The organism is Pseudomonas sp. GW823-FHT01D03, assembly GCF_058798255.1.
Map to the genome: position 1 here is coordinate 4,685,446 of NZ_JBXAKK010000001.1, position 56,486 is coordinate 4,741,931.

Genomic DNA, 56,486 nt, shown 5'->3' on the forward strand with positions numbered 1-56,486 from the left:
TCACCCGCGACACCACCTGCTGGATCTATGGCGGCGTGACGCTGAACCCGATGTACTGGCCGGCGCGACGTCAGGAAACCCTGCTGACCACTGCCATCTACAAATTCCACCCGCAGTTCACCAACGCCGATTTCGAAATCTGGTACGGCGACCCGGACAAGGATCACGGCAGCTCGACTCTTGAGGGCGGCGACGTGATGCCGATCGGCAACGGCGTGGTGTTGATCGGCATGGGCGAACGCTCATCGCGTCAGGCCATCGGCCAACTGGCACTGAACCTGTTCAAGAACAAAGCCGTGGAAAAAGTCATCGTCGCCGGCCTGCCGAAATCCCGCGCGGCGATGCACCTGGACACCGTGTTCAGCTTCTGCGACCGCGACCTGGTGACGATCTTCCCGGAAGTGGTCAACCAGATTGTCGCGTTCACCCTGCGTCCTGACGAAAGCAAACAGGGCGGCATCGACATCCGCCGCGAAGAAGGCAGCTTCCTCGACACCGTCGCCGCTGCGCTCAACCTGCCGAAGCTGCGTGTGGTGGAAACCGGCGGCAACAGCTTCGCCGCCGAACGCGAGCAATGGGACGACGGCAATAACGTGGTGGCCGTGGAACCGGGCGTGGTCATCGGCTACGACCGCAACACCTACACCAACACCCTGCTGCGCAAGGCGGGCGTGGAGGTGATCACCATCAGCGCCGGCGAACTCGGTCGTGGTCGCGGCGGCGGCCACTGCATGACCTGCCCGATCATCCGCGATCCAATCGATTACTAAACCTCTGAGCCTTGGCCGCGACTTACAAAGCGCGGCCAGGGGGATAACCGACACCGAAGGAGATCCATCATGGCTTTTAACATCCACAACCGTAACCTGCTCAGCCTGGAACACCACACCCCACGTGAGCTGCGTTACCTGCTCGACCTGTCCCGCGATCTGAAACGCGCCAAGTACACCGGCACCGAGCAGCAACACCTCAAGGGCAACAACATCGCCCTGATCTTCGAAAAAACCTCGACCCGCACCCGTTGCGCGTTCGAAGTGGCGGCCTACGACCAAGGCGCCAACGTCACCTACATCGACCCGAACTCGTCGCAGATCGGCCACAAGGAAAGCATGAAAGACACGGCCCGCGTGCTGGGTCGCATGTACGACGCCATCGAGTACCGTGGCTTCAAACAGGAAATCGTCGAAGAGCTGGCGAAGTTCGCCGGGGTGCCGGTGTTCAACGGTCTGACTGATGAATATCACCCGACGCAAATGATCGCCGACGTGCTGACCATGCGTGAACACGCCGACAAGCCGATCCACGAAATCAGCTACGCCTACCTCGGCGACGCACGCAACAACATGGGCAACTCGCTGCTGCTGGTCGGCGCCAAGCTCGGCATGGACGTGCGTATCTGCGCGCCGAAAGCCCTGTGGCCGCATGACGATCTGGTCGATCGCTGCAAGAAATACGCGGAAGAATCCGGCGCCCGCATCACCCTGACCGAAGACCCGAAAGCCGCAGTCAAAGGCGTCGACTTCATCCACACCGACGTCTGGGTGTCGATGGGCGAGCCGGTCGAAGCCTGGGCCGAACGTATCCAGCAACTGCTGCCGTACCAGGTCAACGCCGAGCTGATGAAAGCCACCGGCAACCCACGCACCAAGTTCATGCACTGCCTGCCGGCGTTCCACAACAGCGATACCAAGGTCGGCAAACAGATCGCCGAACAGTATCCGCATCTGGCCAACGGCATCGAAGTGACCGACGACGTGTTCGAGTCGCCCGCCTGCATCGCCTTCGAGCAAGCGGAAAACCGCATGCACACCATCAAGGCGATCCTGGTTTCGACCCTGGCTGATCTGTAACTGAAATAGCTCCCACTGAAGGAACCGAATCCCAATGTGGGAGGGGGCTTGCTCGCGAAAGCGGTGTGTCATTCAACAGAGATGTCGACTGATCCACCGCCTTCGGGAGCAAGCCCCCTCCCACCAAGGCCCCCGGTTCCGGCAGTGCGACCGAGTCGTTTGCCATTCATCTGTTTTAGAAGGACATGCACCATGCGTATCGTCGTAGCTCTGGGCGGTAACGCCCTGCTCCGTCGTGGCGAGCCGATGACCGCTGACAACCAGCGCGCCAACATCCGCATCGCCACCGAGCAAATCGCCAAGATCCACCCCGGCAACCAACTGGTCATCGCCCACGGCAATGGCCCGCAAGTCGGCCTGCTGTCGCTGCAGGCGGCAGCCTACACCTCCGTTACCCCTTACCCGCTGGACGTGCTCGGTGCCGAAACCGAAGGCATGATCGGCTACATCATCGAACAGGAACTGGGCAACCTGCTGGACTTCGAGGTGCCGTTCGCCACCCTGCTGACCCAGGTCGAAGTCGACGCCAAGGACCCGGCCTTCCAGAACCCGAGCAAACCGATCGGCCCGGTCTACGAGAAAGCCGAAGCGGAAAAACTCGCCGCCGAGAAAGGTTGGTCCATCGCTCCGGACGGCGACAAGTTCCGCCGCGTGGTTGCCAGTCCACGGCCGAAACGCATCTTCGAAATCCGCCCGATCAAGTGGCTGCTGGACAAGGGCAGCATCGTCATTTGCGCGGGCGGCGGCGGGATTCCGACCATGTACGACGAGCACCGTAACCTCAAGGGCATCGAGGCGGTGATCGACAAGGATCTGTGCTCGTCGCTGCTCGCTGAACAACTGGAAGCCGACTTGCTGGTGATCGCCACCGACGTCAATGCGGCGTTCATCGACTACGGCAAACCGACGCAGAAAGCCATTGCCGAGGCGCACCCGGATGAGCTGGAACGTCTGGGTTTTGCCGCCGGCTCCATGGGACCGAAGGTGCAGGCAGCCTGCGAATTCGCGCGCCATACTGGCAAGGTCGCGGTGATCGGCTCGCTGGCGGACATCGAAGCGATCGTGCAGGGCACTGCCGGTACACGCGTCAGCACGGCGAAGCCGGGCATCAGCTATCGATAACTAGAAACTCCGGGGGCAGACCGAGGGTCTGCCCTTCTCCCATGCCTTGAAAGGAGAAACCCATGGCCCAGTTTGAACCCGGTCATTTGCACATCGAGCGGCACGCGCTGACTCCGGAGGACGTCAGTTACAACGTGCACCTCGACTATGAAGTGTTCACCGATCCGCAGAAAGGCAAAGGCATACAGTTCACGATGCACGGCAACCTTCAGGGCAAGGACATGAAAGAGACCTTCTTCCTGCCCAAAGAGGAGGCCTACAACTTTGCCAACAATGTGACGAAAATCGCCGAGAAGTACGGCATTCCCAAGACCCACAGCCAGATCGGCTCGGTTCACAAGCATTACGACATGATGTTTGAAGACATCCGCAAGCAACTTGATATGAAGTCCGGCGACCCGGTAAATCTCGAGCACTTCGAATAACCTGGATTTTGCACATCCCCTGTAGGAGTGAGCCTGCTCGCGATAGCGGTGTATCAGTCAACATCGTTGTTTCTGAAACACCGCTATCGCGAGCAGGCTCACTCCTACAAGGGACCCGTGTTGGCCTGAAATCCTGTGTCCGGTTTCACCATTAGCCCGCCCCAAGGCATACTTGCCACCCTCCGCTCTGCAGATCATTGAACCGCCCCCATGCGTATCCACGTCAGCTTCATCGACCGCGTCGGCATCACCCAGGAAGTCCTGGCTATCCTCGGTGGGCGCAATCTCAATCTGGATGCGGTGGAGATGATCCCGCCCAACGTCTACATCGATGCCCCGACCTTGAGCCCGCAAGTGCTCGAAGAGCTCAAAGATGCGTTGTTCCGGGTGCGCGGCGTGGAGGCCGTGGTGGTGGTCGACATCCTCCCCGGCCAGCGGCGGCATCTGCAGCTTGATGCATTGCTCGCGGCGATGACCGATCCGGTACTGGCCCTCGATAGCGCCGGCAAGGTGCTGCTGGCCAACCCGGCACTGATCGCCCTGTACGGCCGCGAACCGGCAGGTGAAAGTGTCTCTGAGCTGTTCAACGACCCCGGTCTGCTGGAAACTCTGCTCGAACAAGGCTTCCGCCTGCCGTTGCGCGAGATTACCGTCAACGGCCAGACCCTGCTGCTCGACGCCACACCGATCACCGACGCCGGCGCGCTGCTGACCCTGTATCAGCCAAACCGCATCGGCGAACAGCTCTCGGCGTTGCACCACGACCATGCCGAAGGCTTCGATGCATTGCTTGGCGAATCCCCGGCGATCCGCACCCTCAAGGCTCGCGCGCAACGGGTGGCTGCCCTCGATGCGCCGCTGCTGATTCAGGGCGAAACCGGCACCGGTAAAGAACTGGTGGCCCGCGCCTGCCATGCGATCAGCGCCCGGCACAGTGCGCCATTCCTCGCGCTGAACTGCGCGGCGCTGCCGGAAAACCTCGCCGAGAGCGAACTGTTCGGCTACGCCCCCGGCGCCTTCACCGGCGCGGCGCGTGGCGGCAAACCGGGGCTGATGGAGCTGGCCAACCAGGGCACGGTGTTTCTCGATGAAATCGGCGAGATGTCGCCGTACTTGCAGGCCAAGTTATTGCGTTTTCTGAATGACGGCAGCTTCCGCCGGGTTGGCGGTGATCGCGAAGTGAAGGTCAACGTGCGGATCCTCAGCGCGACCCACCGCGACCTGGAAAAAATGGTCAGCGAAGGCCTGTTCCGCGAAGACCTGTTCTACCGCCTCAACGTGCTCAACGTCGAAGTGCCGCCGCTGCGTGAGCGTGGCCAGGACATTCTGCTGCTGGCGCGCTACTTCATGCAGCAGGCCTGTGCGCAGATCCAGCGCCCGGTGTGTCGCCTGGCACCGGGGACTTATCCAGCGCTGCTCGGTAACCGCTGGCCGGGCAACGTGCGCCAGTTGCAGAACGTGATCTTCCGCGCCGCGGCGATCTGCGAAAGCAGTCTGGTCGATATCGGTGATCTCGACATCGCCGGCACCTCGGTGGCGCGGCAGACCGACAGCGACGTCGACAGCCTCGAACAGGCCGTCGAGTCCTTCGAAAAATCGCTGCTGGAAAAACTCTACGTCAGCTACCCCTCGACCCGCCAACTGGCCAGCCGTCTGCAAACCTCGCACACGGCAATCGCCCATCGCCTGCGCAAATACGGCATCCCCAACAAACCGTAAGCCGCACGCGGTCAAAAATGTGGGAGCGGGCTTGCTCGCGAATGCGGTCTGACATTCAACATTTGCGGCGTCTGACACACTGCTATCGCGAGCAGGCTCACTCCTACAATGATCTGTGGTGGATTTGAAATCCGTTCAAAAGCGACGTCCATCTGTACTGAAAGCGCTACAGCGGAACGATATCGCTACACTCTCCTCCAATCACCGCTGTGCAAGGCTTTGATCCGCTTCAGCTTTTCTCCCCGCCCCAAGCTGTAGCGATTTCGCTACAGACACCTCATCCCCACCACAACCAGAAACATATAACTATTTGATTTATATAGATAAATACAATCTGGCCGCGTTCTTGCTAAGTAACCGCTCATAAAATCAGGGCTTTCATGCCCAAGCCTTCCACCGCGTCCACCAGACGAGTCTGGCCCCCTTAGGAGTTTCCATGAGCGAGTTGCGTTTTACTGAAGATCACGAATGGCTGCGCACCGAAGCTGACGGCAGCGTTACTGTCGGCATCACCGCTTTCGCGCAGAACGCTTTGGGCGACGTGGTTTTCGTGCAACTGCCTGAGCTGCAGGCTTACGAAAAAGGCGCCGAAGCCGCCACCGTGGAATCGGTGAAAGCCGCCAGCGGTGTATACATGCCCCTCGATGGCGATGTACTGGAAGTCAACCCGGCGCTGCAAGACGCACCGGAACTGGTCAACGAAGATCCGCTGGGCGAAGGCTGGTTCTTCCGCTTCCAGCCAAGCGACGACGCCGCTGTCGGCAAACTGCTCGATCAAGACGCCTACGACCGCCTGATCAAAGCCCAAGCCGAAGCCTGAGGAGTAACGACATGACCCAAGTAAACCTCGGCACTGCCAACGAATTCATCGCCCGTCACATCGGCCCGCGCGCCGCTGACGAGCAAGCCATGCTCAACAGCCTCGGCTTCGACTCGCTCGAAGCCCTGAGCGCCAGCGTCATCCCGGAAAGCATCAAGGGCACCAGCGTGCTCGGCATGGACGACGGTCTGAGCGAAGCCGATGCACTGGCGATGATCAAGTCCATCGCCGGCAAAAACCAACTGTTCAAGACCTACATCGGCCAGGGCTACTACAACTGCCACACGCCGTCGCCAATCCTGCGCAACCTGCTGGAAAACCCGGCCTGGTACACCGCTTACACCCCGTACCAACCGGAAATTTCCCAGGGCCGTCTCGAAGCGCTGCTGAACTTCCAGACCCTGATCAGCGACCTCACCGGCCTGCCGATCGCCAACGCCTCCTTGCTCGATGAAGCCACCGCCGCTGCCGAAGCCATGACCTTCTGCAAACGCCTGAGCAAGAACAAGGGCAGCCACCAGTTCTTCGCCTCGATCCACAGCCATCCGCAAACCCTCGACGTGCTGCGCACCCGTGCCGAGCCGCTGGGCATCGAAGTGGTGGTTGGCGATGAGCGTGAACTGAGCGACGTCACGCCGTTCTTCGGCGCACTGCTGCAATACCCGGCGAGCAATGGTGATGTGTTCGACTACCGCGAACTGACCGAGCGCTTCCACGCCGCCAACGCGCTGGTGGCCGTGGCTGCCGATCTGCTGGCCCTGACTTTGCTGACCGCTCCGGGCGAGTTCGGCGCCGACGTCGCCATCGGTTCCGCACAACGCTTCGGCGTGCCGCTGGGCTTCGGTGGCCCGCACGCGGCTTACTTCTCCACCAAGGATGCGTTCAAGCGTGACATGCCGGGCCGTCTGGTCGGTGTTTCGGTTGACCGTTTCGGCAAGCCGGCGCTGCGCCTGGCGATGCAGACCCGCGAGCAACACATCCGCCGCGAGAAGGCCACGTCGAACATCTGCACCGCGCAGGTGCTGCTGGCCAACATCGCCAGCATGTACGCCGTGTACCACGGCCCGAAAGGCCTGACCCGGATCGCCAACCGCGTGCATCACCTGACCGCGATTCTGGCCAAGGGCCTGAGCGCACTGGGCGCTAAAGTCGAGCAGACAAGCTTCTTCGACACCCTGACCGTAGCCACCGGCGCACACACCGCCGCGCTGCACGACAAGGCGCATGCACAGCAGATCAACCTGCGCGTAATCGATGCCGAGCGTCTGGGCCTGTCGGTGGACGAAACCACCACTCAGGCTGACATCGAAACCCTGTGGGGTCTGTTCGCCGACGGCAAGGCCCTGCCGGACTTCGCTGCGCTGGCCGCGTCGGAGCAAAGCACCATCCCGGCGGCGCTGGTTCGTCAGTCGCCGATTCTCAGCCACCCGGTGTTCAACCGTTATCACTCGGAAACCGAGCTGATGCGCTACCTGCGCAAACTGGCGGACAAGGATCTGGCACTGGATCGCACCATGATCCCGCTGGGCTCGTGCACCATGAAACTCAACGCCGCCAGCGAAATGATCCCGGTGACCTGGGCCGAATTCGGCGCCCTGCACCCATTCGCCCCGGCCGCACAAAGCGCCGGTTATCAGCAACTGACCGACGAACTGGAAGCGATGCTCTGCGCCGCCACCGGTTACGACGCGATCTCGCTGCAACCCAACGCCGGTTCGCAGGGTGAATACGCAGGCCTCTTGGCGATTCGCGCCTACCACCAGAGCCGTGGCGACGAGCGCCGCGACATCTGCCTGATCCCGTCGTCGGCCCACGGCACCAACCCGGCCACCGCCAACATGGCCGGCATGCGCGTGGTGGTGACCGCGTGCGATGCCCGTGGCAACGTCGACATCGAAGACCTGCGCGCCAAAGCCATCGAGCACCGCGAACACCTCGCGGCGCTGATGATCACCTACCCGTCGACCCACGGCGTGTTCGAAGAAGGCATCCGCGAAATCTGCGGGATCATTCATGACAACGGCGGCCAGGTGTACATCGACGGCGCCAACATGAACGCGATGGTCGGCCTCTGCGCACCAGGCAAGTTCGGCGGCGACGTTTCGCACTTGAACCTGCACAAGACCTTCTGCATCCCACACGGCGGTGGCGGCCCGGGCGTCGGCCCGATCGGCGTCAAGTCGCACCTGACCCCGTTCCTGCCGGGTCACGGTCAGATGCAACGCAAGGAAGGTGCGGTCTGCGCAGCGCCGTTCGGCAGCGCGAGCATTCTGCCGATCACCTGGATGTACATTCGCATGATGGGTGGCGCCGGTCTGAAACGCGCTTCGCAACTGGCGATCCTCAATGCCAACTACATTTCCCGGCGTCTGGAAGAGCACTATCCAGTGCTGTACACCGGCAGCAACGGGCTGGTGGCGCACGAGTGCATCCTTGATCTGCGTCCGTTGAAAGACAGCAGCGGCATCAGCGTCGATGACGTCGCCAAGCGTCTGATCGACTTCGGCTTCCATGCCCCGACCATGTCGTTCCCGGTCGCCGGCACGCTGATGATCGAGCCGACCGAAAGCGAATCCAAGGAAGAACTGGACCGCTTCTGCGACGCCATGATCCGCATCCGCGAAGAAATCCGCGCAGTGGAAAACGGCACCCTGGACAAGGACGACAACCCGCTGAAGAACGCTCCGCACACCGCAGCAGAGCTGGTCGGCGAGTGGACCCACCCGTACAGCCGCGAGCAGGCTGTTTATCCGGTAGCGTCGTTGATCGAAGGCAAATACTGGCCGCCGGTCGGTCGCGTCGACAACGTCTTCGGCGACCGCAACCTGGTCTGCGCCTGCCCGTCGATCGAAAGCTACGCTTAATGAATGAGGGGCGGGTTGACCTGCCCCGATTTTCAGCAACACCACAGATCCAAATGTGGGAGCGGGCTTGCTCGCGAATGCGGTGTGTCAGGCAGCATTGATGGCGACTGATAAACCGCATTCGCGAGCAAGCCCGCTCCCACAGGGGATTTGTGTCCAGCCTCGAGCTTGCGCCAATTCCTATAACAAGAAACCGGAGAACCACTCATGTCGTTAAGCGTGTTCGACCTGTTCAAGATTGGCATCGGCCCTTCCAGCTCCCACACCGTCGGCCCGATGCGTGCCGCTGCGCGCTTCGCCGAAGGCCTGCGCCGCGACGACCTGCTGTCGGCAACCAGCACCATCAAAGTCGAGCTGTACGGCTCGCTCGGCGCCACCGGCAAGGGTCACGGCAGCGACAAAGCCGTGCTGCTTGGCCTTGAAGGTGAACACCCGGACACCGTGGACACCGAAACCGTCGCCGCGCGCCTGCAGGATATTCGCAGCAATGGCCGGCTGAAGCTGCTCGGTGAACACAGCATTGCGTTCAACGAGAAAGAACACCTGGCGATGATCCGCAAACCGTTGGCCTACCACCCCAACGGCATGATCTTTCGTGCCTTTGATGCTGCCGGTATTCAGATCCGTAGCCGCGAGTACTACTCGGTCGGTGGTGGTTTTGTTGTTGATGAAGATGCGGCCGGTGCCGACCGCATCGTCGAAGACGCGACACCGCTGACCTTCCCGTTCAAAAGTGCCAAGGACTTGCTCGGCCATTGCGCTACCTACGGGCTGTCGATCAGCCAGGTGATGCTGACCAATGAAAGCGCCTGGCGCCCGGAGGCGGAAACCCGCGCCGGTCTGCTGAAAATCTGGCAAGTGATGCAGGACTGCGTCGCCGCCGGATGCCGCAACGAAGGCATTCTGCCGGGCGGGCTGAAGGTCAAACGCCGGGCGGCAGCGCTGCATCGACAACTGTGCAAGAACCCGGAATCGGCGCTGCGCGATCCGCTGTCGGTGCTGGACTGGGTCAACCTGTACGCCCTCGCCGTCAACGAAGAAAACGCCAACGGCGGCCGCGTGGTCACCGCCCCCACCAACGGTGCGGCGGGCATCATCCCGGCGGTGCTGCATTACTACATGCGGTTTATCCCGGGTGCGAATGATGACGGCGTGGTGCGCTTTCTGCTGACCGCCGCCGCGATCGGCATTCTGTACAAGGAAAACGCCTCGATCTCCGGCGCCGAAGTCGGCTGTCAGGGCGAGGTCGGCGTGGCTTGCTCGATGGCCGCCGGCGCGCTGTGCGAAGTGCTTGGCGGCAGCGTGCAGCAAGTGGAAAACGCCGCGGAAATCGGCATGGAACACAACCTCGGCCTGACCTGCGACCCGATTGGCGGGCTGGTGCAGGTGCCGTGCATCGAGCGCAACGCCATGGGCTCGGTGAAAGCGATCAACGCGGTGCGCATGGCCATGCGTGGCGACGGACAACACTTCGTCTCGCTCGACAAGGTCATCCGCACCATGCGCCAGACCGGCGCCGACATGAAAAGCAAATACAAAGAGACCGCCCGTGGTGGTCTGGCAGTCAACATTATCGAATGCTAATTAGCCCCCTTTCCCTGCGGGAGAGGGTTGGTGTGAATCAAGGAGTTCCGCATGTCCACCGAACAACTGTCGAAAACCCCGCTGCACGCTCTGCATATCGAACTCGGCGCCCGCATGGTGCCGTTCGCCGGCTACGACATGCCGGTGCAATACCCGCTGGGCGTGATGAAGGAACACCAGCACACCCGTGAGCAGGCCGGGCTGTTCGATGTCTCGCACATGGGCCAGATCCGCCTGACCGGCGCCAATGCCGCCAAGGCTCTGGAAACCCTGGTGCCGGTGGACATCATCGACCTGCCGGTGGGCATGCAGCGCTACGCGATGTTCACCAACGACAACGGCGGCATCCTCGACGACCTGATGGTCGCCAACCTCGGAAACGACGAGCTGTTCCTGGTGGTCAACGCCGCGTGCAAGGATCAGGATCTGGCGCATCTGCAACAGCACATCGGCGATCAATGCACCATTACGGAGCTGTTCGAAGTGCGCGCGCTGCTGGCGTTGCAGGGTCCGGCTGCGGTCACCGTGCTGGCGCGTCTTGCCCCAGAGGTGGCGAAGATGACGTTTATGCAGTTCAACCGCGTACAACTGCTGGGCGTGGATTGTTTCGTCAGCCGTTCGGGTTACACCGGTGAAGACGGTTTCGAAATCTCGGTGCCCGCCGCTGATGCGGAAAAGCTCGCCCGCGCCCTGCTGGCCGAACCGGAAGTTCAGGCCATCGGCCTCGGCGCCCGCGACTCGCTGCGCCTGGAAGCCGGCCTGTGCCTGTATGGCCACGACATGAACACCGAGACCACGCCAATTGAAGCCAGCCTGTTGTGGGCGATCTCCAAGCCACGCCGTGCCGACGGCGCGCGGGCCGGTGGTTTCCCTGGGGCAGAGACAGTTTTCGCTCAGCAGCAGAACGGCGTCGCGCGCAAACGCGTCGGCCTGCTGCCGCAGGAACGTACGCCGGTGCGTGAAGGCGCAGAAATCGTCAACGAAGCCGGCGAAATCATCGGCAGTGTGTGCAGCGGCGGCTTCGGTCCGACCCTGGGCGGCCCGTTGGCGATGGGTTACCTCGACAGCGCTTATGTCACCCTGGATACGCCAGTCTGGGCCATCGTTCGTGGGAAAAAGGTGCAAATGCTTGTAAGCAAAATGCCATTTGTTCCACAACGCTACTATCGCGGTTGATTGACTGTTTCTATAAGTAACGCGATTGCGTTATGCGTGCACTAATGTGTAACGCAATCGCCACAAAAAAGTGCATTTTCTAACATCTGATTCGATTATGAACTTTGCTTATAACGTTCGAAAACTTTTGAGCAAGCTATTCATCCAAGCCGCACTAGCAGACTGACTAACTGCCAGCAGGGGCAGGAAAACCGGGGCCTTCGCGGGGCTTGTTTTTTCTCCCGTAGTTGGCGTAGAGTTTGTCCACTGTGTTTGCATGGGTCAGCTTGGAATCGTGACCTGGGCAGTAGCCTACAAGTTAGCTACATCCCGCTCGACGTCTTCTTACTCTCCTGCAACCAGCCCCAGTACTCTTTCATGAGAAAGAGGCTGTCATCAATTTATGCGTCAAAGGAAATAAGAAATGTCCCAACGTCAGAGCGGTACCGTCAAGTGGTTTAACGACGAGAAAGGTTTTGGTTTTATCACTCCAGAAAGCGGTCCGGATCTGTTCGTGCATTTCCGCGCTATTCAGGGCAACGGCTTCAAGAGCCTGAAAGAAGGCCAGAAAGTGACCTTCGTTGCTGTGCAAGGCCAGAAAGGCATGCAGGCTGATGAAGTACAAGCAGAAGCCTAATCTTCTGTAACGAAAAAGCCCCTGATATTGATATCAGGGGCTTTTTTGTGCGCGCCAATCCGTAAAATGGGATTTCATTTTGCGTCCAGAGGCTGCCATGTCGAAAAACCTGCTCACTCCCCAGGGCGACTTTCCTGCTGTTGGCCTCGGCCGGCGTCTGGCGGCGATGTTCTATGACTTCCTGTTGTGCACCGCCCTGCTGATCGTCACCGGGTTCGTCTACAAGTTGATCCAGGCAGCGATCATCGGTGAAGAACGTCTGCGCGTGCTGACCGATGCCGGGAAAATGGATGGCGATCCGCTGTACTCCACGGTATTGCTGGTGGTGCTGTTCGCGTTCTTCGCCAAGTTCTGGACCCACGGCGGACAGACACTGGGCATGCAGGTATGGGGCATCCGCGTGCAGAACGCCGACGGCAGCGCGATCAGCCTGTGGCAGGCGCTGCTGCGCTTCATGGTATCGATCGCTTCATGGCTGTGCGCAGGGCTAGGATTCCTCTGGTCGCTGTACGACAAGCAGAAGCGCACCTGGCACGACATCTATTCCGATACCCGCGTGGTGCGGATTCCGAAGAAGACCAAATAATTTCCAGACACCAGAAACCAATGTGGGAGCGGGCTTGCTCGCGAACGCGGTGTATCAGTCACCTTTTGCATCGACTGACACACCGCGTTCGCGAGCAAGCCCGCTCCCACAGGTTTTTTGTCTGGCAGAAACAGCTTAGGCGTTACCCGCCAGCTTCATCCGCGCCGCCTGGGTAAAGTCCAGCATGCGCTTCAACGGGCGGATCGCTTGCGGAATCAGCGCCGGATCGACAAAGATCTCGTTCGTTCCTTCTTTAAGGCTCTTGAGCGTGCGCTCAAGGGTGTTCATGGCCATCCACGGGCAATGTGCGCAACTGCGACACGCGGCGCCGTTACCGGCGGTTGGCGCCTCGATGAAGACCTTGTCCGGGCACAGCTGCTGCATCTTGTAGAAGATGCCGCGGTCGGTGGCGACGATCAGGGTCGTGTTCGGCAGGCTTTGCGCAGCAGCGATCAACTGACTGGTGGAACCGACGGCGTCTGCCAGTTCGATCACCGAGGTCGGCGACTCCGGGTGCACCAGAATCGCGGCGTCCGGGTACAGCGCTTTCATGTCTTCGAGCTGCTTGGATTTGAACTCTTCGTGAACGATGCAGGCACCGTCCCACAGCAGCATATCGGCACCGGTCTTGCGCTGGATGTAGGTGCCCAGGTGCTTGTCCGGGCCCCAGATGATGGTCTCGCCGTTGTCCATCAGGCTTTCGACGATCTCCAGCGCGCAGCTCGACGTCACCACCCAGTCAGCGCGGGCTTTGACCGCTGCCGAGGTGTTGGCGTACACCACCACCGTGCGCTCCGGGTGCTGATCGCAGAACGCCGAGAACTCGTCCACCGGGCAACCGAGGTCCAGCGAGCAGGTCGCGTCCAGGGTCGGCATCAGCACGCGTTTTTCCGGGTTGAGGATCTTCGCGGTCTCGCCCATGAACTTCACGCCGGCGACCACCACGGTCTTGGCCGGGTGAGCGTTGCCGAAGCGCGCCATTTCGAGGGAGTCAGACACACAGCCGCCGGTTTCTTCGGCCAGGGCCTGAATCACCGGATCGCAATAGAAGTGGGCAACCAGCACCGCGTCTTGAGCCTTGAGCTCGGCGGCGATGGCGGAACGGTAGTAGGCCTCTTCCTCGGTAGTCAGCGGTTTGGGCTGTTTGGCATCGAGGTGGGCTTGAACCAGAAGGCGTTCGGAAATCTGCGTCATGTTCGCAAGACCTGCAGGCGCTTTCGCGCGAAAGTCGAGTATACACCCGGCTCCGGACCACTTGAGGGTACCGCCGGGAAAGTGAGTATTATCAGGCACGGACAGCATTGAAGCTGCGCAAGGCTACAGAATATCCCGTTGATACAAAAGATGATTCTGACCTGCGTCATGCATGGGGAAGCAGCGCCGTCCAAACAGCGCTGCCGTCACGAAAAGCATTGATGAGGGTTGATCGCCAATTTTCGCGCCTCATGGGCTATCGATGATTACTTTACGCCGCGGGCTGCTTCCTCCGCGTCTTTTGCTTTGCGCGCATCTTCGGCCTTTTTTCTCGCTGTAGTCCATGTCTCGCTCAACGATTTGGCTTGAGCCAAAGAGGCATTGACCAGCTCGGATCCGGTGCTGATGTCCGCCTTCTCCGCCAACACATTGGCACCGCAGACCGAATGGAAATTCACCGTGCCTTTGTTGGGCAGACCAATGACCTGAACATAATTGGGATCTGCAACCGTGGTGACGAACTCCAGACCATATAGTTCACTAGCTGTATCGGTGAACCTGATTTTTGCGCTCCTGCAGGCAGGGATAAAAATGGCGTGCTGGGATTTGCCTTGGGTCGCGCTCAGGTAATCCTTCAGAGAGATCGTGGCGGGCGGCAAGGGACCGAATGACAGCGTGAACCCGACCTTGCCCGCAGCATCGGAGCTGCCGTTATCAGCCGTGTCTGGCAAATCCCCCTTGGTATAAGCGGTCAAAAAGGGCTCAGTGTCGATAGCCAATGGCAATGCAACCTTTGCCTTGGCCGGTGGCACCGGGCTGCCCTCATCATCCAGATCTATCGTTTGTGTCAAAAGCACAGAGGCGATGCTCGCCAGGGCGCCACCCACGGCCTGAATGGTTTTGATGCGATTGTCCTCGACCTCCGTACCGACTGATTGCAACAGGTTGGTGTTTTCTCGCTTGACCCATTTGAACGATGTCTTGATCAACCAGGGATCGTCTTGGTGTATCTGGAAAAGGTTGCCTTCAGAGTCACCAGGAATCGCCTCCAGCACCCATTTTTTATCTTTATCGCGATCGAGCTTGAGTATGGTTTTGGGCAGGTTGAACTTCACCAGACCTTCAAGATCCGGCGGCGTTTTTGCCGTTACTTTTTCATATTGAACTGAAGGAAAATGTGTACCGCATCCACCGAGCGTCAACGCGCCCAGCAGCAGAACCAGCATTGGTTTATTCATCACGGCCTCCGAGTGGGGGCAATGGCGCCATCACAGCGATAGCATCATTGCGCCATCTGACCCTAGCCGCGCCCTCTTCCACCGTCGAAGGAGTACAACGGGTATCCCGCCCAACGGTCACGCTGCATATCGCACAAAAATTTTTTTGGCACCTGTAAGACCTGACAGGTTTTCATAACGTTTTTCAATAACGTCAATAACCGCAAATCACGGGCGATGAATTCATTGGCCAAGGCTGGAAGTAGAGGCTGATCAGGAGGGGGGTGCAATTTGACTGTGACACCAGCGACAGAAGGCCGGCATTCGAGAAGCATGTCTTGCGTTCTATCCAGAACAAAAGCGCAGCTATATTCACGGACAAAAAAAAACCCGGAAATCCTCACTTTCGTGGGCCTTCCGGATTTTCTAAACCGCCAAATATGGTGGGTCGTGTGGGATTCGAACCTACGACCAATTGGTTAAAAGCCAACTGCTCTACCAACTGAGCTAACGACCCGCTGTGTGGTGGCGCGTATAATACTGATTTTTAAGGACTATTCAACACCTTTTTGAAAAAAATCAAAAATAAGGTGTTGGGTCGTCCACACCAGCGGCCGCAAAGCCTTCTGCACGCAGGCGGCAGCTGTCGCATTTGCCGCACGCGCGGCCTTCATCGTCGGCCTGATAGCAGGAAACGGTCAGGCCGTAATCCACGCCCAGCTTCACGCCCGCCTGGACGATCTGCGCCTTGCTCAGGTTCTGCAGCGGTGCCTGGATGCGGAAACCGTTGCCTTCCACACCCGCCTTGGTCGCCAGGTTGGCCATGCGCTCGAACGACTCGATGAACTCCGGACGGCAATCCGGGTAACCGGAATAGTCCACCGCGTTGACGCCGATAAAGATGTCACGGGCGCCGAGCACTTCCGCCCAGCCCAGTGCCAGCGACAGAAACACGGTGTTGCGTGCCGGCACGTAGGTCACCGGGATGCCCTCGCCCAGCTCTTCCGGGATATCGATGCTGGTATCGGTCAACGCCGAACCGCCCATGCCATTCAGGTTCAGGCCGATCACTTTGTGCTCGACCACACCCAGATCGCGGGCGACGCGCGCGGCGGCATGCAGCTCTGCATGGGAGCGCTGACCGTAATCGAAACTCATGGTGTAGCAGGCGTAACCTTCAGCCCGGGCCATCGCCACGACCGTGGCCGAATCCAGACCGCCCGACAGCAAAATCACTGCACGCTTTTCGTTGGTCTTCAGTTGTTCAGTCATATCAGCGCCCCGGCTCGTCATTCCATAGATATTTATGCAGCTGCAATTGCAACCGCACCGGCAGGTTGTCTGCCACCACCCAGTCCGCCAGATCCCTGGCATTGAGGTCATGATGACTTGGGGAAAACAGCACTTCACCCGCACGTCGATCAAGACCGTACTGGATCAGCTTCGAGACCGCCCAGTCATAGTCGTCCCGCGAGCAGATGACAAACTTCACCTGATCGTTGGGCGTCAACAGTTCGATGTTTTCGTAGCGGTTGCGGTGCGCCTCCTTGGAGTCCGGCGTCTTCAAGTCGACTACGCGACTGACGCGCGAATCTACCGCCGAGATATCGAGTGCACCACTGGTTTCCAGTGACACTTCGTAGCCGGCATCACACAACTGCTTGAGTAAAGGGATCGCATTGGGCTGTGCCAGCGGCTCACCGCCGGTGACACACACATAGCGCGGACGATATCCGGCCACTTGCTCAAGGATGTCGTCGAGGGTGCGGATCGTACCGCCGCTGAACGCGTAGGCGCTGTCGCAGTATTGGCAACGCAATGGGCAACCGGTCAGGCGCACAAAAACCGTGGGCAGCCCGGCAGTCCGCGTTTCCCCCTGCAACGAGTAGAAAACTTCGGTAATTCTCAATGTGTCTTGCATAGTCGCCACGGGCGTAACAGCTAAACAGGCTGTCCGCCTCCGTCAGGCACTTCCGGCAACCCCGCCAACGCGTAGATCATCAGAAGCGTGTTTCAGAAAAAGGGCGTGAATTCTAACGAAAAAACCCGCGACAAGCGCGGGTTTCTTCCAAACGGGTCAAACACACTTACATGCGTTGCAGATCGCGTTGGGCCAACTGAGCAGCGGAGGTTCCCGGGTATTGGGAAACCACCTGTTGCAGAATGCCTTTGACCTTGTCGGTGTGACCGAGGCGGCGCTCAACATCAGCCAGCTTGTACAGCGAATCCGGCACTTTGGCGTGCTTGGGATAGAGCTGCGACACCTTGGCAAAAGCCTGACCTGCACCTTGCAGATCGCCCTTGGCCAGGTTCACTTCGCCCAACCAGTACTGGGCATTGCCCGCGTACTGGCTGTTCGGGTATTTGCGCAGGAATGCCGCAAAAGCCTGGCTGGCCTTGTCGAAATCCTTGGCTTTGATCAGGTCGAAAGCCGCATCGTAATACAGCTTTTCCTTGGCCGGATCACCCGGTTCGCTACTTGCAGCAGGTGCCTGGGCAGCAGCCCCGGCGCCAGCGGCAGCACCGGCAGCCGCACTTGCGTCGCCACCGGCAGAAGAATTCTCAGGAGTCGCGGCAGGTGCAACGCCGGATCCTATGCGCCGATCAAGATCCTGGTATCGCTCCAGGGATTCCTGTTTCATGCGCGCAACCTGATTCTGCAGTTCTTCGATCACACCCTGTTGGCGCGATATCTGATCCTGCATCTGTTGCAGTTGGTTGAACAGCATGCCCTGTGCCGAGGCAGGGGCCGAAGCCGCTCCCCCGGCATAGGCGCCGTTCGTACCGTAACCCGCAGGCGGATAACTGCTCCCGCTATTGTTATAACCGGAGTTGTCATCGACCACAGGAACCGCAGCCCACGCCGCAAGCGGCGCGAGGCTGAGAGCCAGAACAGTTACAGCACGACGGCACGTTCGCATATCGAATTACTTACGCAGTTCGACGCGACGGTTTTGAGCCCAGGACTGCTCGTCGTTGCCGGTAGCAACTGGACGCTCTTCGCCGTAGGAAACCAGTTCCAGCTGAGCTGGGGAAACACCTTGCAGTACCAGGTAGCGCTGAACGGCTTTCGCACGACGCTCGCCCAGTGCCATGTTGTACTCACGAGTACCACGCTCGTCGGTGTTGCCTTCCAGAACAACGCGAGCGCCGTTTGCTTTCAGGTCTTTGGCGTGAACGTCCAGAGCGCGCATGGCTTCTGGCTTCAGGTCCGAGCTGTCGTATTCGAAGTAGAAGGTGGTGATTGCGCGCAGAGCAGCTTCTTCGCTCAGGGAACCGTCAACGGCACCAGTGTTTGCGCCGTAACCAGCGTTTGGATCAACAGCGCCTTCACCGGCGTTGTCGCCGCCTTTGGACGAGCAACCTACAGCTACAGCCATGGCCAGAGCCAGCGCAGCAAATTTACCAAACTTCAGCATTTCCATCGTGAAACTCCTAATGAACCCCAGTGTGTTAAGTAAAACGTAAAGCGCCGCGTCAGTTCAGGTAAGGGGACCAGGACGGTTCTCTGACTTCGCCTTGTGCGGTAGGAAGCGGGAGCCTCACGCGTCCATTAATGGACACGAGCATCAAGACTCCCCGGCCCTGCTGGCGGGTGGCGTAGATTACCATGGTGCCGTTGGGCGCAACAGTAGGTGACTCGTCCAGAGTGCTATCAGTGAGGATCTTTACACTACCTCGCTGCAAATCCTGGGCCGCCACCTTGAAATTGGTGAATCCGTCCTGACGATGGATCATCACCAGCGTCTTTTCATCAGCCGAAAGCTTCGGGTTGGCGTTGTAGTTGCCAATGAAGGTCACACGCTCGGCACCACCGCCGCTGGCGCTGGTTTTGTAGATCTGCGGCTTGCCGCCACGGTCCGAGGTGAAGTAGATGGTCGAACCATCCTTGCCCCAGTACGGTTCGGTGTTGATGCCAGGACCTGCAGTCACACGAGTGATCTGACGCGAACCCAGGTTCATCACATAGATGTCCGGGTTGCCGTCTTTCGACAGTACGAAAGCCAGGCGATTGCCATCCGGCGACCAGGCTGGCGCGCCATTCAGGCCTTCGAAGTTGGTGATCTGCTCACGGCGACCGGTGTCGATGTTCTGCATGAAGATCCGTGGACGCTTCTGCTCGAACGACACGTAGGCGATGCGCTTGCCATCCGGTGCGAAACGCGGCGACAGGATCGGCTCGCGCGATTGCAGCAGAGTCACGGCACGGGCACCGTCGTAGTCCGAACGCTGCAGGGTGTAGCGAGTGTTCTTCTCGGAGAAACGCTCGGCTGTCACGTACAGCAGACGGGTCGAAAACGCACCCTTGATACCGGTGAGTTTTTCGAACGACTGGTCAGAGATGAAGTGCGCCATGTCACGCAGTTGCTCGGTGGTACCGGAAACACTGCCGTCAGCCACTTTCTGCTCGGTGGCCACGTTGAACAGTGCCCACTGCACCTGCAGACGACCGCCCGCTGGAGCAATGCTGCCGACCATCATGTATTGAGCACCCACCGCCTTCCAGTCACGGAAGATGATTTCGCTCGGCTGGCTTGGCTGGCTGATCATGTTTTGCTTTGGAATCGGCGAGTAGTAGCCCGAGTTCCGCAAATCGTTACCAATGATTTCAGCCATGTCGTCCGGCAGCACGGCACCGCCCTGCATGCCGAACGGTACGACGGCGATCGGGGTGGCCCGATCGCTGCCGCTGGTGACCAGAATGTTCTTTTCATCAGCCATCGCGATCCCTGCCATGCAGCAGATCACGACCAGCATTCCTCGAAGAAGGTTTCTCACAAGGCTAGATCCTCAGGTGTGAATGTCATCTTGAATGAACGATACGGAGCGAAATCGCTCGGCTTCATTCCCTGCATTTCTGTCAAACGTCCAATATTCTTCACTGCCGCGACTGCCGACGCATCGAACGGACCATCGCCACTGGACTTGGCCACGCTGACCGAAGTCACCGTACCGTCCGGCAACATGCCGATTTGCAGCACGACCGTCATGCCTTTACGTGCTGAAGGTGGACGTGCCCAACCTTCCGCTGCTCGCGCACGAATCAGGTCATCGAAACTGCCCGCGACTTCGTCACCCTGCTCATCGGCCAAGGCCTGCTCACGCTGTGGCGTGTCGGAAAGCAAATCTGCCAGGGCCTGAGCCTTTTTCTCTTCAGCGGATTTACGTGCCGCTTCCTGCGATTTCTTCTTCGCAGCATCGGCAGCAGCTTTCTTCTTCGCTTCGTCGGCGACTTTCTTCTTCGCCTCTTCAGCTTCAGCTTTTTTCTTGGCGTCTTCGGCGGCTTTCTTCTTCGCGTCTTCGACGATCTTCTTCTTGGCTTCTTCAGCAGCCGCTTTCTTGGCCTCTTCTTCAGCCGCCTTCTTGGCTTCTTCTTCGGCTTTCTTCTTGGCTATATCAGCCAATTGTTTCTCTTCAGCCTTCTTGGCCTCGGCTTTCTTCGCATCGTCGGCTTTCTTGGCTTCATCAGCCTTTTTCGCCTCGTCCGCTTTCTTCGCCTCGTCGGCCTTCTTGGCTTCCTCGGCCTTTTGAGCCGCTTCTTCTTTCTTTTGTTCCGCAGCCTTCACCGCTTCCTGCTCGACCTTTTTCTGTTCCATCTGCTCGACTTCGGTCTGGCGCGCGGCGGATTTCTTCGCCTCACCCGCAATCTTCTGATTGGTCTGGGTGGTTGCCTGACTTTTCGATTTCAGCTGGTACAGGGTCGCCTGGACAATCGGCTTGGCCGGCGGCAACTCGGGTGTGAAGGCGAAACTGACGAACAGCATGCCGAACACCAGCACGTGCAGGACAATCGCCAGAACACTGGGCCAGAAGTAGCTTTCCGAGGCGGACGGCTCTCGCTGTTGCTGCATCAGGGGGCCTCGGTAATCAAACCAACATTACCGACCCCGGCTTTCTGCAACCCGCCCATGGCACCCATCACGGCGCCGTAGTCGACCGACTTGTCGCCACGAATAAAGACCTGGGTACGCTTGCCGCCTTCGGTGCCGGCGCGAATGATCTTGGTCACCGCGTCAGTCATCTGCGGCAGCGTCATTGCCCTGTCCTGCTGCTTTTCAGTATCGACTTCGCTGCCAAGGTTCCAGTAGTAGGTCTTGTCAGCCTTGATCGAAATGGTCAGCACCTGAGTGTTGTTGTCCTGCGGCAAGGCTTCGCTGGAAACCTTGGGCAGATCCACTTTCACGCCCTGATTGAGCATCGGCGCGGTCACCATGAAGATAACCAGCAGCACCAGCATCACGTCGATGTATGGCACCACGTTCATCTCGGCGACCGGCTTGCGCTTGTTTCGGGCTCGAGCGATTAAAGCCATCGGGAAATACCTGCTTATTCTTCGCTGGTGTGCACTTTGCGGTGCAGGATCGCCTGGAACTCATCGGCGAAGGTGTAGTAGCGGCTCAGCAAGGTTTCGCTGCGGGCAGAGAAACGGTTGTAAGCGATAACGGCCGGGATCGCGGCGAACAGGCCGATCGCGGTGGCGATCAGGGCTTCGGCGATACCCGGGGCCACGGTGGCCAGGGTCGCCTGCTGGGCGCTGGCCAGACCGCGGAAGGAGTTCATGATGCCCCACACGGTACCGAACAGACCGATGTACGGGCTGACCGAACCAACGGTAGCGAGAAACGGCAGGCTCTGCTCCAGCTTCTCTTCCTCACGGGAGATGGCAACGCGCATGGCGCGGGCCACACCTTCCATCACTGCTTCAGGGTCGACGCCTGGCTGCTGACGCAGACGGGAGAACTCCTTGAAACCGGCACGGAAGATCTGCTCCACGCCCGAATCCGGATCCGGGTTGCTGCCCGCCTGACGGTACAGCTTGGACAGATCGATACCCGACCAGAAGCGCTCTTCGAAGCTCTCCAGGGCGCGTCGACCGGCACGCAGCAGATTGCTGCGCTGAAAGATCATGATCCATGAGGTCACCGATGCGGCCACCAGAGTCAACATTACCAACTGCACCACGATGCTGGCATTGCTGACCAGGCTCCACATGGAGGAATGGTCGACGACGTTAGCTTCCACGCTTTATCTCCTGCTTTGAGTGTGTACCCGTGCCGCCCGCGTCGGCAAAGGCCGCACGCAAGGATTCGGGCATGGCCCGGGGTTTCAAACTGTCGGTGCGCACGCAGGCCACCAGAAACTGCCCTTCACAGAGCAGCACATTATCCGTGGCCCGCCTGACCTGCTGTTTGAAGCGCAGGCTGGCACGGTTCAATTCGATTACATCAGCGCTTACCAGCAGTTCGTCGTCCAGTCGCGCCGGCGCGTGGTAACGCGCTTCGCTGGAATGCACGACAAACAACAGGTCCTCCCCGGCCAGTTCCGACTGGGCAAAGCCCAGCGTCCGGAGCCGCTCGGTTCGAGCCCGTTCCATAAACTTGAGGTAATTAACGTAATACACGATGCCGCCCGCATCGGTGTCCTCGTAATAAACGCGACAACGATGTGCGAACGGCTCAAGCCCGTTTTGCGCGCGCATACTCTAGTGCTTACTCCTCGGGTTGCCAATCCGGCCAGGCAACTGTTTTTTCAGTGTTTAAGGCTTTACCGCAAAAGTACCGTCCTGTGACAGTACAAACGCTGAATAAATCGCCAAAAAATGTGTATCAATCGTCCACGGCATCGAGAAACTCGTCTGCCACGGGCATTTCACCCATTCGTGACGGAATGTTTAAACCGAAATGCAGGTACGCATGCCGCGTCACCACCCTGCCCCGTGGCGTGCGCATGATGTAACCCTGTTGAATCAGGTACGGCTCCAGCACGTCTTCGATGGTGTGGCGCTCCTCACTGATCGCCGCTGCCAGACTGTCGATACCCACCGGGCCGCCATCGAACTTCTCGATCATGGTCAGCAGCAAGCGCCGGTCCTGATGATCGAAGCCGTGTTCATCGACATCCAGCAGATTCAACGCCAGATCGGCCACCGACTTGGTGATATGGCCTTTAGCGCGGACTTCGGCAAAATCGCGCACCCGCCGCAGCAGGCGGTTGGCGATCCGCGGTGTACCGCGAGCGCGACGAGCGATTTCGAAAGAGCCCTCCGGATCCAGCGGCAGACCGAGAATCGCCGCCGACCGACTGACGATCGTCGCCAGGTCCGCCGTGCTGTAGAACTCAAGACGCTGGACGATACCGAAGCGGTCACGCAACGGGTTGGTCAGCATGCCGGCACGCGTGGTGGCGCCAACGAGGGTGAACGGTGGCAGATCAAGCTTGATCGAGCGCGCCGCCGGCCCTTCGCCGATCATGATGTCGAGCTGGAAATCTTCCATCGCCGGATACAGCACTTCTTCAACGATAGGCGACAGACGATGGATTTCGTCGATGAACAACACGTCGTGCGGTTCCAGATTGGTCAGCAGTGCCGCCAGATCTCCCGGACGCTCAAGCACCGGGCCCGACGTGCTCTTGATCGACACACCCATTTCCTGGGCAATGATGTTGGCCAGCGTCGTTTTACCCAGACCCGGCGGGCCGAAGATCAGCGTGTGGTCGAGGGATTCACTGCGGCCACGCGCCGCCTGGATGAACAGTTCCATCTGCTCGCGCACGGTCGGCTGACCAATATAGTCGGCCAGACTGACCGGGCGAATGGCCCGATCCTGGACTTCTTCGCGCTCGCGCGGGCTGTGCGCGGCGGCGATCAGACGATCAGCTTCAATCACTTAAATCATTCCCTTCAGGGCGCGGCGAATCAGGTCTTCACTGCTCAAATTCTTGTCCTTGATGGCGGTAATCGCCTTGCTCGCTTCCTGCGGCTTGTAGCCCAGGGAAATCAGCGCACTGACCGCATCGTTTTCAGCGGTGTTGACCGGCGCCGGGCCGTCCGGCTGGTTCGGCACCAGAGCGAACATGGCCGGCGAGGTTTCCCAGGCCTTGAAGCGATCCTTGAGTTCAACCAGCAGGCGCTCAGCGGTTTTCTTGCCGACCCCCGGGACCTTGGTCAGCGCCGAGGTGTCCTGGGATTGCACGCAGCGAATCAGTTCATCGACTTCCAGGCTCGACATCAAGGCCAAGGCCAGTTTTGGCCCGACACCATTGAGACGGATCAACTCGCGAAAAAAGTCTCGCTCACGCTTGCCGGCGAAACCATAGAGTAACTGCGCGTCTTCGCGTACGACCAAATGGGTGTGCAGCGTCAGCGGTTCACCGACCGACGGCAGACGATAAAGGGTGGTCATGGGCACTTCCAGCTCATACCCGAGGCCGTTTACATCCAGAATCAGGTGCGGCGGCTGTTTCTCAGCCAGGGTGCCGCGCAAGCGTCCAATCACGTTTCAGATCCTTGAGCGTTGGCCAGCCGTGGGCTGGCGACAGATGGAAGGCGGGAATCGGGCCGACGACCCAGGCGCGAAATCCGCAATCCGCAAAAATGATTGCTGATGCTATCAGAGACGCAGGCGCCCGCCACGACTGCGTGCGGTACCCAGGCCATGCGGCAGCAGACTGGAACGGGTGTGCGCGTGACAAATGGCAATGGCCAGGGCATCCGAGGCATCGATCTGCGGTTTGCTGGTCAGCTTGAGCATGTGCATGACCATCATCTGCACCTGTTCTTTATTGGCGGCGCCGGTGCCGACCACGGCTTGCTTGACCTGGGTAGCGGTGTATTCGGCAATCTCCAGGCTTTCCTCGGCACCAGCCACAATCGCCGCGCCGCGAGCCTGCCCAAGCTTGAGGGCCGAGTCGGCGTTTTTCGCCATGAACACTTTTTCGATGCCCATGGTCACCGGGCCATAGGTCTGAATGATTTCACGCACACCGCGATAAACGATCTGCAGCCGCTCATGCAGCTCACCGGCGCCGGTACGGATGCAGCCCGAGGCCACATAAATGCAGCCGCCGCGTCCGGTATCGCGAACAATCCCGTAACCGGTGATGCGCGAGCCGGGGTCGATACCCAGAATTAAAGTCATAACGCCTGCGGAGTCGGTAAAAACAAGAAATTCAAAACAGCGAATAACCAATGTGGGAGCGGGCTTGCTCGCGAAGGCGGTGTGTCATTCAGCATTGATGCTTGCTGATACGCCGCCTTCGCGAGCAAGCCCGCTCCCACATTGAAGCCTAGTCGCTCTTAACCGAGCTGAGCGGCCACGTCTTCCGGAATGTCCGCGTTGGAGTAGACGTTCTGCACGTCATCCAGATCCTCGAGCATATCAATCAGCTTGAGCACCTTCTCCGCGCCTTCCAGATCCAGCTCGGCGCTGGTGGTCGGCTGCATGACGATTTCCGCATCGTCGCCCTTGAAACCCGCTGCTTCCAGCGCGTTACGCACCGCATAGAAGCTGGTGAACGAGGTGAACACGTCGATCGAGCCGTCTTCATGGCTGACCACGTCGTCGGCATCGGCTTCCAGCGCCGCTTCGGTCAGGGCGTCTTCGTCAACGCCCGGGGCGAAGCTGATCTGCCCTTTGCGCTCGAACAAATAGGCGACCGAGCCGTCGGTGCCAAGGTTGCCGCCGCACTTGCTGAATGCATGGCGCACGGCCGCTGCGGTACGGTTGCGATTGTCGGTCATGCACTCGACCATCACCGCCACGCCGCCCGGGCCGTAACCCTCATACGTCAGCTCTTCAACGTTGTCCGCTTCGGTCGCACCGGCACCACGGGCCACGGCGCGGTCGATGATGTCGCGGCTCATGTTCGCGCCAAGGGCCTTGTCCAGGGCCAGACGCAGACGCGGGTTGGAACCCGGATCACCGCCGCCCTGACGGGCCGCAACGGTCAGCTCACGGATCCACTTGGTGAAGATCTTGCCTCTCTTGGCATCCTGACGTTCTTTGCGGTGCTTGATGTTCGCCCACTTGGAATGACCTGCCATAACTCGCTCCGAATTCTCTTTGAAACGTTGCCCGCCCTGCTCGCGCAGTTACCAGCAAACAAAAAAATCTCGACCTGCTCTCTATAGAAAGAAAAAAGGCGCATCCGAAGATGCGCCTTCAGGCCCGTCTTACTCAGCCTTTGGCGTTTCGCGCAAACGAATGTGCAGCTCGCGCAGTGCCTTGGCATCCACCACACCCGGCGCTTGCGTCATGACGTCCGCAGCACTCTGGGTTTTCGGGAAAGCGATCACTTCACGGATCGACTGGGCGCCGGTCATCAGCATCACCAGACGATCCAGACCGAAGGCCAGACCACCGTGCGGCGGTGCACCGTACTTCAGCGCGTCGAGCAGGAAGCCGAACTTCTCTTCCTGTTCCGCTTCATTGATACCCAGCAGGCGGAACACCGCTTGCTGCATTTCCTTGCGGTGGATACGGATCGAACCGCCACCCAGCTCGGTGCCGTTCAGCACCATGTCGTAGGCGCGGGACAGAGCGCCGGCCGGATTGGCTTCCAGCTCTTCAGGGGAGCACTTCGGTGCGGTGAACGGGTGGTGCAGCGCCGAGAAGCTGCCGTCGTCGTTCTCTTCGAACATCGGGAAGTCGACGACCCACATTGGCGCCCACTTGCAGGTCAGCAGGTCGAGGTCGTGGCCGAGTTTGATACGCAGCGCACCCAGGGCTTCGCTGACGATCTTGGCCTTGTCGGCACCGAAGAACACGATGTCGCCGTCAACCGCGCCGACGCGATCAAGGATCACGTTCAGGTTGGCTTCAGGGATGTTTTTCACGATCGGCGATTGCAGACCTTCAACACCGGCAGCGCGCTCGTTGACCTTGATGTACGCCAGGCCCTTGGCACCGTAGATGCCGACGAACTTGGTGTAGTCGTCGATCTGCTTGCGCGGCATGCTAGCCCCGCCAGGAACGCGCAGTGCAGCGATACGGCACTTCGGATCGTTGGCCGGGCCGCTGAACACCTTGAATTCAACTTCTTTGAGTTGATCGGCAACGTCGACCAGTTCCAGCGGGTTACGCAGGTCCGGCTTGTCGGAACCGTAACGACGCATGGCTTCTTCAAAGGTCATGTGCGGGAATTCACCGAATTCCAGATCCAGCACTTCCTTGAACAGGTTGCGGATCATGCCTTCGGTCAGGCCCATGATGTCTTTTTCGTCGAGGAAGCTGGTCTCGATGTCGATCTGAGTGAACTCAGGCTGACGGTCGGCACGCAGGTCTTCGTCGCGGAAGCATTTGGCGATCTGGTAGTAACGGTCGAAACCGGCAACCATCAGCAGTTGCTTGAACAGCTGAGGCGATTGCGGCAGCGCGAAGAACGAACCGGCGTGAGTACGGCTCGGCACCAGGTAGTCGCGGGCGCCTTCCGGGGTAGCGCGGGTCAGAATCGGTGTTTCCACGTCGAGGAAGCCGTTCTCGTCGAGGAAACGACGGATGCTGGTGGTCATGCGCGAACGCAGACGCAGCTTCTCGGCCATTTCCGGACGACGCAGGTCCAGGAAGCGATAGCGCAGGCGGGTTTCTTCGCCGACGTCGGAGTATTCGTTGAGCGGGAACGGCGGGGTTTCCGACTCGTTCAGCACTTCCAGCTCGTAGCCCAGCACTTCGATCATGCCCGACGCCATGTTGGCGTTGGTCGCACCGGCCGGACGCAGACGCACCTTGCCGGTGATCTTCACCACGTATTCGCTGCGCACGCGATCGGCGGCGGCGAAGCTCTCGGCGCGATCCGGATCGAACACCACCTGCGCCAGACCATCACGATCACGGATATCGAGGAAAATCACCCCGCCGTGGTCGCGACGACGGTGAACCCATCCGCAAAGGGTAATTTCCTGGCCTTCCAGGCTTTCGTTCAATTGGCCGCAATAATGGCTGCGCATCATGGTAGTGGTTTCGCTTCTCGTAATTCGAAATTCGGTGGAGATCCCGTCGCACTCAAGCACTGCGGAATCTCACGCGTGTCGTTCGACCTGGGTTTGAACCCTAGTCAGATTTGTCGCCACCGGCCAGATTCTTCTTGGCTCCGGTCTTGAAATCGGTTTCGTACCAACCGCTGCCGCTGAGGCGAAAACCCGGCATTGACAGCTGTTTCTTGAGCTCTGGCGCCTGACAGGCAGGGCAGTCGACCAGCGGTGCCTCGCTGATCTTTTGAATGGCTTCCAACTGATGACCACAGGAAGCACATTGATAATCGTACATCGGCATGGGGGTGTCTCGGCGATCAGATTGCCACCGCGCGCAGGGCTTTGCGGCGAAAGAGCGGGATTATATCCATTAAATGCGGGCTGTGCAGCCGTAAGACTGCACAGCCCGCCACGTCATTTCAAGTATTGCCCGTTCAGGGCATGACGGCCGCCGGGGTATCGCGCAGGCCATTCATCACGCACACCACCCGTACCAGACCACTGAAGTTTTTCACCCCGCCGTGGCGCAGGTGCACTTCGCGGTCCACATGTGACAGCAGCGTGCTGACCGAACAGCCGTTGTGCCCGGCCATGTCACCAAGAATGTTCCAGTAAACCTGCTCGAGCCTCAAGCAAGTGGCAAAGCCGTTCAAACGCACTGACTTGGCCAGCGGCCGGATCAGCTCAAAATCGAAATCGCTGACGAACGGATCGACCTTCATTTCCCGTTGCGAACCGAGACGCTCGCATCGCCTGTCTCCCTCTACCATATCGCTGACACTCCTTTGTCATCGCTGCTTTTATAAAGACAACATCCTGTGCCTTCATAAAAACGCAGACGCAAAGTCAGCGCCAGATGACTAGTTGCCCAGCAACGTAGGATAAGCCGACATGTTCAGTAAGATTTGCAACAGCACGCGGACATCCACACCTGCGGACGTCCGCGCACCGCATTATCAGGCCTCGAGCAACGCGCGCAGCATCCACGCAGTCTTCTCATGCACTTGCATACGCTGGGTCAACAAGTCGGCCGTCGGCTCGTCACTGACCTTGTCCAACAGCGGGAAGATGCCGCGCGCGGTGCGAGTGACCGCTTCCTGGCCGTCGACCAACTGCTTGATCATGTCCTCGGCACTTGGCACCCCGACTTCTTCTTTAATAGAGGAGAGACGCGCGTAAGTCGCGTAGGCACCCGGCGCAGGAAAACCCAGAGCGCGGATACGCTCGGCGATCAGATCCACCGCCAGCGCCAGCTCGTTGTATTGCTCTTCGAACATCAGATGCAGGGTCCTGAACATCGGGCCTGTGACGTTCCAGTGGAAGTTATGGGTTTTCAGATACAGCACGTAGGTGTCCGACAGCAGCCGCGACAGCCCCTCGACGATGGACTTGCGGTCTTCTTCACTGATACCGATATCGATTGCCATGTTTACCCCCTAAGGCGATTGAATTCATCCAACAGGTGCAGATCCACTCTAGCAAGGCAGCCGCCACCTCGCAGCCGACAATCTTCACTTGCCATGCGACAAATCGACCGGGCACGTGCCGCTGGCCGGGGTAATTTGAGTAGCTGCAGGCTTTGCTGTTAAATAGGCAGTGTGTCGCTACGCCCCATTTTTCGGGGTTTCGCGCATAGGCTGATGCCGGGCACGTGTCCAACGCCTCTTTATTGTTTCCGAAGCGAACCGTGCGCCTTCAGCTCTTCCTTGTGAGCCGTCATAACGTGAGCCAATCAAAATGTTGAAAATCGTCCACCTGCTAATGGGCGCAGCGGCTTTGCTGCTGTCGTTCATACCTAGCTTGAAATCCGAAGCCGTTCCTTACCTGCAACAACCCGATGCACTTTACCTGGCCTTTTTCGGCCTGCTGAACCTGGTCATCGCTCCAGTGATTCCTTACTGGAACAAAGGCCCGCGCCAGCATCTGCAAAATCTGGTCAGCGCTCTTCTCGTGCTGACTGTCGTCCTGCAAACCCTGACCCTGATCGCACCGATGCCTGTCATCGCCGGTCAACCGGCTGTGCTGTTCAGCCTGGTGATTGCCCTGGTTGCCGTGGTCCTGCATCTGGCCATCAGCTTCTACAAGTCTTCACCGGCCGCCGCACCGACTACCTATGACATGAGCAACCGCGATACCGGTACCGTCAAGTGGTTCAACACGTCCAAAGGCTTCGGCTTCATCTCCCGGGATTCCGGCGATGATATTTTCGTGCACTTTCGTGCAATCCGTGGCGAAGGCCACCGCGTACTGGTCGAAGGCCAGCGCGTGGAGTTCTCGGTGATGAACCGGGACAAAGGCCTGCAAGCCGAGGACGTGATCGCCGCCCTGCCGCGTCGCTGATCCAAGGCAATAAAAAACCGCGAGCAGCCAGGCTGCTCGCGGTTTTTTTACGCCTGCATAAACGTGTGGCATCAGTAATGCGGTGGTGGCGCCTCTTCCTCGAACGAATCGAACTGCCCGACCATCTCTTCCTGACGCTTGAGCAGCGCTGCCATTTGCAACTGCAGGCGCTCGATCACCCGCTGCTGCGCCACCAACTCGTCGTTCAGCGCCTGAATGGTGTCATCCTGAAAAGCCAGGCGGCTTTCCAGATCGGTAACGCGTTCTTCAAGGTTCATGGTTCAACCCTCCAGAAACGTGAAGTGTTCGGTCAGCACCACACGCAGCCGCTCACGAATGGCCGTTACCTGCTCGGCGCTGTAGGGTCTGGCCGGGTGTTTGCCCCAGACCGGCGCCGGCCATGCCGCGTCGTCACGCTTGCGCACGATCACATGCATATGCAACTGGCTGACAACGTTGCCCAGTGTCGCGACGTTCATTTTGTCAGCGTCGAACAGATCCTTGAGCAACTCGGCCAGCGCCGTGGTTTCCTGCCACAACTGCTGCTGGTCGGCGACATCCAATTGAAACAACTCGCTGATATCGTCGCGGCGCGGTACCAGGATGAACCACGGGTAATTGGCATCGTTGGACAGCAGCAGCCGGCAGAGCGGAAAGTCACCGATGGGCAGGGTGTCCTGTTGAAGTCTTGAATCTAAAGCAAACACTGCGTGCACTCCCGGCTGATCTACACAATTCAGCTTAGCGGCCATCCCGACGGATAACGCACCAAGCGACAGGCAGGCAGCATACCTGCGAATGCGTCGGGCTTCACGATGCGGTACCGGGTCAGGCCACCACAGCCCCGACAAGAGACATTTAAAACGATTGCGCACCATTGCGGTGCCAGGGCCGGCTTCGAACCCGAGCAAATACCCGAACAGCCTGAATCACCTGACAGCAGACGCACCGCAGCTGTATGAATGCGGTACAGCCTGTAAATTTTTTGCACCAAAACCGCACAGTGCGTCTACGCTCAGTGCGTCGGGCATCCGCCAAATACTCACTGACGGGGTGAACCGGTAACGTTTTTGCTTGTCACGCCCCTGCGCGAACGTGACAACACGATGCAAAGGTGTGCGTCAAGCCCCTGATACAAAAGGGCATGAACCCCTGCTTTTATGCGGTTTTTACGGCTACAGACAGGTGTTCAGAAAAATAAACGTAGCAACCCTGCACTTTGTGCACGCTTGTTGCATTGAGACACACATGGTCTATAAGCGCACCACCGGAAGTGGCAGCTTGAGACCAACCAAACACGGTGGCAGGGTTGCCCCAATGGAGATTCAAGTGTTTTGCCAGGGACTCTTTTTTACCGATGCAAAAAGGCCCAGAAACAGCGATAAAGTTGTCAGCCCGGCTGCATGGGTACTGTGAATTTGCGACATCAACCCAGCTGTTTGCGACGTCGTCGTAAAGAACACGAAAGGTTGTATGTGCAAGTATCGCCAACATTGTCGGCGTGATATAAGTTTGCGCCGACACAAAAAGAAAGAGCCGCCCAGATAATAAAACAGGTGGGACGGCAGTACTCTTCTAAAACCAAAGGAGCAAATCACGATGCGCGTGATGAAGTGGAGCATGATCGCACTGGCAGTTGCTGCAGCCGCCAGTACTCAAGTGGCTACGGCCGCACCTTTCGTTAGTGACCAAGCCGAAGCGAAAGGTTTTGTTGAAGACGCGAAGTTTGATGTGTTGCTGCGCAACTATTACTTCAACCGCGACAAGAAGAACACCACCTCCAATGACCAGAAAGACTGGACCCAGGGTTTCCTGAGCAACTTCAGCTCCGGCTACACCCAAGGCACCGTGGGTGTGGGTGTTGATGCATTCGGTTACCTGGGCATCAAACTGGATGGCGGCGACGGCACCACTGGTTCGGGCAACACCAGCCTGGACTCCCAAGGCCATGCACACGACTCCCTTGGTAAAGCAGGCGCAGCGATCAAGGCCCGCATCTCCAAGACCGAGCTGAAATTCGGTGAGTTCCAGCCAAGCACCGCTCCAGTCTTCGCCGTCGGCGGCTCCCGTCTGATTCCTCAGACTGCTACCGGTTTCCAACTGCAGAGCAGCGAAATCCAGAATCTGGATCTGGAAGCAGGCCACTTCTACTCGGCCTCCAGCCAGGACGAGATGAACAGCAGCGGTGAACTGCATTCGCAGTACTCCAGTACCTCCGATGACCCTGTCACTGGCAAAACCATGGACTTCGCCGGTGGTAAATACGGCATCACCGACAACCTGAGCGTCTCGCTGTACGGTTCGAAGTTCAAGGACATCTGGAATCAGTACTACAGCAACGTGAACCTCACCACCCCGATCAGTGGTGACACTTCGCTCAACACCGATTTCAACATCTATCGCACCACTGACACTGGCGATTCCAAAGCCGGTGACATCAGCAACACCACGTTCTCCCTTGCAACTGCGCTCTCGTTCCTGAAAGCACACACCGTGACTCTGGCCTTCCAGAAGGTCAATGGTGATACGCCGTTCGACTACGTCGGCGTGGGTGACAACAACCGTGGTGGCGACTCGATCTTCCTGGCCAACTCCATCCAGTACTCCGACTTCAACGGTCCGAACGAAAAATCTGCACAGATTCGTTATGACCTGAAAATGGCCGAGTACGGAGTTCCAGGCCTGAGCTTCATGGCCCGTTACGTGAAAGGCTGGGACATCGACGGCGATAAAATGGCTGCTGACAGCCCTTACCGTTCGTACGGTTACGGCGAAGATGGCAAGCATCACGAAACCAACCTGGAAGCCAAGTACGTAGTTCAGTCCGGCCCAGCCAAAGACCTGTCCTTCCGTGTTCGTCAAGCATTCCACCGTGGCAACACCGACCAGGCTGAAGGCGATGTCAACGAGTTCCGCCTGATCGTCGACTACCCGCTGTCGATCTTGTAATCGACTACGTTTAGTTTGCTCCATGTCTAGTCCTGAAATAGGTTTACACCTGTTTCAGTCTCAAAACGCCCGATGCACCGCATCGGGCGTTTTGTATTTCAGGGATAAGTGCGGCCGCTCCCGGTTGTAGATTTGCACCGATTCATCCACCATTTTCACTGCATCCGCCAGGTCTTTGGGGCGATGTAGCAAAAACTCAGTCTTCAAAATCCCATTTACCCTCTCCGCCATAGCGTTCTGATAGCAATCATAACCGTCAGTCATTGAGCACCTGATTCCATGCCGGGTATGCATCCGTTGGTATAAATCAGAGCAATACTGGGCTCCGCGATCTGAATGATGAATGAGCGGTTGATTGGATTTTCGCTGACTAACAGCCTTCTGCAGCGCCCTGACCACCGACTCCGTATGCAGGCTGCTGTGCACATGATGACCCACGATTTTGCGTGAGTACGCGTCTGTTATCAGGCTAACGTAAGCGACACTTTCCCGCGTTGGGAGATAGGTAATGTCTGCGACCCAAACCTGCTCAGGTCTGCTGGCTACAACTTGTTCCGGGCCAGCTTTGAGTAGGTTGGGGTGACGGCGGAAGCGATGATGGCTATGCGTGGTTTTATGATAAGCACGTTTGCGAGGAACCAGCTCTCGCGCCTCTCGCAAGATGGAAAACAGGCGGTCTCGACCGACACGTAGCGCTGTTGCGGCTTCAATTAGCATCAGGTGGTGCAGTTTGCGCGTCCCAAGCCTCGGCTGGCGCCGACGCTTTTCCAGAACGAATTCCACTACCTGCTGGTCTTGGCAAACTCTCGCGTCAAAGGCTCGGTTGCGCTTGTAATACGCTTGGCGCGAAATGCCCATAAACAGGCAAGCCCTGGTAATGCTCAGGTCTTGGATTTGCCCTTGCGAGAGGACTTGCCGGGTCGCTTTTTTACGATGGACACACCGTAATCATTTTTCAAGACGTTCACGACAGCTTCAAAGAACTGGGCCTTCTGATTGCTCAGCGCCAACTGTTCTTCAAGCTCTTTGATCCGCTGTTCGGGTGTCAGCGGTAGGTTGGGGTCGGTCATCGGCCTGCTCCGCAGCGCTCGGATTGAGGCGCCTTGGCTCCAGTCCTGTCGGCCATGCTTGCGTAACCAAACCAGTACCGTGGACCGGCCTTGAATGCCAAAGCGCCGTTGAGCCTCTTTATAACTCAACTCGCCTTTTTCGACTTGATCTACGACTGACAATTTAAAAGCTAGCGTGTAATCGCGCTGGCTCCGCCTTTTTCCGGTATCCATTGAATCCTCCTGAAGATTGGTCAGAAGGTGTAAACCTTATTCAGGACGCGACACCAACAACAAAAAGGCCCATCTTCGGATGGGCCTTTTTTATTGCCTGTCACTTGTAATAAATGCCTGACCAACACGTCAGGCATTTAATTAGCAACCTATCATTGTGTAGCTGTTTCCTGAACCACTCGAATCACCCGCTGCGGAAACGGAATATCAATACCGGCAGTCTTTAAACGATCACGCGACTGTTCGTTAAACATGAACATCACATCCCAATAGTCTGCAGTTTTAACCCAGACACGCAGAGAAACAGTGATCGAACTGTCACCCAACGTCGAAATGACCGCTTGTGGCGCAGGGTCCTGCAACACGCGCTCATCCTTGGCCAGATCCAGCAGCACTTGACGGGCCTTTTGCAGATCCGCTTCGTAATCCACACCCACGTCAAACACCACTTTGCGGGTTGGCTGACGGTTGGTGTTGGTGATGATGCCGTTCGACAGATTGCCGTTCGGGACGATGATGGTCTTGTTGTCACCGGTACGCAGCACGGTGTGGAAAATCTGGATGCTGTCGACAGTACCCGCCACACCTTGCGCTTCGATCCAGTCACCGATTCGGAATGGACGGAACAGCAGAATCAGCACGCCGCCGGCGAAGTTCGCCAGGCTACCCTGCAATGCCAGACCGATCGCCAGACCAGCCGCACCAATCGCAGCCACGAACGAGGTGGTTTCCACACCGATCATCGAGGCGACGCTGACGATCAGCAGCACCTTGAGGATGATGTTCGCCAAGCTGCTGATAAAGCCTTGCAGCGCCAGGTCGGCATTGCGCAGGGCCAGCAGACCGCCGAGTTTTTGCGTGACCTTGTTGATCAACCACCAGCCGATCGCCAGGGTAATCACCGCCAGCAGCACGCGGCTGCCGTATTCCATGATCATCGGAATCCACGCCTGGGACGCCTTGACCAGGTTGTCTACCTCAGCATTCAAATCCATCTTCCATCTCCTGATTTCCGGCTACCCGGGCTGTACACATATAAAAAGTGGGAGCGGGCTTGCTCGCGAAAGCGTTGTGTCATTCAACAATGAGTTGCCTGACACAGCGCTTTCGCGAGCAAGCCCGCTCCCACAGCCATCTGACCGGACTTAGTCGCGGAAGTTGTTGAACTGCAGTGGCATGCCGAATTCCTTGGCGCGCAGGGCCGCGATGGCTTCCTGCAGGTCATCGCGCTTTTTGCCGGTCACACGTACCTGCTCGCCCTGAATGGCGGCCTGCACCTTGAGCTTGGCGTCCTTGATGTGCGCGACGATTTTCTTCGCCAGCTCCTTGTCGATGCCTTCCTTGAGGATCGCGTCCTGCTTCATCAGCTTGCCCGAGGCGTAAGCGTCTTTGACTTCAAGGCACTGCACATCGATCTTGCGCTTGGTCAGGGCCAGCTTCAGGATCTCGATCATCGCTTCCAGCTGGAACCCGGCTTCAGCGGTCAGATTGACGGTCAGATCCTTTTCCTTGAACTCGAAGCTGCCTTTGCCTTTCAGGTCATAACGACGATCGAGTTCCTTCACGGCGTTCTCGACCGCGTTGGTCAGCTCGTGTTTGTCCAGTTCGGATACCACGTCGAACGACGGCATGTAATCTCTCCAATAAAAAGGCGCGCTCGATCAGGAGGGAGCACGCTTGGCTTGCGGTTAAAATCCGGCTCATTATAACGGGTCTTTTCCCACCGATACGGCGAGCCTTGCATGCCAGTACCTTACCGAGTGAAAAACTGATGTCCACCCCCTGGCACATTCTCGGCGCCGGCAGCCTCGGCACCCTGTGGGCCACGCGCCTGGCTCGGGCCGGTCTGCCGGTGCGGCTGATCGTGCGTGATGCCCAGCGCTTGCGCAGCTATCAGGCGGCCGGCGGTCTGACGCTGGTCGAACACGGCGCAGCCACTACCTATGCCGTCCCCGCGCAAACGGCCGACGACCCGGAGCCGATCCGCCGCCTGCTGGTCGCCTGCAAGGCCTATGACGCCGAAAACGCCGTCGCCCGCCTCGCCCCGCGCCTGAGCGCAGATACCGAGCTGATCCTCCTGCAGAACGGCCTCGGCAGTCAGGACGCGGTCGCAGCGGTGGTTCCGCAGGCACGCTGCATCAGCGCTTCCAGCACCGAAGGCGCGTTCCGCGACGGCGCCTGGCGCGTTGTGTTCGCCGGCCACGGTTTCACCTGGCTGGGCGATGCCGGGCATCCGGTAGCACCGATCTGGCTGGACGACCTGCAAGCGGCGAACATTCCCCACGAATGGAGCACCGACATCCTCACCCGGCTGTGGCGCAAGCTGGCACTCAATTGCGCGATCAATCCGCTGACCGTGCTCCACGATTGCCGTAACGGCGGGCTTGAACAGCATCGATGCGAAGTTGCCACGTTGTGCGCGGAACTGGCCGAATTGCTGGAGCGTTGCGGTCAACCGGCAGCCGCGCTCAATCTGCAACAGGAAGTCGAGCGGGTGATCCACGCCACAGCAGCCAATTACTCGTCGATGTATCAGGACGTGGCCAACCGCCGCCGTACCGAAATCAGCTACCTGCTGGGCCACGCCTGCAAAGTCGCCACCCGTCATCAACTCAACCTGCCGCACCTCACTCAATTGCAGCAGCGTCTGGTCGGCCATCTGCGCAGCCTTGGATTGCCCAGCGACTGAGCAGCGGCTACGCTGGCCACTTGTTCCTTTGTTGCGATAAACCTGATGCCATTGCGCCAGCGCCTAGAAAACCTGCCGGTCGGCCAGAAACTGCTGGCCGCCCTGCTGGTGTTATTGACCACTGTGCTATTGGTCGCCAACCTGACCTTTATCAGCGCCGCCTATTACATCTCCCAGGAAAGCATGGCGCCGCAAGCTCTGCAGACCATCGGCCGGCTGATCTCCAACCCGAGCCTGGTCGCGCAAGCCCTGGAGTCGCCGCAAAGCGCCGAACGCCTGCTCAAGGAGCTCGACAGTTATTCGCCGCTGCGCGCAGCAGCGCTGTATGACGGCAAGGGTGACCGTCTCGCTCAGGTGCAGCGTGGCGACAAGCTCAATCTGCCGGAACGTTATCGACACGTCGAAGCCTGGCAACTCACCGAGTTTCGCAGCAACCAGTTGATCACCCTGCCCCGCCCCGGCACCGCGCCTGGGCACTTGCTGCTGGTCGCCAGCAGCGAACTGCCGATGGCGTTCTACACCGGCACCCTGACTGCCAGTCTCGGCATCCTGATTTTCAGTGTGCTGCTGTGGCTGGTGATTGCGCGACAGATCAAACGCCTGATCACGCGGCCGATCCATGAACTGGAAGAGCTGTCGCGTCAGGTCACCCGTGAAGAAAACTATGCCCTGCGTGCCTCACGCGGCAACCACGATGAAATCGGCAGCCTCGCCGAGGCGTTCAACACCATGCTCTCGCGCATCGAAGCCCGCGAGCAGCAGCTCAAGCGCGCCCGCGATGACTCGCAGGCCGCCTACGATCAGGCGCAGGGTCTGGCCGAAGAGACCCGTCACACCAACCGCAAGCTGGAGCTGGAAGTCCAGGTGCGGAGCAAGATCGAGAAGAAGCTCACCGGCTTCCAGAACTACCTCAACAGCATCATCGACTCCATGCCCTCGGCGCTGATCGCCCTCGACGAGCAGCTCTACGTGACCCAGTGGAACCAGGAGGCCAGCGCCCTCTCCGGCACGCGTCTGGATGAGGCGCTGAACCAGCCGATCTTCCTCGCCTTCGAACCGCTCAAGCCGTTTCTGCCACAACTCAAGCAGACCGTGGAAGAGCACACGGTGGCGAAAATCGAACGGGTGACCTGGTTCAAGGATGACGAACCCAAGCATTACGCCCTGACGTTCTACCCGCTGATGGGCGGTGCCGGGCGCGGTGTGGTGATCCGCATCGACGACATCACCCAGCGCCTGTCGCTGGAAGAAATGATGGTGCAGTCGGAGAAGATGCTCTCGGTCGGCGGCCTCGCTGCTGGTATGGCCCATGAGATCAACAACCCGTTGGGTGCGATTTTGCACAACGTGCAGAACATTCGGCGGCGGCTGTCGGCAGATCTGCCGAAGAACCTCGAAACCGCTGAACAGCTCGGCATCGAACTGGACACGGTCAACCGTTACCTGCAAAGCCGCGAAGTGCCGAAACTGCTCGACGGCATCCAGCAGGCCGGCGCGCGGGCGGCAAAAATCGTCACGCACATGCTCAGTTTCAGCCGCCGCAGCACTAGGCAAATGGCCCCATGCGATCTGCCAGCGTTGATCGATCAGGCGGTGGAAATTGCCGGTAACGACTTCGATCTGGCAATCGGTTTCGACTTCAAGGGCCAGGCGATCATCCGCCAGTTCGACCCGGCGCTCGGCCCGGTGCCGGGCACCGCCAACGAACTGGAACAAGTGCTGCTCAACCTGCTGAAAAACGCCGCACAAGCCATTCATCAACGCGAAGATGACAGCGAGCCGGGACGGATCATCCTGCGCACCAGACTCAATCCGCCATGGGCCGAGATTCAGGTCGAGGACAACGGCATCGGCATGAGCGAGAACGTGCGCAAACGCACCTTCGAGCCGTTCTTCACCACCAAGGAAATCGGCCAGGGCACAGGGCTGGGGCTGTCGGTGTCGTACTTCATCATCACCAACAACCACAAAGGGCAGATGGAAGTGCAATCCGCGCCGGGCCAGGGCACCTGCTTCACCTTGCGCCTGCCACTGACCCAACCGGCGGCCATCGCCGCCGAAACCAATCAACTACCGAGGTAACCCATGGGCTTTCGCTTGTCGAAGATCTACACCCGCACCGGCGACACAGGCGAAACCGGCCTGGGCGATGGCCGCCGCGTGCCCAAGGATCACCCGCGCATCGAAGCGATTGGTGAAGTCGATACGCTGAACAGTCAGGTCGGTGTGCTGCTGGCCGGGTTGATCGCCGAACGTGAGGCATTCCCGGGATTGAATGAACTGATCGACGTGCTCGCGCCTTGTCAGCATCGTTTGTTTGATCTCGGCGGTGAGCTGGCGATGCCGGAGTATCAGGCGCTGAACACGGCAGAAATCGAGCGTCTGGAAGCAGCGATTGATGTGTGGAACGAGGAATTGGGGCCGCTGGAGAATTTCATTCTGCCCGGCGGTTCGATGCTGATTGCCCAGGCCCATGTGTGCCGCAGTCTGGCGCGCAGTGCCGAGCGCCGTTGTCAGCACTTGAACGCGATCGAGCCGTTGGCCGGGGTTGGTTTGGCGTATATCAATCGGCTGTCGGATCTGTTGTTTGTGGCCGCAAGGTTGATTGCGCGGCGGCAGGGGATTGCGGAGATTTTGTGGCAACCGGCGGCGAAGCCTTCAGATATATAGCGCCTGTAAGGACGCCTTCGCGAGCAAGCCCGCTCCCACAGTTGATTGCATTCATCCAGTTGGAATGCAGTCAAAGGTGGGAGCGGGCTTGCTCGCGAAGAGGCCATCAGCCTCACAACATAATCAAGCTTCTGGCCAGAACGCGCGAATCCCCGCCACACCCTGAGCCCCGACACTCCAGGCCTTCTCGCGCTCCGCCGGGCCGACCCCGCCGAGCAAGAACACCGGCTTGCTGAAGCCCTCGATCAACGTCGAAGCCTGCTCCCAGCCCAATGGCTGCGCATCCGGGTGGGTCAAGGTTGGTTGAATCGGCGACAGGGTGACGAAATCCACGCCCATCTGCTCGGCCAGTGCCAGTTCTTCGGCGTTGTGGCACGAAGCCGCCAACCAGCGCTCCGCCGACAAAGGTCGCCCTGCTTCGGCGTATTTGCGCAATTGCGCGGAGGTGATATGCCAGCCGGCCGACGGGAAATCGCCGAGCCATTCGAACGGCCCCTTGATCATCAACTGCGCCTTGCCGGCACACAGACCGGCTGCATCCACCGCCAGATCGCGGTATTTCGGGTCATAACCGTTCGGCGCGCGCAGCTGGATCAGTTTGATCCCGCCGGCAATCGCCTTCTGAATGCCGCGCAGCAAGGCCGGGGCTTCCAGATCTTCCGGGGTGATCAAGTATTCGCCAGGCAGGCGCGCGGCGGCAACGATCGGCTGATTGGCGGCCGGAAACTCGTAGTTCAGCAGATCCTTGGCGGTCGCCCAGGCCAATGGCTGGCCTTCGGCGCCATGCGGTTCACCGCTGAAGCTCGACACTTCCCAGACATCCAGCAACACCTGCTTGTCCGGGTAATCGTGGCGAACCTTGATCAGCGGACGCGCGGCGTCAACAACAATGCCCAGCTCTTCCTGAAGCTCGCGAGCCAGAGCGTTTTCGACCGATTCGTCAGCCTCGACCTTGCCGCCGGGAAATTCCCACAGGCCGCCCTGATGCTGATTGTCGGCACGGCGGGCGATGAGGATTTTGCCGCTGTCGTCCCGAATGACGGCAGCCGCGACGTGTACGCGTTTCACGGATTCAACTCCTCCAGTCCAGCCTTTTGCCACGCCTTGAAGGCGGGCCATTGGTAGACGGTTTCAACATAGGCTTGATCAACCGCCGGCAACTGCACCTGGTAAGTCCGCAGGCGCACGGCAATCGGGGCGAAGAACGCATCGGCCAGGCTCACCCGGCCAAACAGATACGGCCCAGGCTCCGTGGCGGCAGCGCGGCATTCAGCCCACAGCGCGAGCATGCGTTCGATATCGACCTTCACTTCCGGCGGCACCGGGCTGAGCGGTGCGTCGTGGCTCAGGTTGAACGGCATGTGATTGCGCATGGCGAAGAAGCCACTGTGCATCTGCGCGCAGGCCGATCGCGCCTGGGCACGGGCGAACAGGTCGGCTGGCCAGAGCTGTTCGGACGGGAACTGCTCGGCCAGGTATTCGGCGATCGCCAGAGAGTCGGCGATGGTGCCACGAGAGGTTTGCAGCAACGGCACCTTGGCGGTCGGCGAATGCTTGAGCAGCCGCTCGCGGGTGTCGGGCTTGCCGAGTTTGATCAGTTCTTCGCTGTAGGGTGCGCCGGTCAGCTCCAGCGCCAGGGCAGCGCGCAGGGACCAGGAGGAAAGCAGTTTGTCGCCGATGATCAGGTGCAGGGACATGGTGTGGCGCCTTTTCGTCAGTGGAAAGCTTCAAGACTTGGGGTGGCTGGGCCGACGCTTTCGCGGGCAAGCCCGCTCCCACAGTAGTTTCGGTCGTGCACAAATGTCGTGTACACCGCAGAACCCTGTGGGAGCGGGCTTGCTCGCAAAGAGGCCGGCAGCCCAACCCTACCCTTTGAATCAGGTGCGGTATTCAGCGTTGATCTTCACGTACTCATGCGACAGGTCGGTGGTCCAGATGGTTTCGCTGCAGTCGCCGCGACCCAGTTCGATGCGGATGGTGATCTCTTCCTGCTGCATCACCGCCGAACCCTGTGCCTCAGTGTAGGTTGCTGCGCGTGCGCCACGGCTGGCGATGCACACGTCGCCGAGGAACACGTCGATCTTGCTCACATCCAGATCCGGCACGCCGGCACGGCCGACAGCCGCCAGAATACGGCCCCAGTTCGGGTCGGAGGCGAACAGCGCGGTCTTGATCAGCGGCGAGTGGGCCACGGTATAACCGACGTCCAGGCATTCCTGATGATTGCCACCGCCGTTGACTTCAACAGTCACGAACTTGGTCGCGCCTTCGCCGTCACGCACGATGGCCTGAGCCACGTCCATGCACACTTCGAACACTGCCTGCTTCAGCTTGTTGAACAGCTCGCCTTCGGCACGGGTGATTTCCGGCAGCGCAGCCTTGCCGGTGGCAATCAGCATGCAGCAGTCGTTGGTCGAGGTATCGCCGTCGATGGTGATGCGGTTGAACGACTTGTTCGCACCGTCGAGCATCAGGTTGTGCAGCACGTCGCGGGAGACTTTGGCGTCGGTAGCGATGTAGCCGAGCATGGTCGCCATGTTCGGGCGGATCATGCCCGCGCCCTTGCTGATACCGGTGACGGTGATGGTCACGCCGTCATGCTGGAACTGGCGGCTGGCACCCTTGGGCAGGGTGTCGGTGGTCATGATGCCGGTGGCGGCGGCTTCCCAATTGTTTTCCGACAGATCATCCAGTGCGGCTTGCAGCGCGCCTTCGATTTTCTCGACCGGCAGCGGCTCACCGATCACGCCGGTGGAGTACGGCAGGATCTGGCTGGCATCGACACCGGTCAGCTCGGCCAGTTTGGCGGTGGTGCGCTCGGCAGCCGCCAGACCCGGCTCACCGGTGCCGGCATTGGCGTTGCCGGTGTTGGTCAGCAGGTAACGCACGTCGTTCTGCACGCGTTTTTTCGCCAGGATCACCGGCGCGGCGCAAAAGGCGTTCAACGTGAACACACCGGCCACGGTCGAACCTTCGGCACAGCGCATCACTACCACATCCTTGCGCCCGGGGCGCTTGATGCCGGCCGAGGCGATACCGAGTTCAAAACCGGCAACCGGGTGCAACGTTGGCAAAGGACCAAGACCAACAGCCATGAATGCGCTCCTTACTCAATGATGTCAGCACCGCTCACAGGGATGGCGGTGGTGTAAATGGCAAAACGCCGCGACGGCAGGAGCCGGTCGCGGCGCGGGTATTTCAGCGATTGAAACGGGAGTTACTGGATCTGCCCGTGGCAATGCTTGAATTTCTTGCCCGAACCGCAGTAGCACAGTTCGTTGCGACCCAGCTTCTGCTCGTTGCGAACCGGCGCGGTGGCGAGGGCTACATCGACCTCCTCACCCAGCACTTCCGGCTGCTCCAGACCAGGGGCCTCGGCGTGTTCGAACTGCATGCGCGCGGCCAGTGCTTCGGCTTCCTCACGCAGGCGTTGCTCTTCGGCTTCCGGATCTTCGCGGCGCACCTGAACGTGCGACAGCACACGGATCGAGTCGCGTTTGATCGAATCCAGCAGCTCGGAGAACAGCGTGAACGACTCGCGCTTGTATTCCTGCTTCGGGTTCTTCTGGGCGTAGCCACGCAGGTGGATGCCGTGACGCAGGTGATCCATGGTCGACAGGTGGTCTTTCCACAGGTCGTCCAGCACGCGCAGAACGATCTGCTTCTCGAACGAGCGCAGTGCTTCGGCACCGGCCTGATCTTCTTTCTCGTTGTACGCCGCCATCAGCTCGACCATCAGCTTCTCGCGCAGGGTCTCTTCATACAGGTGATCGTCTTCGTCGAGCCATTGCTGGATCGGCAGTTTCACCCCGAAGTCGCTGGCAATCGACGCTTCCAGACCAGCAACGTCCCACTGCTCTGGCAGCGATTGCGGCGGAATGTGAGCGCTGACGGTAGCGTTGAGCACGTCCTGACGGAAATCGGCGATGGTTTCACCGATGTTGTCGGCGGCCAGCAACGTGTTACGCATGTGATAGATCACTTTACGCTGTTCGTTGTTGACGTCGTCGAACTCGAGCAGTTGTTTACGGATGTCGAAGTTGCGACCTTCCACCTTGCGCTGCGCCTTCTCGATCGCGTTGGTCACCATGCGGTGCTCGATCGCTTCGCCCGGCTGCATGCCCAGGGCTTTCATGAAGTTCTTCACCCGGTCAGAAGCGAAAATGCGCATCAGGCTGTCTTCCAGCGACAGGTAGAAGCGGCTGGAACCGGCATCGCCCTGACGGCCGGCACGGCCACGCAACTGGTTGTCGATACGACGGGATTCGTGACGCTCGGAGGCAATCACCTGCAGACCGCCGGACTCCAGCACTTGCTGGTGACGCTTCTGCCAGTCGGCCTTGATCTGCGCGATCTGCTCGGGGCTCGGGTTTTCCAGCGCCGCAACTTCCACTTCCCAGTTACCGCCCAGCAGAATGTCGGTACCACGACCGGCCATGTTGGTAGCGATGGTCAGGGCGCCCGGACGACCGGCTTGCGCGATGATCTCGGCTTCTTTTTCGTGGAACTTGGCGTTCAGCACCTTGTGCTCGATGCCTTCCTTATTGAGCAGGTTGGACACGTGCTCGGAAGTTTCGATGGTCGCGGTGCCCACCAGGATCGGACGGCCCTGGGCCATGCCTTCCTTGATGTCGTTGATGATCGCCGCGTATTTCTCTTCGGCGGTCAGGAACACCAGGTCGTTGTAGTCTTTACGTGCCAACGGCTTGTTCGGCGGAATGACCATGACCTGCAGGCCATAGATCTGGTGGAATTCGAACGCTTCGGTGTCAGCAGTACCGGTCATGCCGGACAGCTTGGTGTACAGACGGAAGTAGTTCTGGAACGTGGTCGAAGCCAGAGTCTGGCTCTCGGCCTGGATGTTCAGACCCTCCTTGGCTTCGATGGCCTGGTGCAGGCCTTCGGACAGACGACGACCCGGCATGGTACGACCGGTGTGTTCGTCGACCAGTACGACCTGACCGTCCTGCACGATGTATTCGACGTTGCGGTGGAACAGTTTGTGCGCACGCAGACCCGAATAGACGTGGGTCAGCAGGCCCAGGTTATGCGCCGAGTACAGGCTCTCGCCTTCGGCCAGCAGGCCGACGCCGGTGAGCATTTCTTCGATGTACTGGTGACCGGCTTCGTTGAGTTCGACCTGACGGGTCTTCTCGTCGATGGTGTAGTGACCGGCCTTGGTGACCTGGCCTTCGACCTCTTCGACGTGCAGTTCCAGCTGCGGGATCAACTTGTTGATCTCCATGTACAGCTTGGAACTGTCCTCGGCCTGACCGGAAATGATCAGCGGGGTACGGGCTTCGTCGATGAGGATGGAGTCAACTTCGTCGATCACGGCAAAATTGAGTTCGCGCTGGAATTTCTCTTCCATGCTGAACGCCATGTTGTCGCGCAGGTAGTCGAAACCGAATTCGTTGTTGGTGCCGTAGGTGATGTCGGCAGCATAGGCGGCGCGCTTCTCTTCCGGCGGCTGGAACGGCGTCACGACGCCGACGGTCAGGCCGAGGAATTCATACAGCGGACGCATCCAGTTGGCGTCACGGCGGGCCAGGTAGTCGTTCACGGTTACAACGTGCACGCCCTTGCCGGACAGCGCGTTGAGGTAAACACCCAGGGTTGCCACGAGGGTTTTACCCTCACCGGTACGCATTTCGGCAATCATGCCTTCATGCAAGGTCATGCCGCCGATCAACTGAACGTCGAAGTGGCGCATGCCCATGACGCGCTTGCCCGCTTCACGGGCGACCGCGAAGGCTTCAGGCAACAGCTTGTCGAGGGATTCCCCTTTGGCGATACGGGCCTTGAACTCGTTGGTCTTGGCACGCAATTGATCGTCCGAAAGGGCCACCATTTGCTCTTCGAAGGCATTGACGAGCTGCACCGTCTTGAGCATGCGTTTGACTTCACGCTCGTTCTTGCTTCCAAAAAGTTTCTTTAACAAAGGCGCAAACATATCGGCAGGATCTTCCACACTAAAGGGATGGAGGGCGGCCCCGTGAGTCGCCCGTGCAGCCCTCATGGCCGCATGCGAACGAGCATTCTACCCGGAAACGGTGGTGAGGAAAGTGGCGATATTCCACGATGCTGGCACTGCGCTTTGACGGGGCTCACTTAAAATAGGGGCGTTTTGCTCAACTTCAACCCATACGGGAAAGAAGTTAGTCGTTGATTTAATGAGCAAAGCAGGGACAAAAGCAATGGGCGAGTGGTTCCGTTGCTTTCTGCTACCATGGCGCTTCTGTTACTTCAGGTGTTCGATCATGGCATTTCGCCCTCTTACAGCCAGAGCACCCTCCGTTCTGCTACGCGAAGCCAAGCCGCTCAAAGCCATTCTCGGTCATGCCCAACGCCTCGCTCATCTGCAACGCCTGCTCGAAAGCCAGTTGCAACCCGCTGCCCGCGCGCATTGCCATGTCGCCAAGTGGCGTGAAGGCGAACTGTCACTGGTGGTCACCGACGGCCATTGGGCCACACGCCTGCGCTACCAGCAAAAACGCCTGCAACGGCAACTGCAGCTGTTCGAAGAGTTCGCCAACCTGACGCGAATCAAATTCAGCGTGCGACCACCGATCGTCCAGCCTGGGGCTGTCGGGCACACGATGGACCTGTCGAGTAATGCCGCGGCAACCATTCAGTCCACGGCGGACGGCATCAGCGATCCAGGCCTGCGCGCGGCGCTTGAGCGTCTGGCGGCGCACGCCAAAGACAAAACCTGAACTCAATCCAAAAAACTGACACTTATCCAATGTGAGAGCGGGCTTGCTCGCGAAGGCGTCCTTTCAGTCAACATTATTGTTAACTGGCAGACCGCTTTCGCGAGCAAGCCCGCTCCCACAGTTTGGATCAACGCCGTTTGCTGCCGCCGAGCAACGAGCCCATCAATCCGCGCACCAGTTGTTTGCCCAGATTGTTGGCCGCCTGACGCATCGCCGACTTCAGCGCCTGCCCCGCCGCCGTGCCCAGAAACTCTCCGGCACGATCAGCCAGGCTCGGCTCTTCGGCTGCCGACTTGCCCGCTGGCGCATCCGCCTCCGGCGCCAGATCCTTGCGCCCCATCAGGATTTCATACGCCGACTCGCGATCGATCGGCTTGTCATAACGCCCCTTGAACGGCGACCCGGCGATCAGCATCGTGCGTTCGGTTTCGCTCAACGGTCCGATCCGCGACTGTGGCGGCGCCACCAGCACCCGCTGGACCGTCTCCGGCGTGCCTTTTTCCTGCAACGTCCCGACCAGTGCTTCACCGATACCCAGCTCAGTCAGCACCGACAAGGTGTCGAACGCCGGATTTGGCCGGAAACCATCAGCCACCGCCCGCAGGGACTTCTGTTCCTTGGCGGTGAACGCACGCAAGCCGTGCTGAATCCGCAGGCCAAGTTGCGCCAGCACGTTATCCGGCAAATCCCCCGGCGACTGGGTGACGAAATACACACCCACACCTTTCGAGCGAATCAGCCGCACCACCTGCTCCAGACGCTCCTGCAGCGCCTTGGGCGTATCGCCGAAGAGCAAATGCGCTTCATCGAAGAACAGCGCCAGCAGCGGTTTGTCGGCATCGCCGCGCTCCGGCAACTGCTCGAACAGCTCGGCCAGCAGCCACAGCAGGAACGTCGCGTAGACCTTAGGCGCCTCATGTACCAGACGGCTGGCATCAAGCAAATGAATGCGCCCACGGCCATCGGCGGACGGTTGCAGAATGTCTTCCAGTTGCAGCGCCGGTTCGCCGAACAAGGCTTCAGCGCCCTGCTGTTCCAGGGTCGCCAGCCGGCGCAACAGTGCCTGGCTGGAACCCGTGGTCATCAGCGCCGCGTCTTCGCCCAACAGTTGCGGGTTGTCCTTAAGGTGATTGAGCAACGCCTTGAGGTCTTTCAGGTCCAGCAGCAACAGACCTTCGCGATCCGCCACTTTAAAGGCTGCGTACAGTGCCGACTGCTGGCTGTCGGTCAGTTCCAGCAGGCTGCCGATCAGCAGCGGGCCCATTTCACTCAAGGTAGTGCGCAACGGATGACCGGATTCCCCGTGAATGTCCCACAGCGTCACCGGATAAGCCTGCGGCTTGTGATCGAGCCAGGACATCCCGGCGATGCGCTCGGCGACTTTGCCCTGCGGATTGCCGGCGGCACCAAGGCCGCACAGGTCGCCCTTGATGTCGGCGGCGAACACCGCGACCCCGGCGTCACTGAATGCTTCGGCAAGACGTTGCAAAGTCACCGTCTTGCCGGTCCCGGTCGCACCGGCGATCAGCCCGTGACGGTTGGCCAGGCGCATGGCCTGAGCAATCGGTTGCCCCGCCAGATCGGCGCCAATAACGAGTTGCGATGTGTCAGGCATTTTGTCACCTATGGTTAATCTTTAATCCGTTGTGGCCGATAGCTAAGGGCGAGAACCTGACTGAAAAGTCGGTCGGACATTTCCCTAAGGAGAGTCGGAAATATCAGTTGTTTCACCCTTGCCCATTTTGCGCGTCTTTATAAAAGCACGCCCAGGACATTAAGACCTTAGCGGAACCCCAAGCCATGAACAAAAACCTGCGCTTCAGCCATAAAATTTTGCTTGCCGCCGCCCTCATCGTCATCGCCGCTTTCGCCTCGTTCACGCTGTACAACGACTGGCTGCAACGCAACGCGATCCGCGATGACCTGAACAACTATCTCAACGAGATGGGCGAAGTCACCGCCGACAACATCCAGACCTGGCTGAACGGCCGTATTCTGCTGGTCGAGAACGCCGCGCAGAACATCGCCATCAACCCGGAACCGGCCAACGTCGCCAGCCTGCTGGAACAGAAGTCTCTGACCTCGACGTTCATGGCCACTTACCTGGGCGATGCCACCGGCCACTTCACCATCCGCCCGGACGTGAAGATGCCGGACGGTTTCGACCCACGAGTGCGCCCTTGGTACAAAGGTGCCGAGAGCAGCAGCGCGTCGACCCTGACCGAACCGTACATCGACGCCGCCACCGGGCAGTTGATCATCTCCATCGCCACCGCCTCGAAAAAGGCCGGTCAGAGCGTCGGCGTGGTGGGCGGCGACCTGAGCTTGCAAACCCTGGTCGACACCCTCACCGCCCGGGACTTCTCCGGTATGGGCTACGCGTTCCTGGTCAGCGCCGACGGCAAGATCCTCGTGCACCCGGACAAGGCACTGGTGATGAAGTCGCTGAAAGAAGCCTATCCGCAGGACACCCCGCGCATCAGCAGCGACTTCAGTGAAATCACCGTCGATGGCAAGACCCGCATCGTCAGCTTCGCGCCGATCAAAGGCCTGCCGTCGGTGAACTGGTACATCGGGCTGTCGGTGGACAAGGACAAAGCCTTCTCGATGCTCAGTGAGTTCCGCACCTCGGCGGTGATTGCCACGGTGATTGCGGTGGTGATCATCATTGCCTTGCTGGGCATGCTGATTCGCCTGCTGATCCAGCCACTGCACGTCATGACCCGCGCCATGGAAGACATCGCCGACGGCGAAGGCGACCTGACCAAGCGCCTGACCATCGTCAATAACGATGAGTTTGGCGTGCTGGGTACCGCATTCAACCGTTTCGTCGAGCGTATTCACGGTTCGATCCGCGAAGTCTCGTCGGCCACCGGGCAAGTCAACGAGGTCGCGCTGCGCGTGGTCGCGGCGTCCAACTCGTCGATGTACAACTCCGACCAGCAAGCCTCGCGCACCAGCAGCGTCGCCGCCGCGATCAATCAACTGGGCGCCGCCGCTCAGGAAATCGCCCGCAACGCCGCGCAAGCCTCGAACCAGGCCAGTGACGCCCGTGGCCTCGCCGAAGACGGCCAGCAAGTGGTGGATCGCAGCATCAAGGCGATGAATCAACTGTCGAGCATGCTCAGCGCCTCCAGCACCAACATCGAGTCGCTGAACAGCAAAACCGTGAACATCGGGCAGATCCTCGAAGTGATCACCAGCATCTCCCAGCAGACCAACCTGCTGGCGCTCAATGCCGCCATCGAAGCGGCGCGTGCCGGTGAAGCCGGACGCGGTTTTGCCGTGGTCGCCGACGAAGTGCGCAACCTGGCGCACCGCACCCAGGAATCGGCGCAACAGGTGCAGACCATGATCGAGGAGCTGCAGGTCGGCGCCCGTGAATCGGTGAGCACCATGAGCGACAGCCAGCGCCACAGCCAGGACAGCGTGGAAATCGCCAACCTCGCCGGCGAACGCCTCAACAGCGTGACTCAGCGCATCGGCGAGATCGACGGGATGAACCAGTCGGTGGCGACCGCGACCGAGGAACAGACGGCGGTGGTCGAGTCGATCAACGTCGACATCACCGAGATCAATACGCTGAACCAGGAAGGCGTCGAGAACCTGCAAGCGACCTTGCGCGCCTGTTCGGATCTGGAGCAGCAGGCTGCGCGTCTGAAGCAACTGGTCGGCAGTTTCCGCATCTAAGGCGCTGCTACTGGCCTCTTCGCGAGCAAGCCCGCTCCCACTTGGGATCTGTGTCGTTTGCAGATCCCTGTGGGAGCGGGCTTGCTCGCGAAGGCGTCCTGTCAAACACCACAACACCTCCCTGACACTCCCACCGCGCAATCCCGACCGAACATCTATTCTGGATAAAGGTCAACCAAGGGAGTGGAACGCAGCGGAGGGTTGATCACTGTGCATATCGCCGACATCACCATGTTCTACGCCCCGGCCAGCGGCGGCGTACGTACCTATCTGGACGCCAAGCATCGCCGGTTGGGCGTCAAATCGGGCATTCGTCACAGCCTGCTGATTCCCGGCGCACATTTCGGTGAAAACGACGGTATCTACACCGTGCCCGCCCCCGCCCTGCCCTTCGGCAAAGGCTATCGCTTTCCGCTGCGCCTCGCGCCGTGGCGCAATGTCCTGCAGGGTTTGCAGCCGGATCTGATCGAAGTCGGCGACCCGTACCTGACTGCCTGGGCGGCACTCGACGCACGACGGCAACTGGATGTGCCGGTGATCGGCTTTTATCACTCGGACCTGCCGTTGCTGGCGAGCAATCGCATGGGCCATTGGGTCACGCCGAATGTCGAGGCGTACGTCACCAAGCTCTATGGCAACTTCGATCGAGTGCTGGCACCCAGCCAAGTCATGGCCGACAAGCTCACCGGCCTGGGGGTGCGCAATGTCTTCGTGCAGCCATTGGGGGTGGACTTGCAAACCTTTCACCCTGACGCCCGCGATAACGGCCTGCGTGCCGAACTGGGGATTGCCGAAGACACCCGGCTGCTGATCTTTGCCGGGCGCGGTTCCAAAGAGAAGAACCTGCCGGTGCTGCTCAAATGCATGCAGCGCCTCGGCCCACGCTACCACCTGCTGCTGGTTGGCTCGTCGATGCCGGCCGTGGTCCCGGACAATGTCAGCGTGATCGACGCCTTCTGCCCGGCGCCCACCGTCGCCCGCTTGATGGCCAGCGCCGATGCCCTGATCCATGCCGGTGACCAGGAAACCTTCGGTCTGGTGATCCTCGAAGCCATGGCCTGCGGGATTCCGGTGGTCGCGGTGGCGGCCGGGGCGTTTGAAGAGATCGTCGCCGACGACTGCGGCTTGCTCTGCGCACCGAACAACCCGCAAGCCATGGCCAATGCCGTGCGCGAGCTGTTCAGTCGAGGTTGCGTGAAACTCGGCCAACAGGCGCGGCAACATGTCGAACGGCGTTATTCCTGGGACTGCGTGGTCGACAGCCTGCTCGGCCATTACCACGCGGTGCTCGGTCACTCGCTGCCAAGGGTGGCCAATGGCTGAATCCTCGAATGACCGCGCAGTGCTGCTGGTGCTGCACGACGTGGCGCCGTCGACGTGGGCGGATTATCGGCCGTTTGTCGAGGCGGTAGATGCAATGGGTGACGTGCCGATGACCTGGCTGGTCGTTCCGGATTTCCATGGTCACGACGCACTCGAGGAGCATCCCGCGTTCTGCCGAATGCTTGGCGAGCGGCTGGCCCGTGGCGATGAACTGGCCTTGCACGGCTATTACCATGACGACCGCGAGCCAGCGCCAGCCACGCCCCGCGACTGGTTCATGCGCCGAATCTACACCCACGAAGGGGAGTTTTATCGCCTGTCCCGCGAAGCTGCGCTGGCTCGCCTGCGCGACGGCATCGAACTGTTCAAGCGCAATGACTGGCCGTTGCACGGCTTCGTCGCCCCGGCATGGCTGATGAGCGAGGGCACGCGCCAGGCCCTTCGCGAAACGCCATTGAGCTACACCAGCGACCCGCAACATCTTTATCAATTGCCGGATTTCACCGCCGTCAACGCCCCGGGCCTGGTCTGGAGTGCGCGCAGTGCCTGGCGCCGGGGCCTGTCAAAAATCGTCAGCGAGCAACGCGAACAGCAGTGGCGCGACGCCGCGGTGATTCGTCTAGGCTTGCACCCGGTAGACATGCGCCACCCCTTCGCGCGTGATTACTGGCTGCAAACCCTTGAACGGCTGCTGGCAGAAGGACGCACGCCCATGAACAAAATCGACTGGTTCACCCGGCAACGCAAGCGAATGGAGCGCGCTGCATGAGTCGCGGCATTGTGCTGTTGATCGGCCTGCTCGCCGCCGTGCTGATTCCCGTGCTGCTCGGCGGCGGCGAGATCGGTGCGCGGTTGCAGAATTTTCCGCTGCACTGGCTGCTGATCATGTTCGGCATGATCCTGCTCTGCTGGGGCATCAACACCCTGCGTTTGCGCCTGCTGCTGGGTGATCAGCGCGAACGGGTCTCGCCGCTGAAAAGCCTCGGCGTGGTCATGGCCGCCGAGTTTGCCTATTGCGCCACCCCCGGCGGCAGTGGCGGGCCGCTGACGATCATGGCCTTGCTGGCGCGCTGCGGCGTGCGCCCGGCCCGGGGCAGCGCGGTGTTTGCCATGGATCAGCTGAGTGATCTGCTGTTCTTTCTCTGCGCCCTGAGCGGAATCCTGATTTACGCGTTGTTTCAGCATCTCAGTGATCGCCTGGAGTGGTTGCTGATGGTCAGCGCCGTGTCGCTGTTCGGTGGGCTGTTCAGTTGCGTGCTGCTGGCGCGCTACCACCGCCGCTTGATCCTTCTGAGCGGACGCCTGCTCGCCCGCCTCAACGTGCAACCGGCCACGCGTCGGCGCTGGGCACGCAAGCTGCTGCATTTTCTCGACGCGTTTATCGACACACTCAAGTTGCCGTGGCAAACCCTGGTCAAGGTGTTCGCCCTGACCTGCATGCACTGGCTGCTGCGCTACAGCGTGTTGTATCTGGCCCTGCGCGGGCTGGGCGCGGATCTGCAGTGGGCCTGGAGTTTTCTGGTGCAGATGCTGTCGCTGGGGGCTGGTCAAATAAGCCTGCTGCCCGGTGGCGCGGGCGCCGCAGAGCTGACCTCGGCGGCGCTCCTGGCGCCGATGGTCGGTAAGTCCACCGCGGCGGCAGCGATTCTGATCTGGCGCGTGGTGACGTTCTATTTCTATCTGGTGGTGGGCGGCCCGGTGTTTCTATTGATGCTAGGGCGGCCGCTGCTCAAGAAGCTGCTGAAGATCAGGCAGGCTTCTCAGGTTCGTCCGCCTGCTCCTTGAGCTGCTCCCACAACTCGGCCGCGCCGGGAAACTCGGTGCCGTCTTCCGGGCTCAGGTCATCCGGATCGTAGCGGCTCAAACAGCCCTCCCCCAGGGTGGCAGGCGCTTTCGAAGTGGCTTTGTCCAATGGGTCGCTCACGGGCAGTTCCTCAAGGGCGGAAACGAAAAAAGGGCCTGGGACGATTGAACGCCCAAGCCCTTCTTTATTCAAGTACGCGTGGGTTCGATCAGAACACCACGGTCTTGTTGCCGTGCACCAGCACGCGGTCTTCGAGGTGATAACGCAGGCCACGGGCCAACACCATCTTCTCGACGTCACGGCCGAAACGCACCATGTCTTCGATGCTGTCGCTGTGGCTGACGCGTACCACGTCCTGCTCGATGATCGGACCGGCGTCCAGTTCTTCGGTCACGTAGTGACAGGTCGCGCCGATCAGCTTCACGCCGCGCAGCGACGCCTGGTGATACGGCTTGGCACCGACGAACGACGGCAGGAAGCTGTGGTGAATGTTGATCACCTTGTGCGCGTATTCGCGGCACAGCGCCGGCGGCAGGATCTGCATGTAGCGCGCCAGCACCACCACTTCGGCATCGTGCTGTTTGACCAGACGCGAGACTTCGGCGAACGCCGGCTCCTTGTCCTGCGGATTGACCGGGACATGGTAATAAGGAATGCCGTGCCACTCGACCATGCTGCGCAGGTCATTGTGGTTGGAAATCACGCAGGAGATTTCGCAATCGAGCTCGTCGCTGTGCCAGCGGTGCAGCAAGTCGGCCAGGCAGTGGGATTCGCGGCTGGCCATAAGCACCACGCGTTTCTTCTGCTCGGTGTCGGTAATACGCCAGTCCATCGAGAACTCTTCGGCGATCGGCGCAAACTTCTCGCGCAGCACTTCAATACCGAACGGCAGCGAATCGGCGCGGATCTCGTGACGCATGAAGAACCAGCCGTTCTGATTATCCGAGTGGTGGCTCGCTTCGGTGATCCAGCCGTTGTGGGATGCCAGAAAGTTACTGACTTTGGCAACGATGCCAACGCGGTCAGGGCAAGAAATCACCAACCGAAAGGTGCGCATGAGGGGGAAACTCCAGAACTTCGCAAAGGCGGCCATTCTAGCGATTGTGCGCGAAAACTGCAGTATTGATGAGCACGCACCGCAGAAGATGCGGTTCACGGCAGTTGAGCGTGGCGCAAGCCGCAGCGACGACGCACCAGTGATGCTGTTCGACCCGATAATTGTGAATAATCGTGATGACTGCATCACATTATTTAAATGACCATTCAATTTAACGGTTATTTGACGTAACTAATTCAAATAAAAAATCCGCTTAAATGTTTACTTGATGAAACAGCCTGACTATTATTGCGGCACTGTCCCCTGCCATTCAACACATCCGCATAAGGTAGTTACCATGTCCTTGATCAACGAATATCGCGCCACCGAAGAAGCCATCAAAGAGCTGCAGGCCCGTTTGAAAAACCTGTCGCAAGACGACAAATTGCAAGCCGAGCTGGAATTCGAAGGCAAACTGCGCACCCTGATGGGCGAATACTCCAAATCCCTGCGCGACATCATCGCCCTGCTGGATCCGGAATCGAAAACCAAAGGCACCCGTGGCGCCGCAGTAAAAACTACCGGCACCAAGCGCGCGCGCAAAGTTAAACAATACAAAAACCCGCACAACGGCGAAGTCATCGAAACCAAAGGTGGCAACCACAAGACTCTGAAAGAGTGGAAAGCCAAGTGGGGCGGCGACGTGGTTGAAGGCTGGGCTACCCTGCTGGGCTAAGCCGCAACGCCGGTCGCAGACTGATTCTGCGGCCCATGAAAAACGCCAGCCTGCGCTGGCGTTTTTTTATGCCCGACATTTCATGGGCACACTATGTTCGATTTCAAAGATTCAAACGTTTGCGCAATGCCTGGACATAATTCTGCCACTCATTGAGCACTTGATTCTGTATCGGCGTAGCACTAAGCGCCCATTGCTGCGCGGCTTCGGCAAAAGATTGCAGGGTATTAGGCGCACCCATTTGCGGCTCGGACAAACGCTGCTGGCAGAATATTCTCCAGCGTTCTTGCTCCTCGGAATTCAGCGTATAGGGAAAGTTGCGTGCGCGATATCGAAAGAGTAATTCCGGCAGACGTTCGTCATCGAACGGCCAGTGCTCTTGCGCTAATTGCGCCGGATCTGCCGTCCTCACTTGCTCGCATAGACGCCGATCGCGATCACCGATAAATCCATCGTACAACTGCTGTTCCGGGTCTTCACTCGGGGTGAAGTCTTCGCTGGCATAAATTGCCGTAACTTTATCTTTCCAAACTTGTTGTGCGTCACTTAGCCGCAGTGCACGTGCCTGGTAGAGCGCCATGTCCAACCCAAGGCGCTGCTGATCGTCGGCCCGCAACACCGACAACGGCGCCACCACCGGGCAGCGATTGATATGAATCAGTTTCAGCGGCACCGGCAGTTCACCCTCGGCGAGGTCGTCGCGGCGGGTGTACAGGCGCTGGCGCAGGGTTTCAGCGTCCAGATCCAGCAGGCCTTGCGGATCGAGGTGCAGGTCACAGACGATCAGTGCATTGCGATTGCGCGGATGCCAGGCCAATGGCAGCACCACACCGACATAGTGCCGCGCCGCCGAAAAGCGTCCGGATATATGCACCAGCGGCTGCAACAGACGAATCTGATCCATGACCTTCTGTTTGCTGCGCAGTTGAAACAGCCAGTCGTACAACTTCGGCTGTTTCTGGCGGATCAACCGCGCCAGCGCGATGGTTGCGCGCACGTCCGAGAGTGCTTCGTGGGCATGCCCGTGGTCGATGTTGTTGGCAGCCGTCAGGCGTTCGAGCTTGAGGGTCACCTTGCCTTCGTCATCGGTTGGCCAGACCAGCCCATCCGGGCGCAATGCATACGCGGCGCGCACCACATCGATCAGGTCCCAGCGACTGTTGCCACCCTGCCATTCACGGGCATAGGGGTCAAAGAAGTTGCGGTACAGGCTGTAGCGGGTCATCTCGTCGTCGAAACGCAGGGTGTTGTAACCCGCACCGCAAGTGCCGGGCGCCGCCAGTTGCGCGTGTACGCGGGTCATGAAGTCGGCTTCGCTCAAACCCT

General features: G+C 59.5%; 54 protein-coding genes, 1 tRNA gene and 1 pseudogene (2 of these 56 only partly in view). 23 read left to right on the plus strand and 33 right to left on the minus strand.

Annotation, left to right across the window (positions count from 1 at the left end):
* The 11 genes from arcA to AC1RBR_RS20750 all read left to right on the plus strand — a co-directional run.
* A protein-coding gene (gene arcA / locus AC1RBR_RS20700; protein WP_095137045.1) for an arginine deiminase crosses the window boundary here: on the plus strand, positions 1-770 show its 3' portion. It extends 487 nt beyond the left edge of the window; 770 of the gene's 1,257 nt are visible here — the last part of the coding sequence; its start codon lies off the left edge, out of view; it ends in the stop codon at positions 768-770.
* Positions 771-839: 69 nt separating this feature from the next.
* Positions 840-1,850 (plus strand): ornithine carbamoyltransferase, encoded by a 1,011-nt coding sequence (locus AC1RBR_RS20705; protein ID WP_047296014.1) that lies wholly within the window; start codon positions 840-842, stop codon positions 1,848-1,850.
* A 192-nt stretch (positions 1,851-2,042) separates the two neighbouring features.
* Complete coding sequence (gene arcC, locus AC1RBR_RS20710) at positions 2,043-2,972, plus strand: carbamate kinase (protein ID WP_492566372.1); 930 nt, start codon at positions 2,043-2,045, stop codon at positions 2,970-2,972.
* A 62-nt stretch (positions 2,973-3,034) separates the two neighbouring features.
* The gene (locus tag AC1RBR_RS20715; protein WP_095137043.1) at positions 3,035-3,397 is read left to right on the plus strand and encodes a DUF5064 family protein; all 363 of its coding nucleotides are present in this window, start codon (positions 3,035-3,037) and stop codon (positions 3,395-3,397) included.
* Positions 3,398-3,607: 210 nt separating this feature from the next.
* Entirely contained in the window at positions 3,608-5,116 is a 1,509-nt protein-coding gene (gene gcsR, locus AC1RBR_RS20720; RefSeq protein ID WP_095137042.1) for a transcriptional regulator GcsR, read from the plus strand.
* Positions 5,117-5,552: 436 nt separating this feature from the next.
* The gene (gcvH, locus tag AC1RBR_RS20725) at positions 5,553-5,936 is read left to right on the plus strand and encodes a glycine cleavage system protein GcvH (protein WP_492566375.1); all 384 of its coding nucleotides are present in this window, start codon (positions 5,553-5,555) and stop codon (positions 5,934-5,936) included.
* Between the two features lie 11 nt (positions 5,937-5,947).
* Positions 5,948-8,800, plus strand: a complete 2,853-nt coding sequence (gene gcvP / locus AC1RBR_RS20730) for an aminomethyl-transferring glycine dehydrogenase (RefSeq protein ID WP_492566377.1) — start codon at positions 5,948-5,950, stop codon at positions 8,798-8,800.
* A gap of 207 nt (positions 8,801-9,007) precedes the next feature.
* Positions 9,008-10,384 carry an L-serine ammonia-lyase gene (locus AC1RBR_RS20735; protein ID WP_492566379.1) on the plus strand — a complete coding sequence of 459 codons (1,377 nt, stop codon included), beginning with the start codon at positions 9,008-9,010 and terminating at the stop codon, positions 10,382-10,384.
* Between the two features lie 51 nt (positions 10,385-10,435).
* On the plus strand, positions 10,436-11,560 hold the full coding sequence (gene gcvT / locus AC1RBR_RS20740; protein ID WP_492566381.1) for a glycine cleavage system aminomethyltransferase GcvT: 1,125 nt from the start codon (positions 10,436-10,438) through the stop codon (positions 11,558-11,560).
* Positions 11,561-11,963: 403 nt separating this feature from the next.
* Positions 11,964-12,176, plus strand: coding sequence for a cold-shock protein (locus AC1RBR_RS20745; protein ID WP_003175786.1), 213 nt, complete (start codon positions 11,964-11,966; stop codon positions 12,174-12,176).
* Between the two features lie 97 nt (positions 12,177-12,273).
* A complete protein-coding gene (locus AC1RBR_RS20750; protein WP_115984266.1) occupies positions 12,274-12,762 on the plus strand; it encodes an RDD family protein in 489 nt (162 codons plus the stop codon).
* A gap of 135 nt (positions 12,763-12,897) precedes the next feature.
* On the opposite strand, the gene nadA is transcribed toward AC1RBR_RS20750, so the two are convergent.
* From nadA to AC1RBR_RS20850, 20 genes are all read right to left on the minus strand, one after another.
* Positions 12,898-13,956 carry a quinolinate synthase NadA gene (gene nadA / locus AC1RBR_RS20755; protein ID WP_492566384.1) on the minus strand — a complete coding sequence of 353 codons (1,059 nt, stop codon included), beginning with the start codon at positions 13,954-13,956 and terminating at the stop codon, positions 12,898-12,900.
* A gap of 266 nt (positions 13,957-14,222) precedes the next feature.
* Positions 14,223-15,194, minus strand: coding sequence for a hypothetical protein (locus AC1RBR_RS20760; protein ID WP_492566386.1), 972 nt, complete (start codon positions 15,192-15,194; stop codon positions 14,223-14,225).
* 420 nt (positions 15,195-15,614) lie between these two features.
* Positions 15,615-15,690 (minus strand) — tRNA-Lys (locus AC1RBR_RS20765).
* 62 nt (positions 15,691-15,752) lie between these two features.
* Complete coding sequence (gene queC, locus AC1RBR_RS20770) at positions 15,753-16,445, minus strand: 7-cyano-7-deazaguanine synthase QueC (RefSeq protein WP_492566388.1); 693 nt, start codon at positions 16,443-16,445, stop codon at positions 15,753-15,755.
* Between the two features lies 1 nt (position 16,446).
* Positions 16,447-17,094 (minus strand): 7-carboxy-7-deazaguanine synthase QueE, encoded by a 648-nt coding sequence (queE, locus tag AC1RBR_RS20775; protein ID WP_003227504.1) that lies wholly within the window; start codon positions 17,092-17,094, stop codon positions 16,447-16,449.
* Positions 17,095-17,260: 166 nt separating this feature from the next.
* Complete coding sequence (gene ybgF / locus AC1RBR_RS20780; protein WP_095137035.1) at positions 17,261-18,094, minus strand: tol-pal system protein YbgF; 834 nt, start codon at positions 18,092-18,094, stop codon at positions 17,261-17,263.
* 6 nt (positions 18,095-18,100) lie between these two features.
* Positions 18,101-18,598, minus strand: a complete 498-nt coding sequence (gene pal / locus AC1RBR_RS20785; RefSeq protein ID WP_003178634.1) for a peptidoglycan-associated lipoprotein Pal — start codon at positions 18,596-18,598, stop codon at positions 18,101-18,103.
* Positions 18,599-18,650: 52 nt separating this feature from the next.
* Positions 18,651-19,931 carry a Tol-Pal system beta propeller repeat protein TolB gene (gene tolB, locus AC1RBR_RS20790; protein ID WP_164747834.1) on the minus strand — a complete coding sequence of 427 codons (1,281 nt, stop codon included), beginning with the start codon at positions 19,929-19,931 and terminating at the stop codon, positions 18,651-18,653.
* A gap of 17 nt (positions 19,932-19,948) precedes the next feature.
* A complete protein-coding gene (tolA, locus tag AC1RBR_RS20795; protein ID WP_492566390.1) occupies positions 19,949-21,025 on the minus strand; it encodes a cell envelope integrity protein TolA in 1,077 nt (358 codons plus the stop codon).
* Positions 21,025-21,477 (minus strand): protein TolR, encoded by a 453-nt coding sequence (gene tolR, locus AC1RBR_RS20800; RefSeq protein ID WP_161794900.1) that lies wholly within the window; start codon positions 21,475-21,477, stop codon positions 21,025-21,027. Before tolR ends, tolA begins: the two co-directional genes overlap by 1 nt.
* Before the next feature lie 23 nt (positions 21,478-21,500).
* Positions 21,501-22,196: a protein TolQ gene (gene tolQ / locus AC1RBR_RS20805; protein ID WP_007912733.1), complete on the minus strand. Its 696-nt coding sequence runs from the start codon at positions 22,194-22,196 to the stop codon at positions 21,501-21,503.
* Positions 22,186-22,653 (minus strand): tol-pal system-associated acyl-CoA thioesterase, encoded by a 468-nt coding sequence (gene ybgC / locus AC1RBR_RS20810; protein WP_027612533.1) that lies wholly within the window; start codon positions 22,651-22,653, stop codon positions 22,186-22,188. Before ybgC ends, tolQ begins: the two co-directional genes overlap by 11 nt.
* A gap of 127 nt (positions 22,654-22,780) precedes the next feature.
* A complete protein-coding gene (ruvB, locus tag AC1RBR_RS20815; RefSeq protein WP_007962024.1) occupies positions 22,781-23,842 on the minus strand; it encodes a Holliday junction branch migration DNA helicase RuvB in 1,062 nt (353 codons plus the stop codon).
* Positions 23,843-24,451 carry a Holliday junction branch migration protein RuvA gene (gene ruvA, locus AC1RBR_RS20820; RefSeq protein WP_003227522.1) on the minus strand — a complete coding sequence of 203 codons (609 nt, stop codon included), beginning with the start codon at positions 24,449-24,451 and terminating at the stop codon, positions 23,843-23,845. It lies immediately after the preceding gene.
* Positions 24,452-24,565: 114 nt separating this feature from the next.
* Entirely contained in the window at positions 24,566-25,093 is a 528-nt protein-coding gene (gene ruvC / locus AC1RBR_RS20825) for a crossover junction endodeoxyribonuclease RuvC (protein WP_007951206.1), read from the minus strand.
* A 158-nt stretch (positions 25,094-25,251) separates the two neighbouring features.
* Positions 25,252-25,998, minus strand: a complete 747-nt coding sequence (locus AC1RBR_RS20830; protein ID WP_003227527.1) for a YebC/PmpR family DNA-binding transcriptional regulator — start codon at positions 25,996-25,998, stop codon at positions 25,252-25,254.
* A gap of 129 nt (positions 25,999-26,127) precedes the next feature.
* Complete coding sequence (gene aspS, locus AC1RBR_RS20835) at positions 26,128-27,903, minus strand: aspartate--tRNA ligase (RefSeq protein ID WP_003227530.1); 1,776 nt, start codon at positions 27,901-27,903, stop codon at positions 26,128-26,130.
* Positions 27,904-28,003: 100 nt separating this feature from the next.
* Positions 28,004-28,225 carry an FmdB family zinc ribbon protein gene (locus AC1RBR_RS20840; protein ID WP_003227532.1) on the minus strand — a complete coding sequence of 74 codons (222 nt, stop codon included), beginning with the start codon at positions 28,223-28,225 and terminating at the stop codon, positions 28,004-28,006.
* A 133-nt stretch (positions 28,226-28,358) separates the two neighbouring features.
* Positions 28,359-28,694, minus strand: a complete 336-nt coding sequence (locus tag AC1RBR_RS20845; RefSeq protein WP_492566393.1) for a ribbon-helix-helix domain-containing protein — start codon at positions 28,692-28,694, stop codon at positions 28,359-28,361.
* Positions 28,695-28,880: 186 nt separating this feature from the next.
* Positions 28,881-29,351, minus strand: a complete 471-nt coding sequence (locus AC1RBR_RS20850) for a Dps family protein (RefSeq protein WP_007912745.1) — start codon at positions 29,349-29,351, stop codon at positions 28,881-28,883.
* A 310-nt stretch (positions 29,352-29,661) separates the two neighbouring features.
* On the opposite strand from AC1RBR_RS20850, the gene AC1RBR_RS20855 reads away from it, so the two are divergent.
* Entirely contained in the window at positions 29,662-30,264 is a 603-nt protein-coding gene (locus tag AC1RBR_RS20855; protein WP_027612531.1) for a cold-shock protein, read from the plus strand.
* Positions 30,265-30,335: 71 nt separating this feature from the next.
* On the opposite strand, the gene AC1RBR_RS20860 is transcribed toward AC1RBR_RS20855, so the two are convergent.
* The gene (locus AC1RBR_RS20860) at positions 30,336-30,542 is read right to left on the minus strand and encodes a SlyX family protein (protein WP_007962092.1); all 207 of its coding nucleotides are present in this window, start codon (positions 30,540-30,542) and stop codon (positions 30,336-30,338) included.
* A 3-nt stretch (positions 30,543-30,545) separates the two neighbouring features.
* Complete coding sequence (locus AC1RBR_RS20865) at positions 30,546-30,971, minus strand: HIT domain-containing protein (RefSeq protein WP_492566395.1); 426 nt, start codon at positions 30,969-30,971, stop codon at positions 30,546-30,548.
* A gap of 892 nt (positions 30,972-31,863) precedes the next feature.
* Between AC1RBR_RS20865 and AC1RBR_RS20870 the strand changes: the two genes are divergently transcribed.
* A complete protein-coding gene (locus AC1RBR_RS20870; RefSeq protein WP_095137031.1) occupies positions 31,864-33,213 on the plus strand; it encodes an OprD family porin in 1,350 nt (449 codons plus the stop codon).
* Positions 33,214-33,273: 60 nt separating this feature from the next.
* Here the strand turns inward: AC1RBR_RS20870 and AC1RBR_RS20875 are convergent.
* The 3 genes from AC1RBR_RS20875 to AC1RBR_RS20885 all read right to left on the minus strand — a co-directional run bounded on the left by AC1RBR_RS20875 (position 33,274) and on the right by AC1RBR_RS20885 (position 36,127).
* Positions 33,274-34,496, minus strand: a protein-coding gene (locus AC1RBR_RS20875; protein ID WP_177325627.1) for an IS3 family transposase whose coding sequence is annotated in 2 segments (ribosomal slippage) — positions 33,274-34,145 and positions 34,145-34,496 — 1,224 coding nt in all. Because the reading frame shifts where the segments join, the coding sequence is not laid out codon by codon here.
* A 152-nt stretch (positions 34,497-34,648) separates the two neighbouring features.
* Positions 34,649-35,491, minus strand: coding sequence for a mechanosensitive ion channel family protein (locus AC1RBR_RS20880; RefSeq protein ID WP_041068538.1), 843 nt, complete (start codon positions 35,489-35,491; stop codon positions 34,649-34,651).
* 150 nt (positions 35,492-35,641) lie between these two features.
* Positions 35,642-36,127 (minus strand): YajQ family cyclic di-GMP-binding protein, encoded by a 486-nt coding sequence (locus AC1RBR_RS20885; RefSeq protein ID WP_003227548.1) that lies wholly within the window; start codon positions 36,125-36,127, stop codon positions 35,642-35,644.
* A gap of 140 nt (positions 36,128-36,267) precedes the next feature.
* Here AC1RBR_RS20885 and AC1RBR_RS20890 point away from each other — a divergent pair, with 140 nt between their 5' ends.
* The 3 genes from AC1RBR_RS20890 to AC1RBR_RS20900 are packed head-to-tail and all read left to right on the plus strand — an operon-like array spanning position 36,268 to position 39,855.
* Positions 36,268-37,185: a putative 2-dehydropantoate 2-reductase gene (locus tag AC1RBR_RS20890; protein WP_492566397.1), complete on the plus strand. Its 918-nt coding sequence runs from the start codon at positions 36,268-36,270 to the stop codon at positions 37,183-37,185.
* 45 nt (positions 37,186-37,230) lie between these two features.
* Complete coding sequence (locus tag AC1RBR_RS20895) at positions 37,231-39,267, plus strand: sensor histidine kinase (protein WP_456017795.1); 2,037 nt, start codon at positions 37,231-37,233, stop codon at positions 39,265-39,267.
* A gap of 3 nt (positions 39,268-39,270) precedes the next feature.
* On the plus strand, positions 39,271-39,855 hold the full coding sequence (locus tag AC1RBR_RS20900) for a cob(I)yrinic acid a,c-diamide adenosyltransferase (RefSeq protein WP_027612526.1): 585 nt from the start codon (positions 39,271-39,273) through the stop codon (positions 39,853-39,855).
* 123 nt (positions 39,856-39,978) lie between these two features.
* Here AC1RBR_RS20900 and AC1RBR_RS20905 read toward each other — a convergent pair whose 3' ends face one another.
* From AC1RBR_RS20905 to secA, 4 genes are all read right to left on the minus strand, one after another.
* Entirely contained in the window at positions 39,979-40,923 is a 945-nt protein-coding gene (locus tag AC1RBR_RS20905) for a Nudix family hydrolase (protein WP_492566400.1), read from the minus strand.
* Entirely contained in the window at positions 40,920-41,552 is a 633-nt protein-coding gene (locus tag AC1RBR_RS20910) for a glutathione S-transferase family protein (protein WP_492566402.1), read from the minus strand. Before AC1RBR_RS20910 ends, AC1RBR_RS20905 begins: the two co-directional genes overlap by 4 nt.
* A gap of 180 nt (positions 41,553-41,732) precedes the next feature.
* Positions 41,733-42,950, minus strand: coding sequence for a bifunctional glutamate N-acetyltransferase/amino-acid acetyltransferase ArgJ (gene argJ, locus AC1RBR_RS20915; RefSeq protein WP_492566404.1), 1,218 nt, complete (start codon positions 42,948-42,950; stop codon positions 41,733-41,735).
* Positions 42,951-43,072: 122 nt separating this feature from the next.
* Positions 43,073-45,808 carry a preprotein translocase subunit SecA gene (gene secA, locus AC1RBR_RS20920; protein ID WP_115984280.1) on the minus strand — a complete coding sequence of 912 codons (2,736 nt, stop codon included), beginning with the start codon at positions 45,806-45,808 and terminating at the stop codon, positions 43,073-43,075.
* A 307-nt stretch (positions 45,809-46,115) separates the two neighbouring features.
* Between secA and AC1RBR_RS20925 the strand changes: the two genes are divergently transcribed.
* Positions 46,116-46,571, plus strand: coding sequence for a DUF721 domain-containing protein (locus AC1RBR_RS20925; RefSeq protein WP_253150320.1), 456 nt, complete (start codon positions 46,116-46,118; stop codon positions 46,569-46,571).
* Positions 46,572-46,698: 127 nt separating this feature from the next.
* Here the strand turns inward: AC1RBR_RS20925 and AC1RBR_RS20930 are convergent, their stop codons facing one another.
* Positions 46,699-48,186 carry a helicase HerA-like domain-containing protein gene (locus tag AC1RBR_RS20930; protein WP_443534173.1) on the minus strand — a complete coding sequence of 496 codons (1,488 nt, stop codon included), beginning with the start codon at positions 48,184-48,186 and terminating at the stop codon, positions 46,699-46,701.
* Between the two features lie 185 nt (positions 48,187-48,371).
* Here AC1RBR_RS20930 and AC1RBR_RS20935 point away from each other — a divergent pair.
* The 5 genes and pseudogenes from AC1RBR_RS20935 to gpgF form a co-directional block, all read left to right on the plus strand.
* Positions 48,372-49,403: pseudogene (locus AC1RBR_RS20935) on the plus strand (HAMP domain-containing protein); the annotation flags it as partial.
* Positions 49,404-49,496: 93 nt separating this feature from the next.
* Positions 49,497-50,261 carry a methyl-accepting chemotaxis protein gene (locus AC1RBR_RS20940; RefSeq protein ID WP_371917866.1) on the plus strand — a complete coding sequence of 255 codons (765 nt, stop codon included), beginning with the start codon at positions 49,497-49,499 and terminating at the stop codon, positions 50,259-50,261.
* A gap of 210 nt (positions 50,262-50,471) precedes the next feature.
* Positions 50,472-51,584, plus strand: a complete 1,113-nt coding sequence (gene gpgS / locus AC1RBR_RS20945; protein WP_166496525.1) for an N-acetylglucosaminyl phosphatidylglycerol synthase — start codon at positions 50,472-50,474, stop codon at positions 51,582-51,584.
* Entirely contained in the window at positions 51,577-52,353 is a 777-nt protein-coding gene (gene gpgD, locus AC1RBR_RS20950; RefSeq protein ID WP_492566406.1) for an N-acetylglucosaminyl phosphatidylglycerol deacetylase, read from the plus strand. The genes gpgS and gpgD overlap by 8 nt, the downstream gene beginning before the upstream one ends.
* Positions 52,350-53,369, plus strand: a complete 1,020-nt coding sequence (gene gpgF, locus AC1RBR_RS20955; RefSeq protein WP_492566408.1) for a glucosaminyl phosphatidylglycerol flippase — start codon at positions 52,350-52,352, stop codon at positions 53,367-53,369. Before gpgD ends, gpgF begins: the two co-directional genes overlap by 4 nt.
* Here gpgF and AC1RBR_RS20960 read toward each other — a convergent pair.
* Both AC1RBR_RS20960 and purU read right to left on the minus strand, forming a co-directional pair.
* Positions 53,332-53,508: a hypothetical protein gene (locus AC1RBR_RS20960; protein WP_167797083.1), complete on the minus strand. Its 177-nt coding sequence runs from the start codon at positions 53,506-53,508 to the stop codon at positions 53,332-53,334. The two genes, gpgF and AC1RBR_RS20960, sit on opposite strands and share 38 nt — an antisense overlap.
* Before the next feature lie 88 nt (positions 53,509-53,596).
* Entirely contained in the window at positions 53,597-54,445 is an 849-nt protein-coding gene (purU, locus tag AC1RBR_RS20965; protein ID WP_003227580.1) for a formyltetrahydrofolate deformylase, read from the minus strand.
* Between the two features lie 337 nt (positions 54,446-54,782).
* Between purU and mvaT the strand changes: the two genes are divergently transcribed.
* Entirely contained in the window at positions 54,783-55,160 is a 378-nt protein-coding gene (mvaT, locus tag AC1RBR_RS20970; RefSeq protein ID WP_003227581.1) for a histone-like nucleoid-structuring protein MvaT, read from the plus strand.
* Positions 55,161-55,263: 103 nt separating this feature from the next.
* On the opposite strand, the gene sbcB is transcribed toward mvaT, so the two are convergent.
* Positions 55,264-56,486, minus strand: the 3' portion of a protein-coding gene (gene sbcB / locus AC1RBR_RS20975) for an exodeoxyribonuclease I (protein ID WP_492566410.1). The gene runs 208 nt beyond the window's last position; the window shows 1,223 of its 1,431 coding nt (coding positions 209-1,431); its start codon lies beyond the right edge, outside the window; it ends in the stop codon at positions 55,264-55,266.

Excerpts from the sequence above, each read along its gene's own strand:
- AC1RBR_RS20705 (WP_047296014.1), top strand. The coding sequence starts at position 840 with ATGGCTTTTAACATCCACAACCGTAACCTGCTCAGCCTGGAACACCAC.
- arcC (WP_492566372.1), top strand. The coding sequence starts at position 2,043 with ATGCGTATCGTCGTAGCTCTGGGCGGTAACGCCCTGCTCCGTCGTGGC.
- AC1RBR_RS20715 (WP_095137043.1), top strand. The coding sequence starts at position 3,035 with ATGGCCCAGTTTGAACCCGGTCATTTGCACATCGAGCGGCACGCGCTG.
- gcsR (WP_095137042.1), top strand. The coding sequence starts at position 3,608 with ATGCGTATCCACGTCAGCTTCATCGACCGCGTCGGCATCACCCAGGAA.
- gcvH (WP_492566375.1), top strand. The coding sequence starts at position 5,553 with ATGAGCGAGTTGCGTTTTACTGAAGATCACGAATGGCTGCGCACCGAA.
- gcvP (WP_492566377.1), top strand. The coding sequence starts at position 5,948 with ATGACCCAAGTAAACCTCGGCACTGCCAACGAATTCATCGCCCGTCAC.
- AC1RBR_RS20735 (WP_492566379.1), top strand. The coding sequence starts at position 9,008 with ATGTCGTTAAGCGTGTTCGACCTGTTCAAGATTGGCATCGGCCCTTCC.
- gcvT (WP_492566381.1), top strand. The coding sequence starts at position 10,436 with ATGTCCACCGAACAACTGTCGAAAACCCCGCTGCACGCTCTGCATATC.
- AC1RBR_RS20745 (WP_003175786.1), top strand. The coding sequence starts at position 11,964 with ATGTCCCAACGTCAGAGCGGTACCGTCAAGTGGTTTAACGACGAGAAA.
- AC1RBR_RS20750 (WP_115984266.1), top strand. The coding sequence starts at position 12,274 with ATGTCGAAAAACCTGCTCACTCCCCAGGGCGACTTTCCTGCTGTTGGC.
- nadA (WP_492566384.1), bottom strand. The coding sequence starts at position 13,956 with ATGACGCAGATTTCCGAACGCCTTCTGGTTCAAGCCCACCTCGATGCC.
- AC1RBR_RS20760 (WP_492566386.1), bottom strand. The coding sequence starts at position 15,194 with ATGAATAAACCAATGCTGGTTCTGCTGCTGGGCGCGTTGACGCTCGGT.
- queC (WP_492566388.1), bottom strand. The coding sequence starts at position 16,445 with ATGACTGAACAACTGAAGACCAACGAAAAGCGTGCAGTGATTTTGCTG.
- queE (WP_003227504.1), bottom strand. The coding sequence starts at position 17,094 with ATGCAAGACACATTGAGAATTACCGAAGTTTTCTACTCGTTGCAGGGG.
- ybgF (WP_095137035.1), bottom strand. The coding sequence starts at position 18,094 with ATGCGAACGTGCCGTCGTGCTGTAACTGTTCTGGCTCTCAGCCTCGCG.
- pal (WP_003178634.1), bottom strand. The coding sequence starts at position 18,598 with ATGGAAATGCTGAAGTTTGGTAAATTTGCTGCGCTGGCTCTGGCCATG.
- tolB (WP_164747834.1), bottom strand. The coding sequence starts at position 19,931 with ATGCTGGTCGTGATCTGCTGCATGGCAGGGATCGCGATGGCTGATGAA.
- tolA (WP_492566390.1), bottom strand. The coding sequence starts at position 21,025 with ATGCAGCAACAGCGAGAGCCGTCCGCCTCGGAAAGCTACTTCTGGCCC.
- ybgC (WP_027612533.1), bottom strand. The coding sequence starts at position 22,653 with ATGCGCGCGCAAAACGGGCTTGAGCCGTTCGCACATCGTTGTCGCGTT.
- ruvC (WP_007951206.1), bottom strand. The coding sequence starts at position 25,093 with ATGACTTTAATTCTGGGTATCGACCCCGGCTCGCGCATCACCGGTTAC.
- AC1RBR_RS20830 (WP_003227527.1), bottom strand. The coding sequence starts at position 25,998 with ATGGCAGGTCATTCCAAGTGGGCGAACATCAAGCACCGCAAAGAACGT.
- aspS (WP_003227530.1), bottom strand. The coding sequence starts at position 27,903 with ATGATGCGCAGCCATTATTGCGGCCAATTGAACGAAAGCCTGGAAGGC.
- AC1RBR_RS20840 (WP_003227532.1), bottom strand. The coding sequence starts at position 28,225 with ATGCCGATGTACGATTATCAATGTGCTTCCTGTGGTCATCAGTTGGAA.
- AC1RBR_RS20845 (WP_492566393.1), bottom strand. The coding sequence starts at position 28,694 with ATGGTAGAGGGAGACAGGCGATGCGAGCGTCTCGGTTCGCAACGGGAA.
- AC1RBR_RS20850 (WP_007912745.1), bottom strand. The coding sequence starts at position 29,351 with ATGGCAATCGATATCGGTATCAGTGAAGAAGACCGCAAGTCCATCGTC.
- AC1RBR_RS20855 (WP_027612531.1), top strand. The coding sequence starts at position 29,662 with ATGTTGAAAATCGTCCACCTGCTAATGGGCGCAGCGGCTTTGCTGCTG.
- AC1RBR_RS20860 (WP_007962092.1), bottom strand. The coding sequence starts at position 30,542 with ATGAACCTTGAAGAACGCGTTACCGATCTGGAAAGCCGCCTGGCTTTT.
- AC1RBR_RS20870 (WP_095137031.1), top strand. The coding sequence starts at position 31,864 with ATGCGCGTGATGAAGTGGAGCATGATCGCACTGGCAGTTGCTGCAGCC.
- AC1RBR_RS20880 (WP_041068538.1), bottom strand. The coding sequence starts at position 35,491 with ATGGATTTGAATGCTGAGGTAGACAACCTGGTCAAGGCGTCCCAGGCG.
- AC1RBR_RS20885 (WP_003227548.1), bottom strand. The coding sequence starts at position 36,127 with ATGCCGTCGTTCGACGTGGTATCCGAACTGGACAAACACGAGCTGACC.
- AC1RBR_RS20890 (WP_492566397.1), top strand. The coding sequence starts at position 36,268 with ATGTCCACCCCCTGGCACATTCTCGGCGCCGGCAGCCTCGGCACCCTG.
- AC1RBR_RS20895 (WP_456017795.1), top strand. The coding sequence starts at position 37,231 with ATGCCATTGCGCCAGCGCCTAGAAAACCTGCCGGTCGGCCAGAAACTG.
- AC1RBR_RS20900 (WP_027612526.1), top strand. The coding sequence starts at position 39,271 with ATGGGCTTTCGCTTGTCGAAGATCTACACCCGCACCGGCGACACAGGC.
- AC1RBR_RS20910 (WP_492566402.1), bottom strand. The coding sequence starts at position 41,552 with ATGTCCCTGCACCTGATCATCGGCGACAAACTGCTTTCCTCCTGGTCC.
- argJ (WP_492566404.1), bottom strand. The coding sequence starts at position 42,950 with ATGGCTGTTGGTCTTGGTCCTTTGCCAACGTTGCACCCGGTTGCCGGT.
- secA (WP_115984280.1), bottom strand. The coding sequence starts at position 45,808 with ATGTTTGCGCCTTTGTTAAAGAAACTTTTTGGAAGCAAGAACGAGCGT.
- AC1RBR_RS20925 (WP_253150320.1), top strand. The coding sequence starts at position 46,116 with ATGGCATTTCGCCCTCTTACAGCCAGAGCACCCTCCGTTCTGCTACGC.
- AC1RBR_RS20930 (WP_443534173.1), bottom strand. The coding sequence starts at position 48,186 with ATGCCTGACACATCGCAACTCGTTATTGGCGCCGATCTGGCGGGGCAA.
- AC1RBR_RS20940 (WP_371917866.1), top strand. The coding sequence starts at position 49,497 with ATGTACAACTCCGACCAGCAAGCCTCGCGCACCAGCAGCGTCGCCGCC.
- gpgD (WP_492566406.1), top strand. The coding sequence starts at position 51,577 with ATGGCTGAATCCTCGAATGACCGCGCAGTGCTGCTGGTGCTGCACGAC.
- gpgF (WP_492566408.1), top strand. The coding sequence starts at position 52,350 with ATGAGTCGCGGCATTGTGCTGTTGATCGGCCTGCTCGCCGCCGTGCTG.
- purU (WP_003227580.1), bottom strand. The coding sequence starts at position 54,445 with ATGCGCACCTTTCGGTTGGTGATTTCTTGCCCTGACCGCGTTGGCATC.
- mvaT (WP_003227581.1), top strand. The coding sequence starts at position 54,783 with ATGTCCTTGATCAACGAATATCGCGCCACCGAAGAAGCCATCAAAGAG.